Genomic DNA, 57,671 nt, shown 5'->3' with positions numbered 1-57,671 from the left:
TGGTGAAGAACACGCTGACCAAGATCGCGGCCAACGAGGCAGGCATCACGTCGTTCGACGACGAGCTCGCCGGTCCGTCCGCTCTCGCCTTCGTCCACGGTGACACCGTCGCCGTCGCGAAGTCGCTGCGTGCATTCGCCAAGGCGAACCCCGAGCTCGTGGTGAAGGGTGGTTACTTCGACGGTAACCCGCTCTCCGCGACCGAGGTGGACAAGCTCGCCGACCTCGAGTCCCGCGAAGTGCTGCTCGGCAAGCTCGCCGGCGCCTTCAAGGCCTCGCTGTTCGGTGCTGCGTACCTGTTCAACGCACCCCTCTCGCAGGCCGTCCGCACGGTGGACGCCCTCCGCGAGAAGCAGGAGTCCGCGGCCTGACCAGGCACGCGTTCCACAACCACATCACGTACTGAGTAGTAGGAGAAAATCATGGCGAAGCTTTCGCAGGACGAGCTCATCGAGGCCTTCAAGGAGCTCACGCTCATCGAGCTCTCGGACTTCGTGAAGAAGTTCGAAGAGGTCTTCGAGGTCACCGCTGCTGCCCCCGTCGCGGTCGCCGCGGCCGGTGGCGCTGCTGCCCCCGCCGAGGAGGTCGAGGAGAAGACCGAGTTCGACGTCGTGCTCAAGTCGGCCGGTGACAAGAAGATCCAGGTCATCAAGGAGGTCCGTGGCCTCACGTCGCTCGGCCTGGGCGAGGCCAAGGCGCTCGTCGAGACCGCTGACGCGAAGATCCTCGAAGGTGCGAACAAGGAAGCTGCCGACAAGGCGAAGGCTGCCCTCGAGGCCGTCGGCGCCACCGTCGAGCTCGTCTGAGTCTGACCTTCTGGTCACGAAGGCCGCTGCCCCTCGGGGCGGCGGCCTTCGTCGTGTGCGGGCGCGGTGCGGCCGGGGGCGGCGGCTTTTCGCGCTGAGCGACACGATTCGCGGCCGGACCCGCGAACCGTGTCGCTGAGCGCGAAACGTCCCACCGCTCACAGCCGGACACCGTGCGCCCGGAAGAGTGCTCGCAGGCGGTCTGGCTCGACGAGATGCCACCAGGTCACGCGGATGACCGCTCGGACCTCCGGCCGAGACCGGATCCGGTCTTCCCGGACTTTCTCGCGCCAGAGCACCTCCGCCGGGTCCGACGTGCCGATCATCGTCGGATCGCGGTACTTCTGCTTCCCGTCGAACTCGACCACGACTCCCCGGCTCGGGAGCCAGAAGTCAACGCGATCACGTCGCCCGTCAGGCAGGACGAACTCGTGCTGCGGGATCGTCTCCGGCGCTCCGATCTCGACCAGACGGATCGCCGTGAACGACTCCCCGGGTGACTCGTGTCGCTCGTCGAGCGCGGACAGGACGAGCTGAGCACGGGCTGAGCCGCGGGCCGGACCGAGGGGGAGCTCCTCGGCGAGACGGGATGGCTCGATCAGCCGTGCTCGGACCGCGGCGTCGACGGCGACTGCTGCGACGTGCACCGGCGCACTGACGATGAGCGCGACAGCCGTGGGGACCGGAGCCGTCACCGGCACGCCGTCGAGTCGCACGGGGTCCACTGCGGGGAGCGGACCCGCGTGCCGCACCAGGCCGGCTCGGTGCACGGTCGTGGTGCGGCGGTCATCGATGACGTGCACGCGTTCTGGCGCTGGCCCGATCAACGGCCAGCCAAGAGCGAGGGCAGCCGTGACGTGCGAGAAACCCGTTCCCTCCTCCAGCTCGGGAGCCACCGCACGAGCCCGGGCGAGGTGCCGTCCGGTCTCCTCGAGCGCCTCCCACTCTCCGCGAGGCATGTACACGCCCTGCCGGATCAGGACGAGGTCGCCAGACCGGTGCGCGCTCGCTGCGTTGCTCTCGCGGCACTGCGATCGGCCATGTCGGTTCGGAGGAGGTGCGGTCGCTTCCGGTGGTGCTCCATGGCCCATCGTGTGGCTCCGGATCGCTCCGTCGGTCTCGCCATGCTCGCGCTGTGGACGGCGGCCCGTGGTGACGCCACTGTGGAGGACGAGTACGTTTCGCGCCCAGCGACACCGTTCGGGCTCCTGAGCGCGAGTGGTGTCGCTGGGCGCGAAACTCGGGCCAGGGCGGCCGCGGGCCAGGGCCGGCCTACGCGAGCGTGCTGTGGCGGCGGCCGTAGGCCAGGTAGAGCACGGCGCCGGCGACCATCCAGATGCCGAACGCGATCCACGTCCCCGCGCCGAGCGTCACCGCCAGGAACAGGCAGAACAGGACGCCGAGCACCGGCACCACGGGGAAGAACGGCACGCGGTACGACCGTTCCAGATCCGGTTGGGTCCCGCGGAGCACGATCACCGAGACGTTCACGAGGGCGAACGCGACGAGGGTGCCGATGCTCGTCGCGTCGGCGAGCTCCCCGAGGGGGACGAGTGCCGACACGATCGTCACCACGATGCCGACGATGAGCGTGTTCGCGATCGGGGTCCCGGTGCGCGGGGACACCCGGCCGAACACCTTCGGCACGAGACCGTCACGCGCCATCGTGAGCAGGATGCGGGTCTGGCCGTAGAGCACGGTGAGGACGACACTGGCGATCGCGATGACGGCACCGACCGAGAACACGAGCGCGACGACAGGCAGCCCGGTGACGTCGACGACGATGCGGACGAGCGAGGCCTCGTCGGCCGAGAACGACGTCCACGACCGCGCGCCGATCGCCGCGACGGCCACCAGGATGTACAGCGTGGTGATGAGCGCGATCGACCCGATGATGGCGCGCGGCAGGTCGCGGCGGGGGTCCTTCGCCTCTTCGCCGGCGGTCGAGGCGGCGTCGAACCCGATGTACGAGAAGAACAGCCGAGAGGCCGCCGCGCTCACGCCCGCCGCGCCCATCGGGGCGAGCGGTTCGAAGTTCCCGACCCGGAACGCCGAGAACGCCACGATGACGAAGAACACCAGCAGCGCGATCTTCACGAGCACCATCAGCGTGTTCACCCAGGCGCTCTCCTTCGCCCCGGGCAGCAGGATCAGCATCGCGACGAGAACGAGCGCGGCCGCCGGCAGGTTGACCACCCCACCGTCACCCGGAGGCGCGGACAGCGCGGTCGGCAGGTGCAGGCCGAAGACGCGCAGGGTCTCGTCGACGTACTCGCTGGCACCGACGGCGACGGCGGCGACGGACACCGCGTACTCGAGGACCAGGCACCACCCGCAGACCCAGGCGATGCCCTCGCCCATCGTCGCGTACGTGTAGGAGTAGCTCGACCCGGAGGTGGGGACGGCACCGGCCATCTCCGCGTAGGACAGTGCCGAGAGCAGCGCAGCGACGCCGGCGAGGACGAAGGAGATCCAGACGGCGGGCCCGGCGAGTGGCACGGCGGTGCCGAGGACGACCAGGATGCCGGTGCCGAGGGTCGCACCGACGCTGATCATGGTCAGGTGCCACACCCCCAGGGTCCGGCGGAGTGGCTGTCCGTCGACCCCCTCTGCCGCCTCTGCGCGGAGCTGGTCCACGGGCTTCCGCCGGAGGAGCTGACGGGCGAGTGACGGCGCGGACGACATGGGACCTCACGGGAGCGCTGGCGGGGGACGGGTCATCGTCCCACGGCCCCCGGACGGGGTCCAAACCGGACGCGTCCGGTCCTCCACACGGGAGGCCCGGATCACCTCCGTCCACAGCCCTCGGCGAACGCGTCGGGCCGGGTCGGTGCGCGGGCGTACATTCATGCGAGGACGACGCCGCGAGGCGTGGAGAGGGTGTCGATGAGTCAGATGGGCTCCGTCGCCGGTGGCGGCGGGATGCGTGGTGGTGGGCCGGGCGGCGGGCACGGTCGCAGCCGGATCTCCAGTGGGGACCCGGACGCGCAGCGTGCCGCGAACGCGGAAGCGCCCCAGATCCCGCACCTGCTTCGACGCATCGCGGGGCTCTTCGTCCCGCACCGTCGCTCGATCAGCCTGACCGTCGTCCTCGTCCTCGTCGGGGCCGCGGTCTCGGTGATCCCGCCCCTCCTGACCCAGCAGGCCTTCGACCGGGGGCTGTTCCCGCCCGGCGGACGTCCGGACGTGCCGGTCCTCGCCGAACTGGTCGGCGGCATGATCGGGCTGTGGATCCTCAGCGCCGGCATCGGCGTCTGGCAGACCTACCTGACCGCGACGGTCGGCAACAAGGTCATGGGCGCCATGCGGATGCGGCTGTTCGGGCACCTGCAGCGTATGGAGCTGGCGTTCTTCACCCGGACCAAGACCGGCGTGATCCAGAGCCGGTTGCAGAACGACGTCGGCGGCGTCGCGAGCGTGCTGAACAACACGATCTCGTCGGTGCTCGGCAACACCGTCACGGTCATCGCGGCCGTCGTCGCGATGCTGCTTCTGAGCTGGCAGATGACCCTCGTGGCCGTCGTGCTCCTCCCGCTGCTCGTGATCGCGCAGCGCAAGGTGGGCAAGGTCCGTGCACGCATCGCCGCGCAGACCCAGGAGTCGCTGTCGGACATGACGGCGATCACGCAGGAGACCCTGAGCGTGTCGGGGATGCTGCTCGCGAAGAGCTTCAACCAGCAGCGCAGCGAGATCCACCGCTACGGCGACGAGAACCGCAACCAGATCGGGCTGCAGGTCCGCCAGCAGATGTCCGGTCAGTGGTTCTTCGCGATCGTGCAGATCTTCCTGTCCATCATCCCCGCGGTGATCTACCTCGTGGCCGCGTACCTCATCGAGGGCGGCATCCCGATCACCGCCGGCACGATCGTGGCGTTCACGACCGTGCAGTCCCGGCTGCTGTTCCCGACGGTCGGCCTGCTCCGGGTCGTCCTCGACCTGCAGACATCCGGCGCGCTGTTCGCCCGCATCTTCGAGTACTTCGACCTCGAGCCCGCGATCACGGACGCCCCCACGGCGAAGCCCGTCGACGAGCGTCGGGTCGGGCACGTGGCCTTCGACGACGTCTCGTTCGCCTACCCGGACGGCGAGCCGGACAAGCCGACCCTGCGCGGCGTCTCGTTCGAGTTGCAGCCGGGCCAGTTCGCGGCCTTCGTCGGACCCTCAGGCGCGGGCAAGACCACGATCTCGTACCTGGTCCCGCGGCTGTACGAGGCGACGGCGGGCTCCGTCCGGTTCGCCGGGCAGGACGTGCGGGACATCGTGCACGAGGACCTCATGGCGCACATCGGCATCGTCAGCCAGGAGACCTACCTGTTCCACTCCTCGATCGGCGACAACCTGCGGTACGCCAAGCCCGACGCGACGGACGCCGAGCTGGAGCGTGCGGCACGGGCGGCGAACATCCACGAGACGATCGCGTCGTTCCCGGACGGCTACGACACGATCGTCGGGGAGCGGGGGTACCGGCTCTCCGGCGGCGAGAAGCAGCGGATCGCGATCGCCCGTGTGCTGCTCAAGGACCCGCCGGTCCTCGTGCTCGACGAGGCGACGAGTGCGCTCGACTCGATCTCGGAGCGTGTCGTACAGGCGGCGCTGGACACCGCGGCCCGCGGGCGGACGACCATCTCGATCGCGCACCGGCTGTCGACCATCCGTGACGCCGACGTCGTCTTCGTCCTCGACCACGGCCAGATCATCGAGCAGGGGACGCACGACGAACTCCTCGCGCTCGGCGGCACGTACTCCACGCTGCACGAGCAGCAGAGCGACCCGGTCGTGACCGCCCGGAGCTGACGCGGCGGCCGACCGGCGACGGACCTGGCGTGCAGACCGCGTGCAGCCCGCGGGCAGACCTCGGGCGGACCGCCGGCAGACCACCGGTGCCCGGTCGAAGCGGCACCAGGTGTGCCCTGGCTGAGCATCCGTCGCCGGAGGACGCACAGCGGAACCGGCCGCCTAGACTCGTCGGGTGCGTTACGCGAACTCCGTCGTCGACCTCGTCGGCGACACCCCGCTGGTCAAGCTGAACCGGGTCACCGCCGGGCTCCGGGCGACCGTCCTGGTCAAGGTCGAGTACTTCAACCCGGGCGGCTCCGCGAAGGACCGCATCGCGACGCGGATCATCGACGCTGCCGAAGCGTCGGGTGACCTGCGCCCCGGCGGCACGATCGTCGAACCGACCTCGGGCAACACCGGTGTCGGCCTCGCCCTGGTCGCCCAGCAGCGCGGGTACCGCTGCGTGTTCGTGCTCCCCGACAAGGTCGGCGAGGACAAGCGGAACGTCCTGACCGCCTACGGCGCCGAGATCGTCGTCACCCCGACCGCCGTCGCTCCCGAGGACCCGGAGTCCTACTACTCCGTGTCCGATCGCCTGGTGCGTGAGATCCCCGGCGCCTACAAGCCGAACCAGTACGCCAACCCGAACGGCCCCCGCAGCCACTACGAGACCACGGGTCCGGAGATCTGGCGCGACACCGAGGGGCAGCTCACCCACTTCGTCGCGGGTGTCGGTACCGGTGGCACGATCTCCGGCACCGGTCGGTTCCTCAAGGAAGCCTCCGACGGTCGGGTCCGGATCGTCGGCGCCGACCCCGAGGGCTCCGTCTACTCCGGGGGCACCGGCCGTCCGTACCTCGTCGAGGGCGTCGGCGAGGACTTCTGGCCGCCCGCGTACGACGCCGGTGTGCCGGACGAGATCATCGCCGTCTCGGACGCAGACTCGTTCGCCATGACGCGGCGCCTCGCCCGTGAAGAGGGCCTGCTCGTCGGCGGGTCGAGCGGCATGGCCGTGGTCGCCGCGCTCCGTGCCGCCGAGTCGCTGTCCGAGGACGACGTGGTCGTGGTCCTGCTGCCCGACGGGGGACGCGGCTACCTCGGCAAGATCTTCAACGACCGGTGGATGCGCTCCTACGGCTTCGCCGAGACCGACGACGAACGCTCCGTCGGGGACCTCATCGCCGGCAAGGACGGCCGCCTGCCCGACCTGGTGCACGCGCACCCGTCAGACACCATCCGCGACGTGGTCGACATCATGACGAAGTACGGCGTCTCGCAGATGCCGGTCCTCAACGCCGAACCGCCCGTCGTGATGGGCGAGGTCGTCGGCGCGATCGAGGAGAAGGCCCTGCTCGAGCAGGTCTTCACCGGAGCCGCGGCCATGGCCGACGCCCTGTCCCCGTTCGTCGGCGACCCGCTGCCCCTGATCGGCATCGGCGAGTCCTTGTCCGCAGCCCGTCGCGCCCTCGAAGGGGCCGACGCCCTGCTCGTCGTCGGCGACGGCAAGCCGGTCACGGTCCTCACCCGCCACGACCTCCTCACCTACCTGTCCGAGTGACGGCCGCCGCCGCGAACGCCGCCCAGACGGCGACGGCATGACGGCAGCAAGGACGACGGCAGCCCGCGCGACAGCAGCAAGCACGACCGCAGCAAGCACGACCGCAGCCCGCACGACAGCCGCCCGCAGGGCCGCAGCACCGCACCACGCTGCCCACCCGCACCGCCCCACCCAGACCGCACCGAGCCTCCAGGAAGGGGCACCCACGACATGACCGAGTTCAGCACCCGCGCCATCCACGCCGGCCAGGAGCCCGACGGCCCCACCGGCGCCGTCATCCCGCCCCTGTACCTGACGTCGACCTACGTGCAGGACGGCATCGGCGGGCTGCGGGGCGGCTACGAGTACTCCCGCTCCGGCAACCCGACGCGGGACTCGCTGCAGACCCTGCTCGCCGACCTGGACGGCGGCGTCGCGGCGTACTCGTTCTCGTCCGGCCTGGCGGGGGAGGACGCCCTGCTCCGCGCCTACCTGGAGCCGGGCGCCCGGATCGTGATGGGCAACGACGTCTACGGCGGCACCCACCGTCTGGCGAACCGCCTGCACGTGCCGTGGGGCATCGACCTCGTCACGGTGGAGATGAGCGAGCCGGGCCGTGTCCGTGCCGCGCTCGCCGACAGCCCGGCGAAGACCGTGCTGTGGGTGGAGACCCCGACGAACCCGCTGATGAAGATCGCGGACATCGAGGTCCTCGCCGCCATCGGACACGAGGCCGGTGCACTCGTCGTCGTCGACAACACCTTCGCGTCGCCGGCCCTGCAGCAGCCGCTGTCGCTCGGCGCCGACGTCGTCGTGTACTCGACGACGAAGTACCTCGGCGGGCACTCCGACGTCGTCGGCGGGGCTGTCGTGCTGCGTGACCAGGAGCTCGCGGACAAGGTGCAGTTCGTGCAGTTCGGCGGCGGCGCGATCTCGTCCCCGTTCGACGCCTGGCTGACGATCCGGGGCATCAAGACCCTCAGCGTCCGCATGGAACGGCACTCCCAGAACGCCCAGACCGTGGCCGAGGCGCTGCTCGCCCACCCGGCCGTCGAGCACGTCTACTACCCGGGCCTGCCGGAGCACCCGGGACACGACGTCGCGGCCAAGCAGATGCGCGGCTTCGGCGGCATGCTGTCGGTGGCACTCGCCGGCGGTCCCGAGGCGGCGAAGCGGTTCGCCGAGTCGACCGAGCTGTTCGCGCTGGCGGAGTCGCTCGGCGGCGTGGAGTCGCTCATCGGGTACCCGAGCGAGATGACGCACGCCTCGGTCAAGGGCACCGAGCTCGCCGTCCCGGAGAACGTCGTCCGCCTGTCGGTCGGCATCGAGGACGCCGGCGACCTGGTCGCCGACGTGCAGCAGGCACTCGAGCGCTGACCCCGTCCTACGATGAACGGGTGACCTCCACGACGGCGACGCGGCCGAGCCTCTTCGAGCGCCGGCACCTCGTCGCCACCGTGGGCATGGTCGCGATCGTGGCGGTCTCGGCGTTCCAGAACCTGGCGATGACGACGATCATGCCGGTGATCGCCGCCGACCTGGACGGCGAGGCGCTGTACTCGCTGAGCTTCGCCGCACCGCTCGCGGCCGGCGTGCCGGGCATGGTCCTGGCGGGCAACTGGACCGACCGGGCCGGCGGCCGGGTCGTCGCATGGGTGTCCGCCGCGCTGTTCGCGCTCGGCACCGCGATCGTGATGCTCGCCCCGACGATGCCGGTGTTCCTCGCCGGACGTCTGGTCGAGGGCTTCGGTGCAGGCGCGATCGACGTCGTCCTCTACGTGCTGGTCGCGCGGGTCTTCCCCGCGGAACTGCACGGGGCGGTGTTCGCCGGGTTCGCGGCAGCGTGGGTCGTGCCGGCACTGATCGGTCCGGCGCTCGCGGGCATCGTCACCGACGCGTTCGGCTGGCACTGGGTCTTCGCGGGTGCCCTCGGCATCGCGGTGGTCGCGTTCGCGTGCCTGGTCCCGACGCTCCGGCGCCTGCACCCACCCGTCCTGGAGGCCCGCCCTCCTCGGCACCGCGGGCGCATCGGGTGGTCGGTCGCCGCCGCTGCCGCGGTGCTGCTGCTCAACCTGGCCCCGGACCTGCCCGTCCCGGTCCGGGTCGCGGCGGTGCTGGTCGGGCTCGTCGGCGCCTGGTCGGCGCTCCGCCCGCTGCTGCCCAGGGGCACCTTCACCGGTGGGCCCGGCCTGCCGTCGGTGGTCCTGCTCCGCGGGGTCCTGGCCGCCGGGTTCTTCGGCAGCGAGGCGTACGTCCCGTTCCTGCTCCAGGCGCAGCACGGGCTGAGCGCCTCGGCCGCCGGACTCGCCCTCACCGTGGCGGCACTGAGCTGGGCGTCGGCGAGTTGGGCGCACGGCCGTCTCGGCGAGGGCCGGCTGCCCGCCGCCCGTGCATTCGGCGCCGGTCTCGGGCTGGTCCTGGTCAGCCTGCTGTCGGCGCTCGCGGTGGCGCTGTTCGACCTGCCCACATGGGTGCTCGTCGCCGGGTGGTTCGTCGGCGGCGCGGGGATGGGCGTCGCCTATCCGCGGACCTCGATGCTCACGCTCCGGTTCTCGCGCGAGGGCGATGACGGTTTCGCGAGTTCCGCCCTGACGATCGCGGATGCCTCGGGGAGTGTCGTCGGACTCGCGGTGGCCGGGCTGCTGTTCACGGGCGCCGGCGGTCGGGACGAGCCCCTCGCGTTCACGCTGGTGTTCGTGGCGATGACCCTGATCGCCCTCGTGGGGCTCGTCGCCGTCCGACGACTCGGAGCGGTCCCGCCGCCGCCGGGGTCGGGCGGGTAGCGTGGCAGACCCGGAACGAGGAGGAACCGTGCGCCGCACCGCCGCTGCCGTCCTGACCGCCGCACTCGCGGCGACGACGGTCGTGCTCGCCGGCTGCACGGGCACGACCACTGCTGCACCGACCCCGGTCCGGAGCACCGACCTGACGAGTTCCGACGGCGGTTTCGCGAAGAACGCGGTGATCGGTGTGGTGCTGACCGCCGACGCGGCGACGCCCGGTGACTCGGAGGACGGTCGCTCGCTCGCGACCCGCTTCCGCGAGGAACTGACCGAGGCCGGGTTCCGGCCGGACGTCCGCGTCGCGGGAGCTGACCAGGCGGCGCGCCAACGTTCGGCCGTCCGTGACCTGGTGCGGACCGGGGCGAAGGCGCTGCTCGTCCGCGCCGCGGACCCGTCCTCGCTCCGGACCGAGCTCCGCACCGCGCACGACGCGGGCGTGGTCGTGGTCGCGCTGGACGGAGCGCTGCCGTCCTCCGGTGGCGGCAACGACGGACTGTCCTCGGACTACCGCGTCGACGGCGGCGACTCGGACGCGCAGCTGGTCAGCCGGACAGTGGACATGGTGACGTCACTGCAGCGCGGCGAGGAACCGACGACGAAGTAGGGGTCGTCAGCTCCACCAGGCCGGGAACGACCGGGTGATCGTCTCGACCAGCGCCTTCCGGGACCGCCGCGGGCCGCCGAGCCACGCTTCGATGGCGCCGACGAAGCCCTGCGCCACGAAGCCAGCGGCGACCTCGTCGATGATCTCCGGCTTCGCACGCGGGTCGAGCTCTCGGATGTGCATCGTGCTCGACACCGTGAAGTGGTCGACGAGCAGGCGGTGCAGCGAGGCGTCCGCGGGGTCGGGGAGCGCGAGCGCGTAGATGTCGCGATGTGCCGTCACGTGGTCGACGACGGCGTCGATGCCGCGACGGGTGATGGCGGCGAGGTCGTCCGGTCCGGCACCGTGCTCGACGGCGGCCCGACGGGCGGCGGCGTCGTCCGCGCGGATCCGGTCGAGTTCCGGGGTCAGGACGTCGGCGAGCAACGAGCCGGGGGAGACGGCGTGCGAGTAGAACGTCGCGCGGTTGATGCCGGCGGCGCGGGTGACGTCGGCGACCGTGATCTGCGAGACCGGACGGTCGGCGGCGAGGCGCAGGACGGCTTCGCGGAGCGCGGCCGTGGTGTGCAGGATCCGAGCGTCGACCATGACGCTCCTCCCATCTCGATCTGTCCCGCGACGGTGCGCGGTCGGGAGTCCGACGGTACCGCACCGTCCGGCCCGAGCACGCGTCCGCCGCACCGGCGTCGGGACGGAGGGCGGGCCTCCCGGCGGTGTCGGTGGGACCACGCGGAGCCGGTACGAGGAGCGCGGAGTGTCCGGCCGACGGTTGTCCGCCCTCCGCACCAACCCGTACCATGGTGGAACGGACCGAATCGATTCGAGCGGCCGATCCCACTCTCTCGTCCCCCTCGGAGGATCCCCTCGTGTCCGCGCCCGCGACCACCGGTTCCCACAAGACCATCCTGCATCCCGGCGATTCCCTGACCCGTGCCCAGCGCCTGGTCTACGTCTTCGTGCTCGGCGCGCTCACCGCGCTCGGGCCGTTCACCATCGACCTGTACCTGCCGGCGTTCCCGTCGCTCGAGCGTGACCTCGGCATCTCCGAGGGGGCCGTCCAACTCACCCTGACGGCGACGACCATCGGCTTCGCGATCGGGCAGCTGCTCGTCGGGCCCTGGAGTGACAAGGTCGGCCGCCGACTGCCGCTCATCATCGCGACCAGCGTGCACGTCGCCGCCTCGATCTGCGCCGCCCTCGCGCCGAACGTCGAGGTCCTCGCCGTGTTCCGCGTCCTGCAGGGCATGGGGGCCGCGGCCGGCGGTGTCGTCGCGATGGCGACCGTCCGCGACCTGTTCGGCGGCAAGCCGCTCGTCCGGATGCTCTCGCGCCTGGCGATGGTGAACGGTCTGGCCCCGATCCTGGCGCCGCTCATCGGGTCGCAGATGCTGCGGTTCGTCTCCTGGCGTGGCATCTTCGTGTTCCTCGCCTGCTACGGCACCGCCGTCGTGATCGCGTCGATCCTGCTCATCGTCGAGACCCTGCCGAAGGAGCGTCGCCAGGAGGCCGGGCACTCCACCATCGGGCAGCGGTACCGAGCGCTCTTCTCGGACCGGATCTTCGTCGGCGTCGCCCTGATCGGCGCCATGGTGTTCAGCGGGTTGTTCTCGTACCTCAGTGCGTCCCCGTTCCTGTTCCAGGGGGTGTTCGGGCTCGATCCGCAGCAGTACGGGCTGCTGTTCGCGGTGAACTCGGTCGGCGTCGTCTTGGGCGTGCAGATCTCGTCGCGGTTGGCGCAGCGGGTCGGCCCGCAGTGGATCCTGGCCTGCTCGACGGCGACGCTGTTCCTGGCTGCCGTGGCCATCGTCGTCCTGGACCAGCTCGGGGCCGGGCTCATCGGCGTCCTCATCCCGCTGTGGTTCTACATCGCCGCCTGCGGGTTCTCGTTCCCGCTCGTGCAGGTGATCGGTCTCGCGTCCCACGGGAAGGAGGCGGGGACCGCCGCCTCGCTGCTCGGCGCCCTGAACTTCGGCGTGGCCGGCATCATCTCCCCGGTCGTGGGGCTGCTCGGCATCGCGACCGCCACGCCGATGGCGCTGGTGATGGGGTGCACCGCGGCCGTCGCGATCCTGGTGCTGTGGTTCGTGGTGCGGCCGAGGACCGTGCCGGCGCTGACGCACTGACCCGGTCGTCCGCCGGGTCCGCGGTGGGTGGCGCGGAGACGCGGGCGCTCACGGCAGTGCTTCGCCCGGACGGGAGGCTCCGCCCGCCTCCGACGCGCCGCGTGCGGTCTCCGACAACCGTTCGTCCGACACCGGTTCGTCCGACACCGGTTCGTCCGACACCGGTTCTTCTGACGCCGTGCTGTTCAGCGGCGCGCGAGGCCCACGGCTTCGGCCACCAGCAGACCGCCGACCGCGAGCGCGGTCACACCCCCGACGAACACGTACGCGCGGGGCTGCTCGTACCAGGCGCGGATGCCGGGCCAGCGCCGGGTGAACTCCCGCGTCGACATCGGTCGGGCGAGCTGGGTCGTGCGGACGTCGAGGGTGTCGACCAGGCGGTCGATGCCGTCGTCGCCCCAGACCTCACCGCGCATCCGGAAGAGGGTGTCGCCGTTCGCGTCGAAGGCGACGAGTTCCCGGCTGGTGCGGTCGACCGCGGGTCCGTGGGTGGCGGCCAGCACCACCTCGTGCACCTGCGAGCGGAACCAGGAGCGCCGCGGGCTGAGGACGCCCCGGATCGCGACCCGCTCCGGGTCGACGGCCACGAACGACGACCGGAGGCGCAGGAACACGGTGAGGACGGCGACGGTGAAGATGCCGACCACCGCGCTGACGACGAGCCAGGGACCGTTCGGCACGGCCACCCAGACGACGGCGACGGCGATCGGGACGGCCGAGAACCCCATGCTCAGCGCCGTCGAGCGCACCAGCGCGGCGCGCGGTCGTATGACCACGTCTGCGGTGCTGGTGCCGAGCGGTGTCGCTCGCGCCGTCGTTGCCCCCACGGCAGGCCTCCTCGTCCCCGAACTGCGCCGGATCGCCCGGCGGCCGACCCCGGATGCCGGGGCTCGACTGCGCGAGCGACGATCGCGCCGGGCACGACTGGTCGCCGGTCCCGTGACGGCGCCTGTGCCGTCCGATGCTGGTGAGCCGACCGGGTCCCTCCGGCGTGCTCGGTCCGGTCAGCATAGGGGAGAGGCGGCCCTCGGAACAGGCCGGATGCCGCTTTGCGGACGGTGCCCAGCGGACGGGGTGCGTGGCGGTCCGTCGCCTGGGGGACCGGCGGTGGGCGCGCCTCCCGGCCGGACGGACGCGAGCGGATCAACGACGCGAGCGGATCGGTGCCGCGGCCCGGACGACGGCACTGCCCGGACGACAACACGGCCCGGACGACGGCACTGCCGGACGACGGCACGGCCCGGACGACGGAACCCCCACAGCTGATGCTGCGGGGGTTCCGGTATCGCTCTGCGGAGGATGGGGGATTCGAACCCCCGAGGGCTTGCACCCAACACGCTTTCCAAGCGTGCGCCATAGGCCACTAGGCGAATCCTCCGTGCCACCACCTCGCGGTGACGACACCCCATGGTACAGGTCCGAGGGGGTGCTCACGACCACCCGTCCGACCGCCCGTCGAGACCACGCGCCCGACCACTCGTCCGACCGCCCGTCCGACCACCCGCCGCGAGCGCCGCCGCTCACGGGCGCCCCGGAGGTCCGAGTCGACGCGAGGTCTACCCTGGGGAGGGTGTCGACCCGCATCTACATCACGTCAGCAGAAGGACACACCGGGAAGAGCACCGTCGCCCTCGGGGTGCTCGAGACGCTCGCCCGCACCGTCGGACGCGTCGGCGTCTTCCGACCGGTCGCGCGGTCCGTCGCCGAACCCGACTACGTCCTCGAGCTCCTGCTCCAGCACACCGCCGTCGAGATCCCGTACGACGACGCCGTCGGGGTGACCTACGACGACGTGCACGCCGACCCGGACGCGGCCCTGGCGACCATCATCACGCGCTTCGGCCAGGTCGAGCGACGCTGCGACGCTGTCGTCGTCCTCGGCTCGGACTACACCGACGTCGGCAGCCCGACCGAGCTGTCCTTCAACGCGAAGGTCGCCGCGAACCTCGGGGCCCCGGTGCTCCTGGTGCTCGGCGGCCGTGACTCGGCCGAGCGCGCGCCCCGCACCGCGGACGACATGGCCCAGGTCGCCGACGTCACCACGAGCGAACTCCGCGCCGAGCACGCCCAGCTCCTCGGTGTCGTGGTGAACCGAGCCGACCCGGATGCGCTCGGCCCGATCGTCGCGAGCGTCACCGCAGCGGTGCACGACCACCACCCCGACGCCCCGGTCTGGGCGATCCCGGAGGACGCGGTCCTCGTCGCCCCGACCGTCCGAGCACTCCTCGCGGCGACCGGGGCCACCCTGGTCCGCGGTGACGACGCGCTGTTGGACCGGGAGGCCCTGGGCACCGTGGTCGCCGGCATGAGCATGGAGAACGTCCTGCCGCGCCTCATCGAGGGCGGCATCGTCGTCGTCCCCGGCGACCGCAACGACGTCCTCATCGCCACGCTGCTCGCCAACGAGTCGGAGACGTTCCCGAGCATCGCCGGTGTCATCCTCAACGGCGGTTTCGAGACGGCGCCGCAGATCTCCCGCCTGCTCGAGGGGCTGTCGAGTTCCCTGCCGATCGCGCAGAGCGACCTCGGCACGTACGACACGGCGCTCCGCATCACCCAGACGCGCGGCCGCCTCGCCGCGGACTCGCCACGGAAGGCCGAGCTGGCGCTGGCACTGTTCGAACGGAACGTGGACGCCGAGGCGCTGCTCGCCCGACTCCAGCTGACGCCGTCCGGAGTGGTGACGCCGCTGATGTTCGAGCACGGCCTGATCGACCGGGCGCGTGAGCACCGGAAGCACATCGTCCTGCCCGAAGGTGACGACGACCGCATCCTCCGGGCAGCCGCCACGCTGCTGCAGCGGCAGGTGTGCGACCTGACGATCCTCGGGGACCCGGCCGCCATCCGGGCACGGGCGACCGAGCTCGGGCTCGACCTCGACGCGGCGCAGCTGCTCTCCCCGTTCGACCCCGACCTCCGGGAGCGCTTCGCGCAGGAGTACACGGCCCTCCGTGCCCACAAGGGCATGAGCGTCGAGCTCGCCCGCGACACCGTGACCGACGTGTCGTACTTCGGCACGCTCATGGTGCAGCTCGGCCTGGCCGACGGCATGGTGTCCGGGGCGAAGCACACCACCGCGCACACCATCCGGCCGTCGTTCGAGATCATCAAGACGCGGCCGGACACCTCCATCGTGTCGAGCGTGTTCTTGATGGCACTGGCCGACCGGGTCCTGGTCTACGGCGACTGCGCCGTGATCCCGGACCCCACCAGTGAGCAGCTCGCCGACATCGCGATCTCGTCCGCCGAGACCGCGACGCAGTTCGGCATCGAACCGCGGGTCGCGATGCTCAGTTACTCGACCGGCGACAGCGGCTCGGGTGCGGACGTCGAGAAGGTCCGCGCCGGCACCGCGTTCGTCCGCGAGCGCCGGCCGGACCTGCCCGTCGAGGGGCCGATCCAGTACGACGCCGCCGCCGACCCGACGGTCGCGAGCACGAAGATGCCGGGGTCCCCGGTGGCCGGGCAGGCGACCGTGTTCATTTTCCCCGACCTCAACACCGGCAACAACACGTACAAGGCCGTGCAGCGATCGGCGGGTGCGGTCGCGATCGGGCCGGTCCTGCAGGGGCTGCGCAAGCCGATCAACGACCTGTCCCGCGGTGCCCTGGTCAGCGACATCGTGAACACCGTCGCCATCACCGCGATCCAGGCGGGCACGGCAGCGCCGACCGCCGCAGCGCCGACCGCTGCCGCCCCGACCGCCCGAACAGAAAGCGACCCCTCGTGAGTGCAGCACTCGTCGTCAACTCCGGCTCGAGCTCGTTCAAGTACCAGCTCATCGAACTCGACGACGAGAGCACCCTCGCGTCCGGGCTCGTCGAACGGATCGGCGAGTCCAAGGGGTCCTGGAAGCACACGAACGCGCTGACGGGGGAGACGTCGTCGAACGACAGCGCCGAGGTCCCGGACCACGCCGCGGGTTTCCAGGCGATGATCGACGCGTTCGGCAAGGTCGGGCCGTCCTTCGACGAGCACCCCCCGGCGGTCGTCGGACACCGCGTCGTGCACGGCGGCACCCGCTTCGACGCCGCCACGGTCGTCACCGACGAGGTCGAGCAGCAGATCGACGACCTGTCCAGCCTGGCCCCGCTGCACAACCCGGCCAACCTCGAGGGCATCCGGGCCGCGAAGCAGGTGTTCTCGGACGTCCCGCACGTCGCCGTCTTCGACACTGCCTTCCACCAGACGATGCCGCCGCACGCGTACACGTACGCGATCCCCGCCGACCTGGCCGAGCGGTACCAGATCCGCCGGTACGGCATGCACGGCACGAGCCACAAGTACGTGTCCGAGCAGGCCGCGGTCTTCCTCGACCGTCCGCTGTCCGAGCTGAAGACGATCGTCCTGCACCTCGGCAACGGCGCGTCCGCCGCAGCCGTCGACGGCGGGAGGTCGATCGAGACGTCGATGGGGCTCACGCCGCTCGAGGGGCTCGTGATGGGCACCCGCTCCGGCGACCTCGACCCGGCCGTCCTCATCCACCTGCACCGCGAGGCCGGCCTGTCCTTCGAGGACCTCGACACCATGCTCAACAAGCAGTCCGGCCTGCTCGGCCTCACCGGCAGCGGCGACATGCGGGACGTGCAGGACGCCGCCACGAAGGGTGACGAGACGGCAGAGGCGGCGCTCGCCGTGTACCGCCACCGGATCCGCCGCTACGTGGGCGCGTACACCGCGCAGCTCGGCGGGCTCGACGCCGTCGTGTTCACGGCGGGCGTGGGGGAGAACAACGCGCTGCTCCGCCGTCGCGTGCTCGCCGGGCTCGAGCACCTGGGCATCGAGATCGACCCGGACCGCAACGAGCTGCACTCGAAGGAAGCCCGTCGCATCTCGACGGACGCCTCCCGCGTCGCGGTCCTCGTGATCCCGACGGACGAGGAGCTCGAGATCGCACGGCAGTCGGCAGCCGTCGCGCTCTGACCAGCGTCGCGTCCAGGGTGACGCCCTGACGGACGGGAGGCCCGCCACCGGTCCGGTGGTGGGCCTCCCGTCCGTCAGCGGCCAGGCCCGACAGGGCGGCCCGTCGGTCAGCTGAGCGCGTGCAGCGCTGCCGGGATCGGCGTGTCGCCGCTGGTGACCTCGAACTGTCGACCCACGGCCGAGTCGTCCAGCAGCGCGTGCAGGACCACGGCCGCCACGTCCGCGCGGGGGACCGACCCACGGGGGACCGTGCTGCCGACCGTCACCGTGCCCTGCGGCGGCGTGTCGAGGAGGCCGCCCGGCCGGACGATCGTCCACCGGAACCGGCGCATCCGGACGTTCGCGTCCGCCTCGGCCTTCGCCCGCAGGTAGACCTGGAACACGTCGTCCTCGTTCTGCGCGGGCAGCTTCGCGCGTTCGGGATCGTAGGCGTCGGCACCCATCGCCGAGATCATCACGTAGCGATCGATGTCCAGCCGGACCGCGGCCTCGGCGAGCAGCACGGCGGCGTCGCGGTCCACCGAGAGCTTCCGCTCGGCGCCGCTGTTCGGCCCGGCACCCGCGGCGAACACCACTGCGTCCACCCCGCGGAGCCGGAGCGCCAGCTCCTCTTCACTGAGCTGCTCCAGATCGGCGACGAGCGCTTGCGCACCCGTCTGCTCGACGTCGGAGACGTGCGCGGGGTTCCGGACGATGCCGATGGCGTCGTGACCGGCGTCGGTGATGAGGCGTTCGAGGATCAGGGCGATCTGGCCGTGTCCCCCTGCGATGGCGATCTTCATGGGTTCGATGCTGCTCCTTCCGTCCGGTAGAGTGTTCAGCGGCTCCTCACGTGACGCCATCCAGGCCAACTCCCCCAGGGCGGAAACGCAGCAAGGGTAACCGGGCTCTGGCGGGTGCGTGAGGGGTCTTCTTTCGTTTCCGGGGGAGATGAGCGCAGGGCAACCGGGGCTGTGTGGGTTGCGTGCGTGAGGGGTCTTCTTCGTTTCTGGGAGGCGCGAGCGTCGGCGCTCCCCATGTCGGCTCGTCGGGCTGTGGAGAGCGGTGTCGAGGTGTCGGCGGTCCCGACTACCCTGGTCGCGTGGTCACCGCCCTGTATCGCCGTTACCGGCCCGAGAACTTCGCCGAGCTGATCGGGCAGTCGCAGGTGACGGACCCGCTCCGCACCGCACTCCGGACCAACCGCGTCAACCACGCGTACCTGTTCAGCGGACCGCGCGGCTGCGGCAAGACGACCTCCGCCCGGATCCTCGCGCGCTGCCTGAACTGCGCCGAGGGCCCGACCGACACCCCGTGCGGTGTCTGCCCCAGCTGTGTCGAACTCGCCCGCGGTGGCAGCGGATCCCTCGACGTGATCGAGATCGACGCCGCCAGCCACAACGGCGTCGACGATGCGCGTGACCTCCGCGACCGCGCGGTCTTCGCCCCCGCGCGCGACCGCTACAAGATCTTCATCCTCGACGAGGCCCACATGGTCACGCCGCAGGGCTTCAACGCCCTGCTCAAGCTCGTCGAAGAGCCGCCGGAGCACGTCAAGTTCATCTTCGCGACCACCGAGCCCGAGAAGGTCATCGGCACCATCCGGTCACGGACCCACCACTACCCCTTCCGCCTGGTCCCGCCGGCCACGATGCTCGAGTACATCGAGCAGCTCTGCGCGCAGGAGTCCGTCTCGGTGGCGCCGGGCGTGCTGCCGCTCGTGGTCCGGGCCGGTGGCGGCTCCGTGCGCGACACCCTCTCGCTGCTCGACCAGCTGATGGCCGGCAGCGAGGACGGCGCGATCGCGTACGAGCGAGCCGTCGCCCTGCTCGGGTACACCGACGCCGCCCTGCTGGACGACGTGGTCGACGCGCTCGCCGTGGCCGACCCGGCGTCGGCGTTCTCGGCGATCGACCGTGTGGTGCAGACCGGGCAAGACCCGCGGCGCTTCGTCGAGGACCTGCTCGAACGACTGCGCGACCTGATCGTCGTCGCCGCCACGAACGAGAGCGCCGGAGCAGTGCTGCGCGGTGTCTCGCCCGAAGAGCTCGACACGATGTCACGGCAGGCCGGCGTGTTCGGTGCCACCGCGCTGTCCCGTGGTGCGGACATCGCGAACCGTGCCCTGACCGAGATGACCGGCGCGACCTCGCCACGTCTGCACCTCGAACTCATGGTCGCCCGCATGCTCGTGCCCGAGGCGGACGACACCCAGCGCGGTGCCCTCGCCCGCGTCGAGCGGCTCGAGCGGCGCGTCGGTGTCGGCGATGCCGGGGGACACCAGGCGCCGCCGGAGACGCTGCCGACGGCTGCGCCGTCCGCTGCTCGGTCGGACGCTGCACCGGCCCCTGTGCCGACCGCTGCGCCGCCTGTCCGGACGGCTCCGTCGAGTGCCGCCCCGGTCGGCACCGCACCGACTGCCGCGCCCGCTGCCTCCACGGCGTCTGCTGCTCCCGAGACCCCGGTCGCGCACACCGACGAGGGTCCCGGCGAAGCCGCGCGGGACGCCGCAGCTTCCTGGGCAGCAGCTGTCCCGTCGAACGCCTCCGCAGCCCGGACCGAGCCCGCAGCGCCGGCTGGGCCCGCTGCGGGCGCCGAGCCCGCTGCCGGCGCCGAGCCGGAGGGGCAGGCCTCGCCGTCCTCCACGGGCGTCGGCACCGTCATCGGCGCCGAGCCCGCGGTCCGCTCCGTCACCCCGGTCGGCCTGCAGCAGATGCGGGACACCTGGCCGCAGATCGTCGAGCACGTCCAGCGCGCCAAGCGGTCGGCGTGGGCGGTCGTCGCGACGGCGCAGGTCACCGCGCTCAAGGACGACGTCCTGACCCTGACGTTCCCGAGCCAACAGGACGTCGCCTCGTTCAAGGAGATGAGCGGGCCGGACACCAGCGTCAGCGAACACCTCCGGAGTGCGATCACGGACCTGCTCGGCTTCCGGGTGAAGTTCGTGGCGCGTGGGCCGGGCGCCGCCGGTGCCCGCCCGACGCAGCAAGCCCCGACGCAGCAAGCCCCGACGCAGCAAGCCCCGCAGCAGCAAAACCCGCAGCAGGCACCCGTTCAGCAGGCAGCTCCACCGGCGCCGTCGACGGGGAGCGCCTCGACCCAGCAGCAGGTCGAGCAGCCGGAGCAGGACCGGCCGCAGGCTCCGACGCCGCAGGAGGCAGCGGAGCAGACGAGGACGGTGTCCGACGCAACGGCGCGGCCGCGCTCTGTCCGCGCGCCTTCGTCGCAGCCGTCCGCATCGGACGGTCCGTCGTCCGAGCGGACCGCGCCGCCGACGGCTGCTCCGTCGCAGGCGGCGGCCGAGCGATCCGCGTCCGAGCGACAGGCCCCGGAGCGACCGGCAGCCGAGCGACCGGCGGCAGAGCGACCGGCGGCCGAGCGACCGGCAGCAGAGCGACCGGCGGCCGAGCGACCGGCAGCAGAGCAGCCTGCGGCCCAGGACTCCGGCCCGGTGACCGAGTGGGCTGTTGCGACGATCCCGGCCTCGGACCCGACCACCGGTGCCGTGCCCGAGGACGTCGTCCCCGCCTGGGGCGCCCCCTTCGGCGTCGTGCCGTCGGACGCCACGGTCGCGCCGGCCGAACCGGTCGGGCCTGCCGCGTCCACTTCGCCTGCCGCGTCCACTTCGCCTACCGCGTCCACCGCGCCTGCCGGGACCACCTCGCCGCCCGAGCCGTCCCAGCCGACGACCGGGGCGACATCCGGTGGCCGCGATCGGGCTGCAGCGACGACGGCTCCGTCCACCGCGCCTCCCGGGCCGGCCGACGGCATCCCGGTGGACGACTACCCGCTGGACGACGAGCCGTTCGACGACGGCGCTCCGTTCCCGGACCCGGGTCACGGCCGGTCCGCACCGGCGACCCGCGCCCCGTCGCAGCCGACGACCCCGCAGCAGAGCGCTCCGAAGCTGAGCGCCCCGGCGCAGCAGGCACCGGCGCAGCAGCCTCGCCAGGCGCAGCAGGCGCAGCAGGCGCAGCAGGAGCAGACGCAGCAGGCACCTGGGCAGTCCGGCGCCCGCCGTGCTCCGGTCCCCGGGCGCTACGGCGAGGCGGTGGTGCGTGAGATCCTCGGCGCCCAGTTCATCGAGGAGACGTCACTGACCGAGGGGACGATCTGATGTACGACGGCATCGTGCAGGACCTCATCGACGAGTTCGGACGCCTGCCCGGCATCGGTCCGAAGTCGGCGCAGCGGATCGCGTTCCACATCCTCCAGACGGAGTCGTTCGACCCGAGCCGGCTGTCCGAGCTCCTGGCGGACGTCAAGGAGCGGGTCCGCTTCTGCGAGATCTGCGGCAACGTCACCGAGAACGTGCAGTGCAGCATCTGCCGTGACCCCCGTCGCTCCCCGGCGACGATCTGCGTGGTCGAGGAGGCGAAGGACGTCGCCGCCATCGAGCGGACCCGCGAGTTCCGCGGGCTGTACCACGTGCTCGGCGGCGCGATCAGCCCGATCGACGGCATCGGACCGGACGACCTCCGGATCCAGCAACTCATGGTGCGGCTCGCCGACGGCACGGTGGACGAGGTCATCATCGCCACGGACCCGAACCTGGAGGGTGAAGCGACCGCGACCTACCTCAGCCGCTTGCTCGTGCCGATGGGCATCCGCACGACCCGTCTGGCGTCGGGCCTGCCGGTCGGCGGCGACCTGGAGTACGCCGACGAGGTCACGCTCGGCCGGGCCTTCGAAGGCCGACGGGTCGTCGGCGGCTGAGCGGACCGCAGCCGGGCCGTCCGGGGACGGGGCGACGCGCTCGTCCACGCGGGATCGTTGCGTCGCGACCCGCTCGGACGCAACATCCGTGGAACACCGTCTACGATTGTCGAGCCGCGTGACGTCGCGGTGAACCGTCCCCAGGAGTGCGTGCCCGTGGCCTTGATCGTGCAGAAGTTCGGTGGTTCGTCCGTCGCGGATGCCGAGAGCATCAAGCGCGTCGCGAAGCGCATCGTCGAGACGAAGAAGGCCGGCAACGACGTCGTCGTGGCGGTGTCCGCGATGGGCGACACGACCGACGAACTCGTCGACCTGGCGCACGAGGTCACGCCGATCCCGGCGGGCCGCGAACTCGACATGCTCCTCACCGCGGGCGAGCGGATCTCGATGGCCCTCCTCGCGATGGCGATCAAGAGCCTCGGCGTCGAAGCCTCGTCGTACACGGGCAGCCAGGCGGGCATGCTGACCGACGCCCAGCACGGCAAGGCCCGGATCGTCGACGTCACCCCGAAGCGCGTCCGCGAGGCGCTCGACGCCGGCCACGTCGCGATCGTCGCCGGCTTCCAGGGCTTCAACCGCACCACGGGGGAGATCACCACCCTCGGCCGCGGTGGCTCCGACACGACCGCCGTCGCCCTCGCGGCAGCGCTCGACGCCGACGTCTGCGAGATCTACACGGACGTCGACGGCATCTTCACCGCCGACCCCCGCATCGTGCCGAAGGCCCGCAAGATCGACCGGGTCACCACCGAGGAGATGCTCGAGCTCGCAGCGTCCGGTGCGAAGGTCCTCTACATCCGTGCCGTCGAGTACGCCCGTCGGCACGGTGTCACCCTGCACGTCCGTTCCTCGTTCAGCAACGCCGAGGGCACCATCGTCTACAACCCTGCCGAGGGGGAAACCGTGGAAGAACCGATCATCACCGGCATCGCCGGCGACCTCTCCGAGGGCAAGATCACCGTCGTCGGTGTGCCCGACCAGCCCGGGAAGGCGGCCGAGATCTTCACGATCGTGGCGCGTGCCGGCGCGAACATCGACATGATCGTGCAGAACGTCTCGGCGGCCTCGACCGGCCGGACCGACATCTCGTTCACGCTGCCGAAGGACCAGGGCCAGAGCGTCCTGACGGCGCTCGAGGTCTCGAAGTCCGACATCGGCTACGAGGGCATCCAGTACGACGACCAGATCGGCAAGCTCGCCCTGGTCGGTGCCGGCATGCGGACGAACGCCGGTGTCTCGGCCCAGCTGTTCCGCGCGCTGCACGACGCGTCGATCAACATCGAGATGATCTCGACGTCGGAGATCCGGATCTCGGTCGTCACCCGCGCAGACACCCTCAACGAGGCGATGCGGGTCGTGCACGAAGCATTCGGCCTGGACGCCGACAACGAAGCCGTCGTCTACGCCGGCACCGGCCGCTGAACCCGAGCAGGAGCACCATGACCGACACCCAGCTGACCGTCGCCGTCGTCGGCGCCACCGGCCAGGTCGGCGCCGTGATGCGCCGTCTGCTCGAGGAGCGCGACTTCCCGGCGGACACCGTCCGCTTCTTCGCGAGTGCCCGTTCCGCGGGGACGAGCCTGCCGTTCCGCGGTCAGCAGATCGTGGTCGAGGACTCCGAGACCGCTGACCCGTCCGGCATCGACATCGCGCTGTTCTCTGCCGGTGCGACCGCTTCCCGCTCGCTGGCGCCCCGGTTCGCCGCCGCCGGCGCGCTCGTCATCGACAACTCGAGCGCCTGGCGACTCGACCCGCAGGTCCCGCTCGTGGTCAGCGAGGTGAACCCGGATGCGATCGACGCCGCCGAGAAGGGCATCATCGCGAACCCGAACTGCACGACGATGGCGATCATGCCGGTCCTCAAGGCGCTCGACACCGAGTCCGGACTGCGCCGCCTGGTCGCGACCACCTACCAGGCGGTCTCCGGCAGCGGGCTCGCTGGGGTCGAGGAACTCCTCGGTCAGGCCCGCGCCGCGCTCGAGCAGGACACCGCGGCGCTCACCCACGACGGGTCGGCCGTGACGTTCCCGGAGCCGGTCAAGTACGTCCGTCCGATCGCCTTCGACGTCATCCCGCTCGCGGGCAGCATCGTCGAGGACGGCTCGGGCGAGACCGACGAGGAGCAGAAGCTCCGCAACGAGAGCCGCAAGATCCTCGCCCTCCCGGACCTGCTCGTCGCGGGCACCTGCGTCCGTGTGCCCGTCTTCACCGGTCACTCGATCTCGGTGCACGCGGAGTTCGACCGTCCGCTCTCGCCCGAGCGCGCCACCGAGCTGCTCGCGGCGGCCCCGGGCGTCGAGCTGTCCGACGTCCCGACCCCGCTGCAGGCGGCCGGGCAGGACCCGACGTTCGTCGGTCGCATCCGCGCCGACCAGTCCGCTCCGGCCGGCCACGGCCTCGTCCTCTTCGTCAGCAACGACAACCTGCGGAAGGGTGCGGCGCTGAACGCCGTGCAGATCGCCGAGGTCGTCGTCGCACGGCGCGCAGTCCGCGCCTGACGCATCGCGGAACCGCACTGACGGCGGCACGTCCGCCGGACGGGAGGCCCGTCACCAGCTGGTGACGGGCCTCCCGTCCGTCTTCGGGCACGGCGGGCCCGTCGTCAGCGGTCGGAGGTAGGCTCGACGGGTGGCAGTGAAGCAGGTGGACCCGATCGATGTCGTCCTCGTCGGGGGAGGGATCATGAGCGCCACGCTCGCCGCGATCATCCACCGACTCGAGCCGGACTGGAAGATCCGCGTCTACGAGCGCCTCGGCTCGGCCGCCCAGGAATCGTCGAACCCGTGGAACAACGCCGGGACGGGCCACTCCGCGCTCTGTGAACTGAACTACACGCCGGAGCTGCCCGACGGTCGCGTCGAGATCGCGAAGGCCGTGACGGTGAACGAGCAGTTCCAGGTGTCGCGCCAGTTCTGGTCGCACCTGGTCGAGGACGGCACGCTGCCCGACCCGAAGAGCTTCATCAACCCGACGCCGCACATCTCGTTCGTCTGGGGTGCGGACAACGTCGCCTACATGCGCGCTCGCTACGAGGCGATGAAGGACCACCCGCTGTTCGCCGGCCTCGAGTACAGCGAGGACGCTGAGCAGATCCGCAAGTGGGCGCCGGCGCTCATCCCCGGCCGCAAGAAGGACCAGCCGATCGCGGCGACGTACTCCGCAGCCGGTTCCGACGTCGACTTCGGTTCGCTCACCCGGCAGCTCTTCGACCAGCTCGAGATCGCCGGGCTCGAGTTCGAGCCGTCCCACCGCGTCACGAAGATCGTCCGCTCGAAGGTGTCCGACGGGTGGGTGCTCGACGTCCGCAACGAGGTCGGTCGCACCAAGCAGCGCATCGCCGCGGACTTCGTCTTCGTCGGGGCCGGCGGCGGGGCCCTGCAACTCCTGCAGAAGTCCGGCATCCCGGAGATCCGCGGGTACGGCGGGTTCCCGGTGTCCGGTGAGTTCCTGCGCACCGACGACCCGGAAGTCGTGCAGAAGCACTCGGCGAAGGTGTACGGCAAGGCGAGCGTCGGCGCTCCGCCGATGTCCGTGCCGCACCTGGACACCCGCATCGTCGACGGCAGCGCCTCGCTGATGTTCGGCCCGTACGCGGGCTTCAGCCCGAAGTTCCTCAAGCAGGGCTCGGTCCTCGACCTGTTCACCTCGATCCGCCCGCACAACCTGCTGCCGATGCTCGCGGTGGCGTTCTCGAACTTCGACCTGGTCAAGTACCTGATCGGGCAACTCCTCGCCTCGAAGCAGACGAAGTTCGACGCGCTCCGCGACTTCATGCCCGCTGCCGAGCCGGAGCACTGGCACCGGATCACGGCCGGGCAGCGCGTGCAGGTCATCAAGCCTGACGAGGACAAGGGTGGCGTCCTGCAGTTCGGGACCGAGGTGATCACGTCGGCGGACGGATCGATCGCCGGGTTGCTCGGGGCCTCGCCGGGTGCCTCGACGGCCGTGCCGATCATGCTGAGCCTGCTCCGCAAGTGCTTCCCGGACCGATGGGACGGCTGGCAGGGCGCGGTGCACGAGATGGTCCCGACCTACGGGCAGGACCTGGGTGACGACGCGGCGCTCGCTGCCGCCACGCTCGACCGCACGGCGGCGGTCCTCGGCCTGCACCGCTGACCTCCGCGGTGTTGCGCCGCGTTCGAACGTGTGTTCGAATGGAGGCATGCGGTGGGACGGACAGGCGATCACGGCCGAGCGGAGCGACATGCTCCCCGGGCTCGAATCGAACAGCGGATTCGTCCGCAGTGTGACGACGCCGGAGTTCGCCGGAGTGACCTTCCACGAGGTCCTGGCCAAGTCCGCGTTGAACAAGGTCGGCGGAGCGGACGGTGGCACCTGGGGGATGACCATCAACCCCTACCGGGGGTGCAGTCACGCGTGCGTGTACTGCTTCGCCCGTCCGACCCACACCTACCTGGAGTTCGACGGCGGCGCGGACTTCGACCAGCAGATCGTCGTCAAGACGAACGTGGCGGACGTCCTGACGCGCGAGCTGGCGAAGCCGAGCTGGGACCGGCACCCGGTCGCACTCGGGACGAACACCGACCCGTACCAGCGCGCGGAGGGCCGGTACCGACTCATGCCCGGCATCATCCGGGCGCTCGCGGACTCGGGGACGCCGTTCAGCATCCTCACGAAGGGCAGTCTGCTCCGCCGGGACATCCCGCTCCTCGTCGAGGCGGCGAAGTCGGTGCCCGTCGACATCGCCATGTCCATCGCGGTGTACGACGACGACCTGCAGCAGTCGGTCGAGCCGGGCACCCCCACGACCTCGGCACGACTGGCGACCGTCCGCGCCGTCCGTGACGCCGGGCTCGACTGCTCGGTCTTCCTCATGCCGGTCCTGCCGTACATCACGGACACCCGGGTTCACCTGCAGGACGCCGTCGGGCGCGCGGCGGCATCCGGTGCCACGAGCCTGATGTACTCGGCGCTGCACCTCAAGCCGGGCATCAAGCCGTGGTGGTACGAGTGGCTCGGCCGCACGCATCCGGACCTGGTCGGCCGGTACCGGGCGATGTACCTCGACAACACGTACGCGCCGAAGGACTACCGGCGCTGGTTGGCGGAGCGAGTTCGACCGATCCTCCGCGAGCACGGGCTGTCGCTCGGACAGGTCGACCCCGCGACGGGCTCGATGGGCTTCTCGGACGACGCCGTCCCGCGCACGTCCGACCAGTCGCCGCTGAAGCGCGCGGACCCCGGGTACGCCCACCGGGCCGAGTACCGGCCGACGAACGGGCAGCGTCCGGTCGTGGTGTCGTCACCGCCGTCGATCCCGCTCCGGCCGGAGCCCTCCGTTCCGGGCGCGACACGGTTGTTCTGAGTCGCTGCCGGTCCAGGATCCCGTGTCCGGGGGACAGCGGAGGGTCGGTGGTCGCCGCTACCATGGTCCGGTCTGCCGCCTGAGGATCTGATCGGGGTACACCACCTCGTGCATCGTGGTTGGATCGGAAGTGGCGCCCCCGCAGCTGAACGGCCTCCCCAACGGTCGTCCGATGCGGAGAGCACTCGCTGGTCGGGTGCTCCGTGACCCATCGACAGCACGGAAGGACAGCCCGGTGCTCGGCATCCCCACGCATCTCGCCCCTCGGGTGAACGCGTGGTCGACCGTGCGCGCCTTCCACGCGGCAGCCATCGGGTCCCTCGCGGCCGCGGCGCTCCTGCTGCTGCTCTACCGACTCGACGCCCCGGACGACCACGTCCTCGGTGCGGTCCTGGCCGTCGTGCCGATGCTCGTGATGATCGGCTTGCACACCCACGTCGGCACCTGGCGCTCCGGTGCGGCGTTCCTCGTCGTCGGCGGGATCTGCGCGTGGTGGTTCGCAACCGTCGTGCAACGCGAACTCACCGACGTGCCCTGGGTGAGCTCGTACCTGCTGTCCCTGGTCGTGGTCCCGCTCGTCCTCATCGGCGGCGCCGGGAGCGGGACCCTCCGGGTCGTCCTCTGGTCGGTCTCCGGGTTCGTCGTCGGACGAGTCGTCACCGCGATCGCGGCCGTGCAGTCCGGTGGGCCGGACCACCCCCTCGTCCTCGCCTGGGTCACGCTCGGTTTCGTGATCGCGCTCGTCGGCGCCGTCAGCCGGTCGACCGCGCGCTCGGAGCGCGTCCAACCCGAACTGCTGCGATCGGCGCGCGAAGAGCACGTCACCGCGTACCGAGCCGGCATCGAAGCCGAGGCCGCCGCGATCCTGCACGACACCGTCCTCAACCACCTCAACGCCATCGCCCTCGCTCCCGCCGGTCCGATGGACGAACACCTCGCCCGCACGATGGAGTCCGACGTCGCGATGCTCACCGGGCGGGCCTGGCTGGCGGGCGACACCACCGCGGCGGACGGTGCCGGTCCGGCCGACGCGACGTCGGACGGAGTGGCGGCGTTCGAGCGCATGCTCGACGAGCAGCGGGCCTCGGGCCTCCAGATCACCGTGACGGGCGACCCCACGTCGGTCGGACGGTTGGACGCGCACGCGATGACCGCGGTCGTCCGTGCCGTCGGACAGTGTCTGGCGAACGTGCTGAAGCACGCCGGCACCGACGCCGCCGAGGTCAGCGTCTTCGACGACGGTGTCGCCTGCACGGTGATGGTCGTCGACGACGGCCGCGGGTTCGACGAGCAGGCGACCGGGGCGGACCGGATGGGGCTCCGCAACTCCGTCCGTGAACGCATCGGGCGCGTCGGCGGTGACGTCCAGGTGTGGTCGTCGCCCGGGTCCGGCACGAGCGTCATGATGAGCGTGCCGTACGCTGCGCCGGTCGGTTCGGCGACGATCCTGCACCTCGCCGGGGACGACGACGTGGAGCGTGCATCGTGAGCGGCGGCCGGAAGGTCGACGGACGCACCGGCGGGAGCCGGACCGCGCAGCAGTACGACCCGCTCGGTGCGATGGGGTCGCGGCCCCTCGCGGTCGTGATCGGCGCCGGCGGGGTGCTCTGGGCGACGCTGGTGTCGCTGTTCGACCGTGACGTCGTCGGCGCCCCGACCGTCAGCGCCCTGACGGTCCTGCTGCTGGCCGCCTCCGCGGTCGTGGTGATCAGTGCCTCCAGCCCGTTCCGTGCGCCGTTCACCCGCTGGGCGTTCGTCGCACACGTCGCCCTGCTCTCCGCCGCGACCGTGACAAGTGCGGCGGCGCAGTGGGGGCCGGACCGCTCCCTGGTCAACGACTTCATGGTGCTGCTCTCCGCGATCGGTATCGTCGCGGTCGCGCCGTACCGACCGTGGACCGATCTCGTGGTCGGTGGGGCCGTGCTGGCGGCGGTCGACGCGGCGACCGCCGGCACGGTCGCGGCCGTGTACCCGGCGGGCGTGCCGGTCAGCGTGGGTGCGTTCCTCGCCGCAGCGCCGACCCTCGTCCTGACCGCCGCGTCGGCCGTGTTCGCGCGGACCTTCGCCGGGTTGGCCGAACGCGTGCAGATCCGCGCCGGTTCCTACTCCGTCGAGCGGGCGGAACGTGACGGCATCACCGCGAGCGTGCAGCAGGACCGGTCCACGATCCTGGCGCGCGACGTCGCGCCGTTCTTCGCCGAACTCCGGACGCGTGCGTCGATCTCCGACGCCGACCGGGAACGGGCCCGTGCGATCGCCGACGGCATCCGCCAGGTGATGGTCGCGGAAGCGGACCGTACCTGGCTCGAGTACGCGGTACGGGTTTCCGGGGACGCCGCGGCGACCGTCCACGACCCCGACGGGCTGGCTGCCGCGATGGACGCTGACCAGCGGACCGTCGTCCGCACGTTCGTGCGGGCCCTGCTCCATGCCGCCACGGTGGACCCGGCCGGCGTGCGCGTCACCGTCGCTCCCGTCGGCGGTCTCGCTCCCGGTCTGGGCGCGGACGGCCCCGCGCTGAGGGCGACGACGAGACCGCGGGTGGCGATGACGTTCGACGTCGCGGTCGCCGACTCGGACGTCGGCATCCACCGGACCTTCGACCCCTACTTCGCCGTCCTCCGCGTGACGTTCCCCGACACCGACGTCGCCGTCCGGCCATCGTCACTGACATTAAGGTTCTCGTATGACCAGCACTGACCCGAACCGGCTCGTGGAGGGCGGTCCGTCGTTGCCGACCCCGGGTGCGCGCCGGGTGCGTCTGGCCATCCTCGACGACCACGAGGTCCTGCTCGACAGCCTCTCCAGCTGGATCGCGGTGAACGCCTTCGACTTCGACCTGGCCCTCACCGCGCACACCTGGCTCGAGATGGTGCACAGCGACAGCTTCCCGACCGACCTGGTGTTCCTCGACTTCCAGCTGAAGGAGCCCGTCTCGATCGAGGCCCGCGTCCGCACCTGCCGTGCCGCCGGCGCGAAGGTCATCGTGCTCTCGAGCGTCGACGCCCGCGAGTCCCGCGACCGGTCCCTGGCCGCCGGTGCAGCTGCCTTCCTGTCGAAGTCGCTGCCGATGCGCGAGGTCATGGACATCGCGCGCGAGGTCATGGGTGTCGCCCGTGAGACTCCCGCACAGCGCGAATGGCGGCCGCTGCCGACCGGGGCGAGCGCTCACCAGCGGCCGAAGCTCAGCCACGGCGAAGAGGAAGCACTCCGCCTCTACGTCTCCGGGTACTCCACGAACGAGGTCGCCGCGCAGATGAACGTGCAGTACGAGACCGCGAAGACCTACCTGCGCCGCGTCCGGGAGAAGTACGCGAAGGTCGGTCGTCCGGCGTCCAAGAAGTCCGACCTGATCCGTCGTGCGGCGGAGGACGGCTTCCTCGCGTAGTGGCGAAGCTCTACTTCCGTTTCGGCGCGATGAACAGCGGCAAGAGCACCGGACTCCTGCAGGCCGCCTACAACTACGAGGAGCGCGGCCAGCGCGTCCTGCTCGCGAAGCCCGCGGTCGACACGAAGGGTGACCGCGAGATCGTCTCACGGCTCGGTGTGACGCGGACCGTCGACGTCGTCCTGCCGGCGGACGCCGACGTCCGGGCTGCCGTCGCCGATGCCGGTGCGACCGACCCGGAGTCGGCGCGCCTGGACGGCATGGTCCGACCGGTCAGCTGCGTGCTCGTCGACGAGGCGCAGTTCCTCACCCCGCGTCAGGTCGACGACCTGCTGCGCATCGCCGTCCTCGACCAGATCCCGGTCCTGGCGTACGGCATCCGCACCGACTTCCGCACTGAGGCGTTCCCGGGCAGCCGACGTCTGCTCGAGGTCGCGCACTCCCTCGAGGAGCTGAAGACGATCTGCCGCTGCGGACGGAAGGCCGTCTTCAACGCGCGGAAGATCGACGGGCAGTTCGTGTTCGACGGGTCGCAGGTCGCCATCGACGGCGCCGACGTCGAGTACGAGTCCCTCTGCGCCAACTGCTACCTCACGGAGTCCGGCGGGCGACTGGACGGCGAGACCGGGCACTGACAGCGGGGCCGGACGGGAGGCGCGGAATGGTCGCGGGTCGTCCCACGTTGGCTTCGTCATGAGCGACGCACCCCTGCACCTTTCCGTCCTCGACCTCGCCACGCGCGAGTACGGCCAGTCGAACACCGAGGCCCTGCAGGGCTCGATCGACATGGCCGTCCGGGCCGAGCAGCTCGGCTACGAACGCTTCTGGGTCGCCGAACACCACGGCATGCCCGGGATCACCTCGTCGGCACCCGCCGTCCTGCTCAGCGCCGTGGGAGCTGCCACCTCCACCATCCGCATCGGCTCCGGTGGCGTGATGCTGCCGAACCACGCACCCCTCGTCATCGCCGAGCAGTTCGGCACCCTGCGCGCGCTGTACGGCGACCGCGTCGACCTCGGCATCGGCCGCGCACCCGGGACGGACGGTGCGACGGCGATGGCCCTGCGTCGCACGGACCGACTGGACGTCGACGACTTCCCGCAGCAGCTCGCCGACCTGGTCGGGTTCTTCACCGGCATGGAGGAGTCGAACCCGCTCTCCAGGATCCGCGCCGTCCCCGGCTACGGCGACGTTCCCGAGTTCTGGCTGCTCGGTTCCTCCGGCTACAGCGCACAGGTCGCCGGTGCGCTCGGGATCGCCTTCGCGTTCGCGCACCACTTCGCCTCGGACAACACCGAAGCAGCCCTCGCGCTCTACCACCAGTCGTTCCGACCCTCCCGCTTCCGGTCCGAGCCGCTCGCCCTGATCGGCGTGCAGGTCGTCACTGACGAGGACCCGGGCGTGGTCGATGAGCAGAGTGCCCCGGGCATGATCTCGTTCATCCGGATGCGTCAGGGGACGAAGCCCGAGCCGGTGTCGATGGACGAGGCCCGCGCCTACCAGTTCTCGGACCTCGAGCGTCGGTTCATCGCCGCGCGCACCGAGCGTCAGGCGTACGGCACGCGGGACGAGGTCGCGGCGAAGATCAACGACCTGGTCGAGTCCACCGGTGCGGACGGCGTGATCGTCGCTCCGGGAGCGGCGCAGTCGCGTTACCGGCACCAGGCGCTCGAGGTCGTCGCCGGACTGCACGCCGAGGGGCGGCTGGTCCGCGCGGGCGTCGCGGTCGGCTAGGGAGCGGGTTCGCCGGGTGCGGGCAGCCTCCGCGCGGATCCGTCGTGTTGCAACCGGTTCGCGCCGCGGGAGACCGTGGTGCGGACCGGTTCTCGTTGTGCGGCGGCGGAGGCCGAGGCGGTGCCGGGGCGATGGCTCCGGCGGGAGGTCCGGACCGACCCCTGGGATGCAGAACGGCCCTGGAACGCAGAACGGCCCTGAAACGCAGAACAGCCCGGGGATACAGAACGGCCCTGGTTCCGAGTGGAACCAGGGCCGTGGCTGTCGGGGTGACAGGATTTGAACCTGCGACCTCGTCGTCCCGAACGACGCGCGCTACCAAGCTGCGCCACACCCCGCGGTGTGGTCACTCCGTTCCCGGAGCAACCCCAGAAGTCTACCCGATGTTCGGGGGTGCTCACGACCACGCTGTACCGGCCGGGCGCGTCGCGGTCCAGCTGCGACGAGGCGGGTCGAGCCGCGCCTCCAGTCCGTGCCGCGCGGCCGGTCGCGGTCCCCGCGGACCGGTGCGGGGATCCCGGACGCGAAAGCGACAGAACGGCGCCGCCGTACCGCGCACATCTGTCGCTTTCGGCCAGTGGACTACAACGCGCACGACTCCGCGGAGGCGCCGACGGGTGCCGGAACGTGTGCGCGGGAACGCCGAGGCACAGCGCGACGTGTCGGCGCGGCGTCAGCCTCGGGCGGTGAGGGTGACGACGACGGCCTCGGGCCGCACCGCGAACCGGATCGGGGCGTAAATCGAGGTCCCGAGACCGGCCGAGACGTTGAGCCATGACCAGTGCGTGCGGTTCTGCCACTGGTGCAGACCGCTGGCGTACCGACGGGGGAGGTCCGAGTTCGTGACCAGTGCCCCGATCCCGGGGACCGCGACCTGGCCGCCGTGGGTGTGTCCGGCGAACACGACGTCCGCACCCTGTGTGACGAAGGCGTCCAGCACGCGGCGGTACGGCGCGTGCGTGACCCCGATGGAGACGGGGGAGGGGCCGGATTCGTCCTCGGACCAGGGGACCTCGGAGCGCATCTCGTCGACGTTCGCCGGCAGCAGGTCCAGGCGGTCCCAGTCCCGGTGCGCGTCGGAGGTGCCGAAGAGCTCGAAGCGTGAACCGCGGACCTCGATCGCGCGGGCTTGGTCATTGAGGTCGAGCCACCCGAGCGACTCGAAGAACGCCGTCTGCCGGTCGACGTCGAGCCGGACCGGCTGGGTCTCCGGCCGCATCGAACTCGGGCCGGAGAGGTACTTCACGGGGTTGCGCGGCGACGGCGCGAAGAAGTCGTTCGAGCCGTACACGAAGGCACCGGGGACACCCCGGAACGGCTCGAGGGCGTACTCGACGGCAGCGTTGGCGGTCTCGTGCCCGAGGTTGTCGCCGGTGTTCACGATGAAGTCCGGCTCGACCAGGCTGAGATCGCGGATCCACTGCTGCTTGTCGGCCTGCCACGGCGCCATGTGGATGTCGGAGAGGTGCAGCACCGTCACGTCCCGAGAACCCGCGGGTAGGACGGGGACGGTCTCCCACCGGATACCGAACCGTCGACGCTCGACCAGTGACCCCCACGCAGCAGAGGCGACGCCAACCGCGGCACCCGCGGCCAGGACGCCGAGGGCGCCGCGGCCGCGCGTCATCGGCAGGCCTTCGGAGCCTTGCCGTCCTTGTTGCCGAACAGCTTCAGGGTCACGCCGCTGCCCTTGGCGACAGCGGTCCCGGCGCCCGGGGCGATCGCCGCCACGGTGCACTCGTTCTTGCCGTCGCCACGCTCGTAGTCGCCGGCTATCGCAACGTTCGTGAACCCGGCCCCCGACAGTTCGGAACGAGCGTCGTCGACCTTCTCGCCCCCGACGTCGGGCACCGAGGCCTGCGAGCCGTCCGTGGTGAAGACGGTCACGCTCGAGCCCTTGGAGAGCTGCAGACCCGCCGCGGGGCTCGTGGTGGAGACCGTCCCCGCGGTCCCGCCGCCTGCCTGGACGCCACCGTCGACGTAGGTCAGTCCTGCGTTGGCCAGCGCCGCTCGTGCTGCGTCGGGTGTCTGACCGGCGACGTTCGGGACGGTGATGCTGTTGCCGCGGATCGCCGCTGCGGACGGGGTCTCGAACTGACCGCCCGGGTACTGGGTGTTCGCGACGGTCTGGGCCTGTCGCCAAAGTGCCGTACGGGAGCCGGCGTAGGCGCCGTTCGGGCCGTAGACGAACCGGAGGTTCTGCTTGCCGACCGTGTTGCCCAGCCAAGCAGCGGTCGCGACCTTCGTCGACGCACCGACGATCCAGATCTGGTCGGCGTCGTCGGTCGTGCCGGTCTTCGCGAACTCGTCGTAGCCGTCGGGGGTGCGACCGCCGGGGGCCGTACCGATCGTGAGGACCTTCTTGAGCGCGAAGATCGCGGTCGCGGTGACCTGTGGGTCGACGGCCTGCGTGCATTCCTTCGGCTGGCCGCCGAGCGACTTGCCGTCCGCGTTCGTCACGTTGTCGATCGCGATGGGCCGGCAGAAGTTGCCCTTGTTGGCCAAGCCGGCGTAGGCAGCCGCCATGGTCAGCGGAGCGATGTAGTTCGTGCCGAGGACGAACGAGGCGTTCGTCTTGACTGCGGAGGTCGTGGGCTTGGACATGTCGTCGGCGTACTCGGTGGAGGTCGCACGCGGCTTCGCGAGGTGGACACCGAGGCTCTCCGCGGTCTTGCGGATGTCACAGAAGTCGAGTTTCTGGGCCATCTGGACGTAGGAGTTGTTGATCGACCGGTAGGTGGCGTTCTCGACGGTCATGTTGCCGCCTTCGCCGGGGGCGTCGTTCCGCACCGGGTAGTTGACGTTCAGCGGAGCATCGCACTGGGTGAAACTCGAGAAGGTGCGCGGCGTGCCGTTCACGATCTCCTGCAGGCCGTGCCCGTTCTGCAGCCAGTTCAACAGGGTGAACGGCTTGAACGTCGACCCCGTCTGGAAGCCCTCGCCACCGCCGTACTTCTGGTCGACGCTGAAGTTGATGCCGGTGTCGGTGGCCGGCGCGCAGGCGTTGGGGTCAGCACCCTCCGTGCCGCAGGCGGCGAGCTGGTTGTAGTTCTTGTTCTGCACCATCGTCAGCACGCGACCGGTGTCGGCCTCGACCGAGTTGAGGACGCCGCCCAGGGCGAACCGGGACTCGGTGTTCGGGGCGTACGCGTTGATCAGGTCCTTCTGCGCGTTGTTCAGGTCCAGGTTCAGCGTGGTCTGGATCGTGTAGCCACCGTTGCGCCAGGCGGCGTCGCGCTGCTTCTGCGTCGCGCCGAGCTGCGACATCTCCTTGACTACCTGCACCGCGTAATCGCAGAAGAACTGCGCGCCGTTGCCCGCCGCGGCCTTGCAGCCCTGCGTCGGGTCGGTCAGGTGCACGTAGTCAGCCGGCTTGGACTTGATGGCCTCGTCGAACTGCTTCTCGTCGATGTGCTTCTGCGCGTACATCGACTTGAGGATGACGTCACGTCGGGCGACGTTGGCGTCGTAGAACTTGGGGTCGGACAGGTTGCGGGTGTTCGGGGACTGCACGATCGCCAGGATCGACGCGCCCTCGGCCGGCGTGAGGTCGGTGGCGTTCTTGCCGAAGTAGTGCTGGGCTGCCGCCTGGACGCCGTACGTCTGGTCGCCGAAGAAGGCGATGTTGAGGTACCCGGTGAGGATGTCCTTCTTCGAGTACTTCTTCGCGAGCCCGATCGCGAGCTTCATCTCCTCGAGCTTGCGGGAGACCGAGACCTTCGTCGCCTCGTTGTAGGCCTTGAGGCGCTCCTCCGGGGTCGGGAGCTCGAGGGCCTGCTGCATCTTGATGTTGCGGACCAGCTGCATGGTCAGCGTCGAGCCACCGCCCGAATCGCCGAGGCCACCGCCGGCGACCGTGCCCACACCGGCGCGGACCAGCGAGGTCATGTCGACACCGCCGTGGTCCCAGAAGCGCTTGTCCTCGCCGTCGATGGCTGCGTTCTTCAGGTTGTCGCTGATCTGGTCGAACTTGAGCTCCTGGCGGTTCTGGTCGTAGACCGTCGCCAGGTGCACGGGCTTGCCGCCCTGGTAGGCCAGGACCTCGTTGCGCTGGGGGAGGTCACCGAGCTCGATGTACTCGGGCAGGGACTCGAACACACCGATCGTCGAGGTCGTCGTGACACCGGCGACGGCGATGGCCGGCGTGACACCGATGGTGACGAGCAGACCGGCGAGCGCGCTGAAGCCGACGAAACCGATGAAGGCGCCGACTGCGGAGACGGGCTTGGTCCGACGGGCAGACGTCTTCTGGGCAGACATAGGATGCAGCCTAAACGACACCTCGGACTGAAAGGCTGGCAAGGAACCGCATGCGCCGCTGGGAATACCTCACGACTCCGTTGATCATCCACAACACCACTGCCATCCTCAACAACTTCGGTGACGAGGGCTGGGAGCTGGTCCAGGTCGTCACCGGCCCCGAGGGCGGCCTGGTCGCCTACCTGAAGCGTCCGAAGGCCGACGCGTGAGCATCGCGGACCGCCTGCGCGAGCTCGGCCTCACGATCCCGGCCGTCGCGGCCCCGGTCGCCGCCTACGTCCCGGCGGTCGTCTCTGGCCGTCACGTCTTCACGGCGGGGCAGCTGCCCTTCGTCGACGGCGCCCTCCCGGTCACCGGCAAGGTCGGCTCGGAGGTCGACGCCGCGACCGCGACCGCGCAGGCACGTCAGGCCGCGCTGAACGGCCTCGCCGCCGTGCAGAGCGTCGCCGGGTCGCTCGACCGGGTGGCGAAGGTCGTCAAGGTGACGGTCTTCGTCGCCTCGGACCCGTCGTTCACCGGTCAGCCCGGGGTCGCGAACGGTGCCTCGCAGCTCGTCGGCGACGTCTTCGGTGCAGCGGGCGTCCACGCCCGGAGTGCTGTCGGCGTCGCGGTGCTGCCGCTCGACGCACCCGTCGAGGTGGAACTGATCGTCGAGTTGACGGACTGAACCACCGGCGGACGGAAGCCGTCCGCGGACAGCAGGAGAGCCTCCAGACCGACCGGCCTGGAGGCTCTTCCTGCGTCAGCTACATCAGTTCCGCGATGGTCGCCATGATCGTCGGGTCGGCCAGCGTCGTCGTGTCACCGATGCGGCGGCCCTCGGCCGCGTCGCGGAGGAGGCGCCGCATGATCTTGCCGGAGCGCGTCTTCGGCAGCTCGGGGACGATGACGACCTGGCGTGGCTTCGCGATCGGGCCGATCCGCTTGCCGACCCAGTTGCGGAGTTCCGTCGCTGCGGAGTCGCGGTCGACGTCGGAGGCTGCTTCGGCGGTGAGGATCACGAACGCGACCACGGCCTGCCCGGTCGTCTCGTCGGCGGCACCGACGACGGCCGCCTCGGCGACACCCTCGTGTCCGACCAGCGCCGACTCGATCTCGGCGGTGGACAGACGGTGCCCGGAGACGTTCATGACGTCGTCGACGCGCCCCTGCACCCAGATGTCGCCCTGTCCGTCGAGTCGGGCCCCGTCGCCGGCGAAGTACTTGCCGGGGAACCGGGACCAGTAGGTCTCGACGAACCGGTCCGGGTCGCCCCAGATGCCGCGCGCCATCGACGGCCACGGTTCGGTGATGGTGAGGTAACCGCTGCCGCCGGGGTCGACGCGGTGTCCGTCGTCGTCGACGATCTCGGCGACGATGCCCGGCAGCGGCGTCTGGGCCGCACCGGGCTTGAGCTTCGTGACGCCGGGCAGGGCGGAGATCATGATCCCGCCGGTCTCGGTCTGCCACCACGTGTCCACGATCGGCGTCCGGTCGTGGCCGATGACCTGCCGGTACCACTGCCATGCCTCGGGGTTGATCGGTTCGCCGACGCTGCCGAGCAGGCGCAGGGTCTCGAGGCTGCGTGCCTCCGGGATCTGGCGGCCGGCCTTCATCGCCGCGCGCACGGCCGTCGGAGCCGTGTAGAGGACGGTGACGCCGTACGCGTCGACCAGGTCCCACCAGCGGCCGGGCTTCGGCTCGTCCGGCGTGCCCTCGTAGAGGACCTGCGTCACGCCGTTCGCCAGCGGGCCGTAGACGACGTAGGTGTGCCCGGTGATCCAGCCGATGTCGGCGGTGCACCAGTACACGTCCTTCTCCGGGTGCATGTCGAACACGTTCTTGTGCGTGTACGCCGCCTGCGTCAGGTACCCGCCCGAGGTGTGCACGATGCCCTTGGGCTTCCCGGTCGTGCCCGAGGTGTACAGGATGAAGAGGGGGTTCTCGGCGGGGAAGGCCTGGGCCTCGTGCTCCGGAGCGGCGGCGGCGAACTCGTCGTGCCACCAGCGGTCCCGGTCGGTCCAGTCGACGTCGTTGCCGCCGCGCTGCACCACCAGGACGTGCTCCACGCTGGCGGTGCCCTCGCCCTGCAGGGCCTCGTCGACCGCGGGCTTGAGGGGTGAGACGGCGCCACGTCGCCAGCCGCCGTCCGCCGTCACGACGACCTTGGCGCCCGCGTCCTCGATGCGGGCGCGCAGGCTCTCGGCGCTGAACCCACCGAAGACGACGGAGTGGATCGCGCCGAGGCGTGCGATGGCCAGCATGGTGACCACGGCCTCCGGGATGAGCGGCAGGTAGACGACGACGCGGTCGCCCTGACCCACGCCGAGCCCTTCGAGCATGTTCGCGGCCCGCTGGACGTCCGCGGTCAGCTGCGCGTACGTGATGCTGCGGGTGTCGCCGTTCGCCCCCTCGAAGTTGATGGCGACGCGGTCACCGTTGCCGGCGCGGACGTGACGGTCGAGGCAGTTCTCAGCGACGTTCAACTCGCCGTCGGCGAACCAGCGGGCGAACGGTGCTGCCGACCAGTCGAGCGCGCTCGTGAACGGCGTGCGCCAGTCCAGCAGTGCTCGGGACTGCTCGGCCCAGAAGGCCACACGGTCGGCGCTGGCCGCGTCGTGCAGGCCGCTGTCGGCGACCGCGTCGGCCACGAACTCCGGGGACGGCGGGAAGGTCGTCTGGTCGTCGTGGATCTGGTCCTGCTGCGGCATCGTCATCGATGTCCTCTCGTCTCGTCCGCCCGGGGCGCGGTCGGACCCACCGAGGCAGTCGACGACCGGGCGCCTACGGAGACTACTCCGGGCGTCACCACCGCCGAGGCGCCGGTGGACAACTCGGTCACCGGGAATGCTCGGGTGCAGCCTCGCGCAACCGGGAGGCCGATCCACGCGCAGGATCGCGTTCTCCGGTCAGCGGTGTCATCGCATCCCGTTCCTGGGGTACAGTTGTTCCCGCCGGGCTCGTTCCCGGTGGCGCCGGTCAAGATTCCCCCCAATCCGCCGGTGTCCTGGCGGCACCCGTTCCCCCCAACAGGTGCCGCCTCTTCTTTTTCCCGTGGTTCCCTCATGTGTGACGGTGCCCACGCGGCGGGTCCGACCCCGCTCGATCCGCGGCGGGACGCGGAACGGTGAACAGAACGGTCCATCGACGCGGTTGCTCCCCGCGTCCTGGTGAACCTGCGGACAGCGCGGTCCGTGCCCGTCTTGTCCCCCTCTTGGCCGACCGTCGGAGGCTCCGCAGCGCGCTGCATGCGACGGGGTACGGCCGACGAGATCGGGGTACAAGTCCGGCACGATCGGGCCCGCGGGATGCGTTCTCCACCGACCCGGTCAGGAGGCCCGCCCGCCGTCGACCAGGCCCGTACCGTCTCCGACATGCACCGGCATCGCGCACCGTTCCTGCCCGGCACACCACGACCGGACCACCAGCGGCAGGCTGCGTCGCTCGTCGACTTCGAGGAGCTCGCGCCCCTCGTCGCCGACGACCGTGTCACCGACGTCCTGGTGCTCGGGGGACGCGGGGTGTGGACCGACCGCGGGACGGGCCTCACCGCGGTCGGCGGACTCGTCCTGTCGGAGACCCGGGCCCGCGACCTCGCCCGTTCCCTGGTGGCTCGCGGCGGTCGGCACATCGACGAGACCACTCCATGTGCGGACGTCCGACACGGCGACGGCATCCGCGTCCACGCGGTCCTCGCTCCGGTGAGCGTCCGCGGCACGGCGATCTCGATCCGGCTGCCACAGGACGCGCTGCCGAGCATCGACCGGCTCGTCGGCGGCGGGTTCTTCGAGCGGGTCCCGCAGACCGTGGTCGACCGCGCCGTGCAGGAACGACGGAACGTCCTGGTCACCGGAGCGACCGGCAGTGGCAAGACGACCCTGCTCGCGGCGATGCTCGGCCTGGTCCCGACCGACGAGCGGATCGTCACGGTGGAGGACGTCGCCGAACTCCGGATCGACCACCCCCACGTCGTCGCGCTCGAAGCACGACAGGCCAACGCCGAGGGTGCCGGCGCGCTCGGCACCGAACGACTCCTCCGGGAAGCGCTGCGGATGCGGCCCGACCGGATCGTCGTGGGGGAGTGTCGGGGCGCCGAGATCCGGGAACTCACGTCGGCACTCAACACCGGGCACGACGGGGGAGCGGGGACGGTCCACGCGAACGGGGTCGGCGACGTCCCGGCGCGGCTCGAGGCGCTCGGGGCGCTCGCCGGTCTCACCCCGGAGTCGCTCGCGCGGCAGGCGGCGAGTGCGTTCGACCTCGTCCTGCACGTGGAGCGTCGGAACGGCGTGCGGCGGCTCGCCGAGGTGGGGCGCTTGGGGGTGGACCGGCAGGGACGGCTCGAGGTCATGCCGTTCTCGATCGGGGCATCCGGGGGACCGGGGATGCCCGGCCGGGAACGGGCGCGACGGGCTCGCGCGGTGCCGGCGGGTCCCCCGGGGGCAGCTGGTGCGGGTGGCGACGGCGACGGCGAGCGGGGAGACAGCGTGATCGCGGGTGGCCCCGGTCCGGTCGGCTCGGCGATCCGCGGTCCGCGCGCAGCCGGCGGAGCACATCGACGGACCCGCGGAGCGTGACACGGACGGTCGACGCGCTCGCCGCGGCGCGGGCGCTGGACCGGGTCGCCGTGCTCGTGTCCGCCGGCGTCCCGCCGTCCCGGGCCGTGGCACTCGTGGCCGGATCCGGGCAGGGAGCGCGCACGGTGTCGGCCGGAGGTCGTCCGGAGATCGACGGAGTGCTCGCCGTGGCGGCACGGACAGGAGCGCCCGTCGTGCCCGCACTGCGGGCGCTCGCGGGGTCGTTGCGGGACCGGGCTGCGGCGGAACGAGCGATCCGTACGGCGACGGCCGGGCCACGGGCGAGCGCCAGGGTGGTCCTGGCGCTCCCGGCGTTCGGCGTGCTGCTCGGTTCGGCATGGGGCGTCGACACCGTCGGGGTGCTCACCGGGACGTCGGTCGGGTGGTGCTGCATCCTCGTCGCTGTGGCCCTCGTGGTCGTGGCCGCGCGGTGGAGCCGCCACCTGCTTGCCGAGGCCTCCGACAGCGGACCGGCACCCGGCCTCCTGCTCGAGGTCTGGGCCGTCGCGCTGTCCGGAGGCGGCGCGTGGACCGACGCGGCGCACACCGTCGAAGCGGTCTACGGCGACCGGGCCTGGCCCGACGCGGACCGGGAGTGCCTGGTCGAGACCCTCGCCCTGGCCGACCACGCGGGGGTCCCGGCGGCCGGTCTCCTGCGTGCCGGCGCCGTCGACCGTCGTGCCGATGCAGCCGCCGAGGGCCTGGTGCGTGCCGAACGACTCGGGGTGCGACTGGTGCTGCCGCTCGGCGTCTGCGTGCTGCCGGCGTTCGTGTCGGTCGGGGTGGTGCCCGTCGTGCTCGGCATCCTCTCCTCCACATCCACAGGCCTCCGTTGAACTCTGCACGGACCCGTCGGCTGGCGCCTGCCGAAGGGCGCGTCCGCCGAAGGTGGATGCACGTCCCCGCGCGAACGCACGTCGCGCGGGGCCGATCACGAGCACCGGATCGACCGGTGCCAGGAGAGAGAGGAACGACGCCATGCAGGAAGGACACCCCGACGCTGCCCCGGACACACCGTCGGCTGGACGAGCACAGCGGCTCGGACGGCATCCGTCGCCGAGCCCACGGCCGCCGGGCCGGTGGTCCGATGACCGGGGATCCGCCACCGCCGAGTACGCCGTCGTCATCCTGGCGGCGGTGGCCTTCGCCGGCGTCCTCGTCGCGGTCATGCGGTCCGGTGAGGTGCAGGCGATCCTCACGGACCTCGTCCGGACGGCGCTGACACCATGAACCAGACGGCGCTCACACCATGAACCGGACGGCGCTCACACCATGAACCGGACGGCGCTCACACCATGAAAGGGGAACGACGCGTCAGCCACGACCGGGACGAGCACCAGGACCACCGCCGGAACCAGCACCAGGACGCCGGGCGTGACCGCGGATCGGTGACGGTCGAGTTCGCCCTCGCCCTGCCGGTCTTCGCCGTGGTCTTGGCCGCGGCGATCGCCGGGGTGATGGCCGTCGACGGGCAGGGGCGGCTGCAGACCGCCGCCGCCGTCGCTGCCCGGGCCCTCGCGCGCGGTGACGACCCGGCTGCACGGCGGGCCCTCGAGCGCGCCGACGCCGGCACGGTCCGTGTCGAACGAGCGGGGGGCCTGGTCTGCGTCCGTGCCGGACGACCGGCCGGCGCGGGGCCGTTCTCGGACGTCGTGCTGCAGGGGAGCGGCTGCGCCGTGGACGAGGCCGACACCGGTGACCGGTCCTGACGCGACCGGACCGATCCGGACCGCGACGGAGGGCCACCGCGGCGGCCTGCGGTCCAGGAACGCGCGGTCCAGCACGCTGCGGGCCAGCACCCTGCGGGCTGGTGAGCAGGGATCCGCCACGGTGGCGCTCGCGGCCGTCCTCGCGGTGGTCGTCCTCGTGACGGGCTCGCTCCTCGGCGCGGCTGGTCACCGGGTCGGGGCCGCTCGTGCCCGGGGAGCGGCGGACGCGGCGGCGCTCGCCGCGGCGGCATCGGCCATCGGGCTGGTGTCGGACCCGCCCTGCCGTGCTGCTGGACGCCTCGCTCGGGCCAACGGAGCCGTCCTCGTCGCCTGCGGTGTGGACGGGGTGGTCGCCCGGGTCGACGTGGCTGCCGGCGGTGGCCTGCTGTCCGCCCACGCCGTCGCCGTGGCCGGCCCACGGCCTGCTGCGGCGACGGCCGGCCGACGCGCCGTGGGCCGCCCGCGCGGTCCAGCCACGTGCAGCGGACTCGCTCCGGCTCCACCGGCCATCCCCACCGGAGTGTGTATGGTGTGCCTGTCGGCCCGCCGGTCACCGAATTCCCGGTCGACCCGGACGCTTCCACGACGTCCGTCGGCCGATCAGCACCATCGATCAAGGAGTCACGTGCCAGGCACGAAGAAGCTCGTGATCGTCGAGAGCCCCGCGAAGGCGAAGACGATCGCGCAATACCTCGGTGACGGATACGACGTCCAGGCGTCTGTCGGACACATCCGTGACCTCGTCGAGCCCAAGAACCTGCCGGCCGAGCTCAAGAAGGGCTCCCTCGGCAAGTTCTCGGTGGACGTCGACAACGGGTTCGAGCCGTACTACGTCGTCTCCGATGCGAAGAAGAAGACCGTCGCGGACCTCAAGCGTGCGCTGAAGGACGCCGACGAGCTCTACCTCGCAACAGATGAGGACCGCGAGGGCGAGGCCATCGCGTGGCACCTGCTCCAGGTGCTGAAGCCCAAGGTGCCCGTCAAGCGCATGGTGTTCCACGAGATCACCAAGGAAGCCATCCAGCGCGCCCAGGAAGCCACGCGGGAACTCGACACCGCGTTGGTCGACGCCCAGGAGACCCGTCGCATCCTCGACCGGCTCTACGGGTACGAGGTCTCGCCGGTGCTCTGGCGCAAGGTCGGGCCGGGCCTCTCCGCCGGTCGTGTCCAGTCCGCGGCGACCCGCCTCGTCGTCGACCGTGAGCGCGAGCGTCTCGCCTTCGTCTCGGCGAACTACTGGGACCTGACGGCGCGCTTCGAGAAGTCCGACGAGGGGGCCTTCACGGCTCGCCTCGCCCGGATCCAGGGCAAGCGCGTGGCCTCCGGTCGTGACTTCGACGACCGTGGTCAGACCACGGCGGACGTCGTCCGTCTCGACGAGGGGTCGGCGAGCTCGCTCTCCGCGGTCCTCGACCGCGCCGGCGACGCCGTCGTCCGCAGCGTCGAGTCGAAGCCGTACACACGCCGACCGGCAGCTCCGTTCACCACGTCGACGCTGCAGCAGGAAGCCGCGCGCAAGCTCCGCTTCTCGGCCCGTCAGACGATGAGCGTCGCGCAGTCGCTGTACGAGAACGGCCACATCACCTACATGCGTACCGACTCCGCGTCGCTGTCGCAGCAGGCGATCACCGCGGCACGCAAGCAGGCGACCGCGCTCTACGGCGCGGACTCGATCCCCGCGAAGCCCCGTTCCTACGCAGGCAAGAGCAAGAACGCGCAGGAGGCCCACGAGGCGATCCGCCCCGCCGGCGACACGTTCAAGACGCCGTCGCAGATGGAGGGTGTCCTCCGCGGCAACGACCTCCGTCTCTACGACCTCATCTGGAAGCGCACGGTCGCGTCGCAGATGGCCGATGCCAAGGGCTCCACCGCGTCCGTGGTGCTCGGGATCGCGTCGACCGAGTCGATCGAGGGCCTGGCGTCCACGGCGAGCGGCACCGACGTCGAGTTCACGGCGTCCGGCACGGTCATCACCTTCCGTGGGTTCCTCAACGCCTACGAAGAAGGCCGCGACGAAGAGCGCTCCTCGGGCGACTCCGCGGACGACGCGAAGCTGCCGCAGATGGCCGAAGGCGACCACCTCGGCGTCTCCGACGTGGCGGCCAAGGGGCACGACACCTCCGCACCTCCGCGCTACACCGAGGCCAGCCTGGTCAAGACGCTCGAAGAGCTCGGGATCGGGCGCCCGTCGACCTACGCCGCGATCCTCTCCACGATCATGGACCGCGGGTACGTGACGCAGCGCGGGACCGCCCTCGTGCCGAACTGGATCGCGTTCAGCGTCGTGCGTCTGCTCGAGGACTACTTCGGGGACCTCGTGCAGTACGACTTCACGGCCGAGATGGAGAACGACCTCGACCGCATCGCCAGCGGCGAGGAAGACCGTGTCGACTGGCTCAAGGAGTTCTACTTCGGTGGCGGTGACCAGCGCGGACTCCGCACGGTCATCGACAACCTCGGCGAGATCGACGCCCGCGAGATCAACTCGGTCGAGCTCGCGCCGGGCCTGACCCTGCGCATCGGTCGGTACGGCCCCTACATCGAGACCCCGAGCGACGACCCGGAGAAACCGCGCCGCGTCAACGTGCCGGAGGACATCGCGCCGGACGAGCTCACCCTCGACAAGGCCCGCGAACTCGTCGAGGCGCCGGTCGTCAGCGACCGCGTGGTGGGCATCAACCCGCAGACGGGCAAGGAGGTCCTGGCGAAGGACGGCCGCTTCGGTCCGTACGTGACCGAGCGCACGCCGGAGCCCGAGCCGTCGGTCGACCCGGCGACGGGCGAGGTCCTGGCGGCTGAACCAGAACCGGCTGCAGAGGCGGCAGCGAGCACGGCGACGGGCGCGAAGACCGCGACGAAGACCGGCACGAAGACCGCCGGCACGAAGACCGCCGCCGCGAAGAAGGCGCCCGCGAAGAAGGCCACGGCCAAGAAGGCAGCGGCCCCGAAGGAGCGTACGGCCTCCCTCTTCAAGTCGATGGACCCGGGGTCGGTCGACCTCGAGACCGCGCTGAAGCTCCTCGACCTCCCGCGCACGGTCGGGACGGACCCGGAGTCCGGCGACGAGATCACCGCGCAGAACGGTCGCTACGGGCCCTACCTCAAGAAGGGCACGGACACCCGGACCCTGCCGAGCGAGGACGCGATCTTCGACGTCGACCTGCCCGGTGCCCTCGAGCTCTTCGCGCAGCCGAAGTACGGGGCCAAGCGTGCCGCGAGCGCGGCGCTCAAGGAGTTCGACGCCGACCCGGTGTCCGGCAAGCCGATCAAGGTGAAGGACGGCCGCTTCGGCCCGTACGTCACCGACGGCGAGACGAACGCCACGATCCCGCGCGGCGAAGAGGTCGAGACGGTGGACTTCGAGCGTGCGGTCCAGCTCCTCGCGGACAAGCGTGCCAAGGGCCCGGTCAAGAAGAAGGCACCGGCCCGACGCGCCCCCGCGAAGAAGAAGTGAGCACGGACGGAGCAGTGCGCACGGACGACTCCCGCGGCTGGTTCATCACCCTCGAGGGCGGTGACGGCGCGGGCAAGACCACGCAGGCCGAGCGCCTCGAGCAGTGGCTCGGGGCGCACGGCCGGCGGGTCGTCCGGACCCGGGAACCCGGTGGCACGGACCTCGGCCAGCGCATCCGCGAGATCGTCCTGCACGACCGCGGCCACGTGACGCCCCGGGCCGAGGCGCTGCTCTACGCCGCCGACCGTGCACACCACGTCGAGACGGTCGTCCGGCCCGCCGTCGCCCGCGGTGACGTCGTGCTGCAGGACCGGTACATCGACTCCTCGGTCGCGTACCAGGGCGTGGCCCGCGGCCTCGGCGCCGAGCAGATCCGGTCGGTGTCGAACTGGGCAGCGGACGGCATGACGCCGGACCTCACGGTGCTGCTCGACCTCGACGTGAGCCTCGGGCGGGCGCGTGTCGCGGCCGCCCGCGGCGACGTGTTCGACCGCCTCGAGTCCGAAGCGGCAACGTTCCACGAGTCCGTCCGGCAGGCCTTCCTCGACATGGCCCGCGCCGAACCGGAGCGGTTCCTCGTCGTCGACGCCTCCGAGTCGGCGGACGTCGTGCAGGAGCGGATCCGTTCGGCCGTGGCACGCCTGGTCGGGGTCGGTTGATGCTGCGGACCGAGACGACGTGCGCGAGCGCCGACGACCGGCCGGTCCCGTCGGTGGCTCCTGGCAGGATCCTCCCGTGAGCGTGTGGGATGGCCTGACCGGACAGGAAGAGTCCGTGGCTGCGCTGCGAAGTGCCGCCGAGTCGACCGACGGCACGGGTGGCATGACGCATTCGTGGCTGATCACCGGGCCTCCCGGCTCCGGACGCTCGAACGTCGCCGCAGCCTTCGCCGCCGCCCTGGTCGGCAACGGCCCCGACGACGACCACACGCTGCGTCTGATCACCGCCGGCACCCACCCGGACGTCGCCCGGCTCACCACCCAGCGCGTCATCATCACGATCGACGAGATCCGGCAGCTGGTGACCTCGTCACACTTCTCGCCCTCGGTCGGCCGGTACCGCGTGATGATCGTCGAGGACGCCGACCGGATGACGGAGCGGACCTCGAACCTGCTGCTGAAGGCACTCGAGGAACCGCCGGAGCGCACGGTGTGGATCCTCTGCGCTCCGAGCGAGGCCGACCTGCTGCCGACGATCCGCTCGCGGGTGCGCTCGGTCCGCCTGCGCGTCCCGGGCATCGAGTCGGTCGCCGACCTCATCGTGGCCCGGACCGGCGTGGACCGTGTCCTCGCCACCGATGCGGCGCGTCAGGCGCAGAGCCACATCGGCATGGCGCAGCGCCTCGCGACGAGCGAGGACGCCCGTGACCGTCGTCGCCGGACCCTGACCACGGTCCTCGCGATCCGCAGCGTCGGCGACGCCGTGAACGCCGCGGCCGCGCTCCTGGCCGTGGCGGACGAGGACGCCAAGGCGATCACGCTCGAGCGTGACGCCGAGGAACGCGATGCAGCACTCCGGTCCCTGGGTGTCCAGCCGGGCGGCACCGTCCCGCCGGCGCTCCGGTCCCAGCTCCGGGTGCTCGAAGAGGACCAGAAGCGTCGGGCGACCCGGAGCCTCCGCGACGGCCTGGACCGCATCCTCGTCGACGTCTCCTCGCTGTACCGCGACCTGCTGCTGCTCGGACTCGGCGCCCCCACCGAGCCGGTGAACCTGGCGATCCGTCACGAGCTCGAGCGGGCGTTGCCGTCCGTCCCGCCCGCGGCCGCACTCGAGGTCCTCGACGCGATCGCGACCGCGCGGCAGCGCATCGGTGCCAACGTCGCCGCGCTCCTGGCGCTCGAAGCGCTGCTCGTCACGGTCGCCCGCGCCGTCCGCTGACCGGCTGCCCCGGGCGGCTCGGCCTGGCGATCCCGACAGGGTTCTCAGGCCGTCCGCGATGCTCGGCGTGGGAGGATCGGCGCATGACCGACGCTGCACCGGGCCTCCGCGAGCGGAAGCGGCGCGCCACTCGCCTGGCGATCCAGCAGGCCGCGCTGCGCATCGCGATCGAGCACGGTCTGTCCGCGGTCACCGTCGACGAGGTCTCCCGCCGGGCGGACGTCTCGCCACGGACGTTCTTCAACTACTTCCCGAGCAAGGAGCAGGCGATCCTGGGCGACGACCCGACCCTGCCGCAGGGCGAGGACGTCGAGGCCTTCGTCGCCGGCGGCCCGACGGGTGAACTGCTCGCGGACCTCGGCACGCTGCTGGTGCACTCGGCGCACGAACTCGTCGACGAACGCGGGTTGATCGGGGAGCGACAGCAGGTCCTCCGCGCGAACCCCGAGCTCTTCAGCCAGCGGATGGCGTCGATGAAGGAGTTCCAGGCCGGCATCCAGACGGTCGTCGAGCAGCGGTTGCGGCTCGAGGACGGTCTGCCCGAGACCCGTGACCCGACGGGGGACGGCAGTCCGCCTCGGTCGGACGAGGACGACGCGGTGCGCCGCCGCGCCCGCCTGGCGTCGCTCGTCGGCATGGCAGCGCTCCGTCACGCCTGGTGGGAGTGGTCCGAGTCGGACGCGGACGCACACCTCGTCGATGAACTCGAGCGATCCTTCGCCGACCTCGGCGCGCTCGTTTCGCGCTCGCTCGTCTGATCCTGTACAGTGATTTCTCGTGCCGCTCCGGATTCCCGGGGCGTCCGCCGCCTTAGCTCAGTCGGTAGAGCGATTCACTCGTAATGAATAGGTCGTCGGTTCGATTCCGACAGGCGGCTCCGAAACCCCCTCGTTCCTCCCGGAGCGAGGGGGTTCTGCGTTCCCCAGGCGGCCAGGCAGGCGAGCGAGCGGCCAGACAGGCGAGCGGCCAGGCAGGTGCACGGGCCTGCAGGCAATCGAACGACGCCAGGCAACCCACCCGCCCCGCCCGGGAGGCCCGTCACCGGCACTCGTGCACGCGCGCCTCCCACGGACGCAGCGTTCCGGCGACCGGCGGCTCCCCGAGGTTCCCCAGGACGAACGCCCCCACGAGCCTCCCGACCGACTCCGGTAGCTCCAGGTCCACCTCGGACAGGTTCGCGACGACGACGAGCGGCGGCTCGTCCGTGTCCGCCGAGGCCCGCGTGAACGCCCACAGTGTCGGGTGTTCCGCCTCGAGCAGTGTGAACGCCCCCAGCCGCACGGTGCGGGAGCGGTGTCGGAGGTCGATGAGTCGACGGTGGTGCTCGTACACCGAGCGCTGCCCGGCTGCCCGGTCGCCCGCGACGGTGACGCGCGGCCATCCCTGCCCCATACCGATCCACGGTTCGGTGGTGGAGAACCCCCCGGCGGGTGCGCTGTCGTCCCACGGGATCGGCGTGCGCGCGTTGTCGCGGCTGCGGAAGGCGAGGGCCTCGAGCGCCTCGGACTCCGGCATGCCGCGGCCGACGGCGCCACGGAACCAGTTGTGTGACTCGATGTCCCGGTACTGGTCGATGGTGGTGAAGGCGGCGTTCACCATGCCGATCTCGTCGCCCTGGTACACGTACGGGGTCCCGCGGTGCAGGTGCAGCACGGTGGCGAGCAGCGTGGCCGACTCGTACCGGAACGCGAAGGGGTCGCCGCCGGAGGCCGCCGCCCCGAACCGCGACACCGGCCGCGGCTGGTCGTGGTTCGACAGGTACAGCGAGTTCCACCCGCGGTCCTCGAGCCCGGTCTGCCAGCGCGCCAGTGAGCGCTTCAACTCCGGCAGGTCGGTCTCGTTCCGGGTGAACTTCGACGACGGTGCGTGGTCGAGGCCGACGTGTTCGAACTGGAACACCATGTCGAGCTCGTGGCGTTCCGGGTCGGTGAAGAGTGCCGCGTCCTCCACGGTGACACCGGGCATCTCGCCGACGGTGAGCAGGGCCTCCCGACCGGCGAAGACGCGCTCGTGCATCTCCTGCAGGTGCTCGTGGATGCGTGGCTGCATGACGTACGCGTCGCTGTCACCGGAGAGGGCGTCGTCGTCCTTGGCGATGTGGTTGATGACGTCCATCCGGAAGCCGTCGACACCGCGGTCCAGCCAGCGGTTCATCATGTCGTAGACCGCGGCGCGGAGGTCCGGGTTCTCCCAGTTCAGGTCCGGTTGCTGCGGCGTGAACATGTGCAGGTAGTACTGACCGGTGCCGGGGTCCCACGACCAGGCGGGTCCGCCGAAGGCGGCACGCCACCCGTTCGGCTCGTGGCCGTCGACGGGGTCGCGCCAGATGTACCAGTCGTGCTTCGGGCAGGTGCGGGACTGCAGGGCTGCGCGGAACCAGGGGTGTTGGTCGCTGGAGTGGTTGACGACGAGGTCCATGACGAGCTTCATGCCGCGCCGGTGCACCTCGACCAGCAGCGCGTCGAACTCGTCGATGGTGCCGAACAACGGGTCGATGTCCTCGTAGTCGGCGATGTCGTACCCGTTGTCGGCCTGGGGTGACCGGTAGACCGGCGACAGCCAGACGACGTCCACGCCGAGGTCGGCGATGTGGTCCAGGTGCTGCCGCAGCCCGGCGAGGTCGCCGACGCCGTCGCCGTTGCCGTCGGCGAAGCTCCGCGGGTACACCTGGTAGACGACGGCTCCCGTCCACCACGGTTCCGGTCCGGTCACGGCGCCTCCTCGCGTCGGTGCGCGCCCCTACGCGCATGCCCACCAGTGCGTCGGACCGGAGGCCCGTCCTGCGTTCCGGTGTCGGGCCTCCAGTCGGTCGGCTGGTCACCCGCACGGTACTCCGGCGGTCCTGACACCGCTGCACGAGCGCCTGTGGACAGCCGGCGAGTCCACAGGGGGTCGATCTCGCGACGACCTGCGCGGGAGCGGCTGGTAGACACGACGCATGGCCATCCGATGGGGAGTACTCGGGACCGGCGGCATCGCCCGGTCCTTCGTCCGCGACTGCAGTGCCGCGGGGGTGGTGTTCACCGCGGTCGGCTCACGGACCGACGAGTCCGCGCGGGCCTTCGCGGACGAACACGACATCCCGCACGCGCACGGTGACTACGCCGCACTGGTGGCGGACGACGAGGTCGACGCGGTCTACGTGGCGACGCCGCACTCCCGCCACGCCGAGGACGCCCTGCTCGCGATCGCCGCCGGCAAGCACGTCCTGGTCGAGAAGGCCTTCACGATCACCGCGGAGGAGGCCCGACGGGTCCGCGACGCCGCGCACGACCGCGGTGTGCTCGTGATGGAGGCGATGTGGACCCGCTTCCTTCCGCAGACCGCGATGATGCGGCGGGTGCTCGCCGAGGGCCGCATCGGCACTCCCCGACTGGTGCAGGCGACGCACCACCAGGCGCTGCCGACCGATCCGCGGCACCGGCTCAACGACCCGGCTCTCGGCGGTGGCGCGCTGCTCGACCTCGGCGTCTACCCCGTGTCGTTCGCGGTCGACGTGCTCGGCGTCCCGACCGCGGTCGCAGCGTCCGGCACCCTCAGCGACCAGGGAGTCGACACACAGATGGGCATCGTGATGACCCATCCGGGTGGGGCGCAGTCGACGGTGCACTTCGCCCTGGACCTGCGCAGCCCGAACAGTGCGTCGATCATCGGCACCGAGGGGCGTATCGACCTCGACCCGACGTGGTGCACGCCGACCACCTGGCGCATCCGGGACGCCGACGGTGCGATCGTGGAGGAGTTCGACGGGCGCGAGGAACTCGCCGGCTACAACCACGAGGCCCGTGGCTTCGAGGCCGCGATCACGGCCGGGGTGCCGGCAGACAGCACCACGCACATCGACCACACGGTCGCGATCATGGCCGTGATGGACGAGGCTCGCCGGCAGGTCGGCGTCGAGTACCCGGCCGATCCCGCGCTCTGAACACCCCCGCAGCCCGTCGACTGACGACGGTGGGCCTGGAGGCACGGACCCGCGTCTCGTAGGATCGCCTGGATGTCCGAGCAGTCACCCCAGCCGCCCACCGGCGGCCCCGTCCACCGTTCCGTCGCAGCCCTGCGCGCCTCCGTCCGCCGGAAGCCGGTGCCGTGGGGAGTCGGTGGGCTCGTCGTCGTCCTCGCGGTCGCCTCCGGCGGTGTGGTCGCGGTGAACGCGGCGACGGCGGACCAGCCCAGCGCGACCGGGTCGGCCAGCGCCTCCCGGACGCCGTTCGCCACCCGGACACCGACGTCGTCCTCGACCCCGACGGCAGCCCGGACGGCGACGCCGACTGCGGGACCGACTGCGACACCGACACCGACCGCGTCGGCGAAGGCCGCCGCCCGCACCTGCTCGGTCGCTGGCGCAGCCTCCGCGAGTGGGCTCGGTCGCTTCGAGGGCTACGTCATGAACGCGGCCACCGGGGAAGAGCTGTTCTCGCGCGACGGTGGGACGCCGGCGCAGACCGGCAGCGTGATGAAGACCCTGACGAGCGCGACCGCGCTGGCGGTCCTCGGTGCCGGGCACACCATCCCGACGACCGTCACCGACGAGGGTGGTGGCACGATCGCCCTCGTCGGACACGGCGACGCGACCCTGACGGCCGGCAACGGCACGGTCTACCCGGGGGCGCCGAGCCTCGCGCAACTCGCCCAGCAGGTGAAGGCGCGGCTCGGCGGCACGCCGGTGACGACGATCGTCGCCGACGGCACCTGGTGGAGCGCATCCGACGCCTGGGACCCGACCTGGCCCGTCAGCGAGCGGACCATCGGGTACCAGCCGAACGTCACCGCGCTGATGGTCGACGGCGACCGCGCGAACCCGGCGGCCGCGACCTCGCCGCGCTCCGAGGACCCGATCGGCCGGGCCGGTGTGGCCTTCCGGACGGCCCTCGCGAACGCCGGCGTCGTCGGAGCGTCGACCGCCCAGGTGACGCAGCGGTCGACGACCTCGCAGAACACGATCGCGCAGGTGCAGTCCCAGCCGGTGTCGACGCTGATCGGGCAGATGATCCCGAACTCGGACAACACCCTCGCCGAGATGCTCGCGCGGGTGTCGTCGAAGCAGGCCGGCGCCGGTGGCACCGCGGCGTCACTGACCGGTGTCTACAGCAGTGCCCTCCGCGGGTACGGCGTGGACCCGTCCGGCATCCGCATCGTCGACGGCTCCGGCGAGAGTGCGTCGAACGCCGTCTCGCCCTCGTTCGTCGCGCACCTCATGGTCCCGGTGACCCGGGGTGACAAGGGGCTCGGGACACTCGCGCAGGTCCTGCCGGTGGCCGGCGTGTCCGGCACGCTCTCGAGTCGGTTCACCGGCGCGAACGCCGTGGCGCGTGGCAAGGTGCACGCGAAGACCGGGTGGATCGACAGCGCGAACACCCTCGGCGGCTACATCGACGCTGCCGACGGCACGAAGCTGACGTTCGCGTTCTACGCCATCGGGTCGCCTCGGGCCGCCGCGCTCCCGGCACTCGACGCGGTCACGGCCGCGGTCTACCGATGCGGAGGCTCGCTCACCGGGTCCTGACCCGACGGGTGTTGGATGGGTGCATGGCCAGGGCACTGCTCATCACCGACGTCCAGAACGACTTCACCGAGGGCGGCGCGCTCGCGGTCGACGGAGGGGCGGCACTCGCCGAGCGGATCACCGCGTTCCTCCGTCGGCATGCGGACGAGTACGACCTCGTCGTCGCCTCCCGGGACTGGCACGACGCCACGGGGGACAACGGCGGACACTTCGCCGTGACCGACAGCGCGGACAGCGCGGACGGACCGGACTTCCGGACGACGTGGCCGCCGCACTGCGTCGCCGACACGCCGGGTGCCGAGTACCACCCGGCCCTCGACCTGTCCTTCGTCGACGTCCACGTCCGCAAGGGGCAGGGTGAGCCGGCCTACTCGGCGTTCGAGGGCACGACCGAAGCCGGGGCCGACCTCGTCGACGTCTTCTTCGACCGCGAGGTCCACGCCGTCGACATCGTCGGCATCGCGACCGACCACTGCGTCCGGGCGTCCGCGCTCGACGGGGTGCACGGGGGCCTCGACGTCTTCGTCTACGAGGACCTCGTCGTGGGCATCGACCCGGCCAGCAGTGACGCCGCGCTCGAGGAGGTCCGCGACGAGGGCGGGCACACCGGGCACAGCGACATGGACGAGGGGCGTCAGCGCCCGGGAGGAGCGGTCCTGTGACCGACGAGCAGACGACCAGCACCACGACCGCCACCAGCACCACGGTCGGTGACGAGCACGTCAGCGTCCCCGACGTGCCCACCGGCCTCTTCATCGGCGGCTCCTGGCGTCCCGCGAGCGGCGGTGCGACCTTCGACGTCCGCGACCCCTCCACCGGCACGGTCCTCGCGAGCGTCGCCGACGCCACCCCGGAGGACGGCATCGCCGCACTCGACTCCGCCGTCGCCGCACAGGCCGAGTGGGCGGCGACCGCACCCCGGCACCGCTCCGACCTGCTCCGGCGCACGTTCGACCTCGTGCACGAGCACGCCGACGACATCGCCGCGGTGATGACGCTCGAGATGGGCAAGCCGCTCGCCGAGTCCCGCGGCGAGGTCGTCTACGGTGCCGAGTTCCTCCGCTGGTTCTCGGAGGAAGCCGTACGCATCGGCGGCGACTACCGCACCAACCCGGAGGGCACCGGTCGCGGCATCGTCCTCAAGCGTCCGGTCGGCCCCGTCTACGCGATCACGCCGTGGAACTTCCCGCTGGCGATGGCCACCCGGAAGATCGCACCGGCGCTGGCCGCCGGGTGCACGGTCGTGCTGAAGCCCGCCGACCTCACCCCGCTGACCACGCTGTACCTGGTCGAGCTGTTCCGTCGTGCCGGGCTGCCGGACGGTGTCCTCAACGTGGTGCCGGCCTCGGACGCGAAGGCCCTGTCCGCGCCGGTCATCGCCGACCGCCGGCTGCGGAAGCTCACCTTCACCGGCTCGACCCCCGTCGGTTCGGCGCTGCTCAAGCAGGCGGCCGACAACGTCCTGAAGACGAGCATGGAGCTCGGGGGCAACGCTCCGCTCCTGGTGTTCGACGACGCCGACCTCGACCGGGCGGTGGACGCCGCGATGCAGGCAAAGTTCCGCAACGTCGGCGAGGCCTGCACCGCGGCCAACCGCTTCTTCGTGCAGGAGGGCATCGCGGACGCGTTCACCGCGGCACTCACCGAGCGGATCGACACGCTGCGCATCGGTCGGGGCACCGAGGACGGTACGGACATCGGTCCGCTCATCGACTCTCGCGCGGTCGACAAGGCCGCGGGGCTCGTGGACGACGCGGTCGATCGCGGCGCACGTCTCGTCACCGGTGGGGTGCGGGTCGAGCGCGAGGGCACGTTCTACGCTCCGACGCTCCTGGACGACGTCCAGCCCGGCTCGGACATCCTGACCACCGAGATCTTCGGACCGGTCGTGTCGATCACGCGCTTCGCGACGGAGGAGGACGGCATCCGCCTCGCCAACGACACGGAGTACGGCCTCGTCGCCTACGCGTTCACCGAGGACATGCGCCGTGGGCAGCGCCTGGCCGAACGGCTCGAGACGGGGATGCTCGGATGGAACACGGGGGTCGTGTCCAACGCGGCGTTCCCGTTCGGCGGTGTGAAGGCCTCCGGTCTCGGCCGCGAGGGCTCGCACGAGGGCCTCGAGGAGTACCTGGAGACGGTCTACGTCCTGACGCCGGACCCCTTCGCCGTCTGAGGCCCCGGCGGGAGGGCCTCAGACGAGGAGCTGGTGCTTCGCCAGGTCGCGGTAGAGCGGGGTGCTCTGCACGAGTTCGGAGTGGGTGCCGACACCGACGACGCGGCCGTGCTCGAGCACGACGATGACGTCGGAGTCCACCACGGTGGACAGTCGGTGGGCGATGACGAGCAGGGTGCGGTCCTCGGCGACGGCGTCGATCGCCAGGCGCATCTTCTGCTCGTTCACGCCGTCGAGTGAGGACGTCGACTCGTCGAGCAGGAGGATCGGGGGAGCGGCGAGCAGGGCCCGCGCGATGGCCAGGCGCTGCCGTTCCCCGCCGGAGAGCATCACGCCGTCCTCACCGACCTGTGCGTCGAGGCCGCGGGGGTCGCGGTGCAGCACGTCGCCGAGGTTCACGGCCTCGAGCACCCGGACGCACTCGGACTCGGACGCGTCCGGCGACCCGAGCAGCAGGTTCGCGCGGATCGTGCCGGCCAGCACGGGGGCGTCCTGTTCGACGTACCCGATCTGCGCCCGGAGTTCGCCGCGGTCGAGGCCGCGGACGTCCAGGCCACCAAGACGGATGACGCCGTCGGTCGGGTCGTAGAACCGCTCGATGAGCGCCAGCGTCGTCGACTTGCCGGCACCGGACGGACCGACCAGCGCGACACGGGAGCCGCGTGGGACGCTGAACGACACGTCGCGCAGCACCACCTGGTCGTCCTCGGCGCTCGGCGGCGCGGCACTGACGTCGCCCGCTCCTTCGGCCCCGTCCGTGCCGACCGCGTCCGGGGACACCGCGTACCGGAAGGTGACGTGCTCGAACGTGATCGCGTCGTCCGTGGCGATCGCGGCGGCCGGCCGGACCGCGGCGTCGTCCTGGTCCTCGGTCGGCAGGTGCAGGACCTCCTCGATGCGGCCGAGGGCGCCGAGCGCCTGCGCCACGGCGACGACCGCGCCGAGGGCCTGACCGAGCGGCATGATCATCATGAAGAGCAGCAGGATGAACGTGATGAGCGTCGCGATCGTGATCGTCCCCGCCGCGACCTGCGCGCCGCCGATGCCGAGCACGGCGATGAACGCGACCTGCATGACGATGCTCGCGACCGGCACCACGAACGCCGACATCCGGGCGATGACGAGCCCGCGCTGGTAGGCCTCCGTCGCGTGCTGGTCGACCTCGCTGACCTCGCGCGCCGTGGCACCCGCGGCACGGATGGTGCGGACGGCGCCGATGCCGCGCTCGACCGCGGCGGTGAGGTCGCCGACCTTCTCCTGCGCGGCCTTCGAGGCGACCCGGATGCGCCGGCTGAGGCCACCGACGACGACCACCGCGACGATGACGATGACGATCACCACGACGAGGAGCAGCGGGTCGATGATCGCCATCGCGATGACCGCGCCGGCGAAGGTGAGCGCGCCGCCGATGGACTCGATGAGCCCCTGCGTCAGGAC

Annotated in this window: 45 protein-coding genes, 3 tRNA genes and 1 other RNA gene (2 of these 49 cut by a window edge); 37 read left to right on the top strand and 12 right to left on the bottom strand. The window is 71.3% G+C overall.

Features of this window, described 5'->3' with window-relative positions; translation table 11 throughout:
* Both rplJ and rplL read left to right on the top strand, forming a co-directional pair.
* Positions 1-371, top strand: partial view of a 50S ribosomal protein L10 gene (gene rplJ, locus DEJ33_RS06030; RefSeq protein ID WP_110902650.1) — the 3' portion only. It extends 145 nt beyond the left edge of the window; 371 of the gene's 516 nt are visible here — the last part of the coding sequence; its start codon lies beyond the left edge, outside the window; it ends in the stop codon at positions 369-371.
* A gap of 51 nt (positions 372-422) precedes the next feature.
* On the top strand, positions 423-806 hold the full coding sequence (gene rplL / locus DEJ33_RS06025; protein WP_110902651.1) for a 50S ribosomal protein L7/L12: 384 nt from the start codon (positions 423-425) through the stop codon (positions 804-806).
* 158 nt (positions 807-964) lie between these two features.
* On the opposite strand, the gene DEJ33_RS06020 is transcribed toward rplL, so the two are convergent.
* Positions 965-1,765, bottom strand: a complete 801-nt coding sequence (locus DEJ33_RS06020; RefSeq protein ID WP_146242540.1) for a hypothetical protein — start codon at positions 1,763-1,765, stop codon at positions 965-967.
* Positions 1,766-2,078: 313 nt separating this feature from the next.
* Positions 2,079-3,491, bottom strand: a complete 1,413-nt coding sequence (locus DEJ33_RS06015) for an APC family permease (RefSeq protein WP_111078279.1) — start codon at positions 3,489-3,491, stop codon at positions 2,079-2,081.
* Between the two features lie 210 nt (positions 3,492-3,701).
* Here DEJ33_RS06015 and DEJ33_RS06010 point away from each other — a divergent pair, with 210 nt between their 5' ends.
* The 5 genes from DEJ33_RS06010 (at position 3,702) to DEJ33_RS05990 (ending at position 10,506) form a co-directional block, all read left to right on the top strand.
* A complete protein-coding gene (locus DEJ33_RS06010; protein WP_111078278.1) occupies positions 3,702-5,600 on the top strand; it encodes an ABC transporter ATP-binding protein in 1,899 nt (632 codons plus the stop codon).
* Positions 5,601-5,775: 175 nt separating this feature from the next.
* On the top strand, positions 5,776-7,140 hold the full coding sequence (locus DEJ33_RS06005) for a cystathionine beta-synthase (protein ID WP_111078277.1): 1,365 nt from the start codon (positions 5,776-5,778) through the stop codon (positions 7,138-7,140).
* Positions 7,141-7,350: 210 nt separating this feature from the next.
* The gene (locus DEJ33_RS06000; protein ID WP_111194473.1) at positions 7,351-8,496 is read left to right on the top strand and encodes a cystathionine gamma-synthase; all 1,146 of its coding nucleotides are present in this window, start codon (positions 7,351-7,353) and stop codon (positions 8,494-8,496) included.
* A gap of 20 nt (positions 8,497-8,516) precedes the next feature.
* A complete protein-coding gene (locus DEJ33_RS05995) occupies positions 8,517-9,902 on the top strand; it encodes an MFS transporter (protein ID WP_111194472.1) in 1,386 nt (461 codons plus the stop codon).
* 28 nt (positions 9,903-9,930) lie between these two features.
* On the top strand, positions 9,931-10,506 hold the full coding sequence (locus DEJ33_RS05990) for a substrate-binding domain-containing protein (protein ID WP_181436567.1): 576 nt from the start codon (positions 9,931-9,933) through the stop codon (positions 10,504-10,506).
* 6 nt (positions 10,507-10,512) lie between these two features.
* Here the strand turns inward: DEJ33_RS05990 and DEJ33_RS05985 are convergent, their stop codons facing one another.
* Positions 10,513-11,094, bottom strand: a complete 582-nt coding sequence (locus tag DEJ33_RS05985) for a TetR/AcrR family transcriptional regulator (protein ID WP_111078273.1) — start codon at positions 11,092-11,094, stop codon at positions 10,513-10,515.
* Between the two features lie 278 nt (positions 11,095-11,372).
* On the opposite strand from DEJ33_RS05985, the gene DEJ33_RS05980 reads away from it, so the two are divergent.
* Positions 11,373-12,629, top strand: coding sequence for a multidrug effflux MFS transporter (locus tag DEJ33_RS05980; protein WP_258374619.1), 1,257 nt, complete (start codon positions 11,373-11,375; stop codon positions 12,627-12,629).
* 185 nt (positions 12,630-12,814) lie between these two features.
* On the opposite strand, the gene DEJ33_RS05975 is transcribed toward DEJ33_RS05980, so the two are convergent.
* Together DEJ33_RS05975 and DEJ33_RS05970 are read right to left on the bottom strand one after the other, a co-directional pair.
* Positions 12,815-13,456 (bottom strand): hypothetical protein, encoded by a 642-nt coding sequence (locus tag DEJ33_RS05975; protein WP_146242539.1) that lies wholly within the window; start codon positions 13,454-13,456, stop codon positions 12,815-12,817.
* 466 nt (positions 13,457-13,922) lie between these two features.
* Positions 13,923-14,007, bottom strand: a tRNA-Ser gene (locus DEJ33_RS05970).
* 192 nt (positions 14,008-14,199) lie between these two features.
* Between DEJ33_RS05970 and pta the strand changes: the two genes are divergently transcribed.
* Positions 14,200-16,359 (top strand): phosphate acetyltransferase, encoded by a 2,160-nt coding sequence (gene pta, locus DEJ33_RS05965; protein ID WP_111078270.1) that lies wholly within the window; start codon positions 14,200-14,202, stop codon positions 16,357-16,359.
* Positions 16,356-17,552 (top strand): acetate/propionate family kinase, encoded by a 1,197-nt coding sequence (locus DEJ33_RS05960; protein ID WP_111078269.1) that lies wholly within the window; start codon positions 16,356-16,358, stop codon positions 17,550-17,552. The genes pta and DEJ33_RS05960 overlap by 4 nt, the downstream gene beginning before the upstream one ends.
* A 107-nt stretch (positions 17,553-17,659) precedes the next feature.
* Here DEJ33_RS05960 and DEJ33_RS05955 read toward each other — a convergent pair whose 3' ends face one another.
* The gene (locus DEJ33_RS05955) at positions 17,660-18,334 is read right to left on the bottom strand and encodes an SDR family oxidoreductase (protein WP_111078268.1); all 675 of its coding nucleotides are present in this window, start codon (positions 18,332-18,334) and stop codon (positions 17,660-17,662) included.
* A 37-nt stretch (positions 18,335-18,371) separates the two neighbouring features.
* Between DEJ33_RS05955 and ffs the strand changes: the two genes are divergently transcribed.
* The 12 genes from ffs (at position 18,372) to DEJ33_RS05895 (ending at position 32,695) form a co-directional block, all read left to right on the top strand.
* Positions 18,372-18,468: signal recognition particle sRNA small type (gene ffs / locus DEJ33_RS05950), an RNA gene on the top strand.
* A gap of 165 nt (positions 18,469-18,633) precedes the next feature.
* Positions 18,634-21,648, top strand: coding sequence for a DNA polymerase III subunit gamma and tau (locus DEJ33_RS05945; RefSeq protein WP_258374617.1), 3,015 nt, complete (start codon positions 18,634-18,636; stop codon positions 21,646-21,648).
* Positions 21,648-22,247, top strand: a complete 600-nt coding sequence (gene recR, locus DEJ33_RS05940; protein WP_110902665.1) for a recombination mediator RecR — start codon at positions 21,648-21,650, stop codon at positions 22,245-22,247. The genes DEJ33_RS05945 and recR overlap by 1 nt, the downstream gene beginning before the upstream one ends.
* Positions 22,248-22,403: 156 nt before the next feature.
* Positions 22,404-23,669, top strand: coding sequence for an aspartate kinase (locus DEJ33_RS05935; protein WP_111078267.1), 1,266 nt, complete (start codon positions 22,404-22,406; stop codon positions 23,667-23,669).
* Between the two features lie 17 nt (positions 23,670-23,686).
* Positions 23,687-24,745, top strand: coding sequence for an aspartate-semialdehyde dehydrogenase (locus DEJ33_RS05930; RefSeq protein ID WP_111078266.1), 1,059 nt, complete (start codon positions 23,687-23,689; stop codon positions 24,743-24,745).
* A gap of 130 nt (positions 24,746-24,875) precedes the next feature.
* Positions 24,876-26,363, top strand: a complete 1,488-nt coding sequence (locus DEJ33_RS05925) for a malate:quinone oxidoreductase (protein WP_111078265.1) — start codon at positions 24,876-24,878, stop codon at positions 26,361-26,363.
* A gap of 46 nt (positions 26,364-26,409) precedes the next feature.
* Positions 26,410-27,573 carry an Rv2578c family radical SAM protein gene (locus DEJ33_RS05920; RefSeq protein ID WP_111078264.1) on the top strand — a complete coding sequence of 388 codons (1,164 nt, stop codon included), beginning with the start codon at positions 26,410-26,412 and terminating at the stop codon, positions 27,571-27,573.
* A 172-nt stretch (positions 27,574-27,745) separates the two neighbouring features.
* A complete protein-coding gene (locus DEJ33_RS05915; protein ID WP_146242538.1) occupies positions 27,746-29,062 on the top strand; it encodes a sensor histidine kinase in 1,317 nt (438 codons plus the stop codon).
* A complete protein-coding gene (locus DEJ33_RS05910; RefSeq protein ID WP_111078262.1) occupies positions 29,059-30,273 on the top strand; it encodes a hypothetical protein in 1,215 nt (404 codons plus the stop codon). Before DEJ33_RS05915 ends, DEJ33_RS05910 begins: the two co-directional genes overlap by 4 nt.
* Positions 30,260-30,961, top strand: a complete 702-nt coding sequence (locus tag DEJ33_RS05905) for a response regulator (protein ID WP_258374615.1) — start codon at positions 30,260-30,262, stop codon at positions 30,959-30,961. The genes DEJ33_RS05910 and DEJ33_RS05905 overlap by 14 nt, the downstream gene beginning before the upstream one ends.
* Entirely contained in the window at positions 30,961-31,596 is a 636-nt protein-coding gene (locus tag DEJ33_RS05900) for a thymidine kinase (RefSeq protein ID WP_111078261.1), read from the top strand. Before DEJ33_RS05905 ends, DEJ33_RS05900 begins: the two co-directional genes overlap by 1 nt.
* A gap of 58 nt (positions 31,597-31,654) precedes the next feature.
* Positions 31,655-32,695 carry an LLM class flavin-dependent oxidoreductase gene (locus DEJ33_RS05895; RefSeq protein ID WP_111078260.1) on the top strand — a complete coding sequence of 347 codons (1,041 nt, stop codon included), beginning with the start codon at positions 31,655-31,657 and terminating at the stop codon, positions 32,693-32,695.
* A 264-nt stretch (positions 32,696-32,959) separates the two neighbouring features.
* On the opposite strand, the gene DEJ33_RS05890 is transcribed toward DEJ33_RS05895, so the two are convergent.
* The 3 genes from DEJ33_RS05890 to DEJ33_RS05880 form a co-directional block, all read right to left on the bottom strand.
* Positions 32,960-33,033 (bottom strand) — tRNA-Pro (locus tag DEJ33_RS05890).
* A gap of 335 nt (positions 33,034-33,368) precedes the next feature.
* Entirely contained in the window at positions 33,369-34,322 is a 954-nt protein-coding gene (locus DEJ33_RS05885; RefSeq protein WP_111078259.1) for a metallophosphoesterase, read from the bottom strand.
* On the bottom strand, positions 34,319-36,955 hold the full coding sequence (locus DEJ33_RS05880) for a transglycosylase domain-containing protein (RefSeq protein WP_111078258.1): 2,637 nt from the start codon (positions 36,953-36,955) through the stop codon (positions 34,319-34,321). The genes DEJ33_RS05885 and DEJ33_RS05880 overlap by 4 nt, the downstream gene beginning before the upstream one ends.
* A 50-nt stretch (positions 36,956-37,005) precedes the next feature.
* Here DEJ33_RS05880 and DEJ33_RS17155 point away from each other — a divergent pair, with 50 nt between their 5' ends.
* Entirely contained in the window at positions 37,006-37,164 is a 159-nt protein-coding gene (locus DEJ33_RS17155) for a hypothetical protein (RefSeq protein ID WP_166781082.1), read from the top strand.
* On the top strand, positions 37,161-37,622 hold the full coding sequence (locus tag DEJ33_RS05875) for a RidA family protein (protein ID WP_111078257.1): 462 nt from the start codon (positions 37,161-37,163) through the stop codon (positions 37,620-37,622). The genes DEJ33_RS17155 and DEJ33_RS05875 overlap by 4 nt, the downstream gene beginning before the upstream one ends.
* A 79-nt stretch (positions 37,623-37,701) precedes the next feature.
* Here the strand turns inward: DEJ33_RS05875 and acs are convergent, their stop codons facing one another.
* Entirely contained in the window at positions 37,702-39,651 is a 1,950-nt protein-coding gene (gene acs, locus DEJ33_RS05870) for an acetate--CoA ligase (protein ID WP_181437260.1), read from the bottom strand.
* Positions 39,652-40,308: 657 nt separating this feature from the next.
* Here acs and DEJ33_RS05865 point away from each other — a divergent pair.
* The 9 genes from DEJ33_RS05865 (at position 40,309) to DEJ33_RS05825 (ending at position 49,429) form a co-directional block, all read left to right on the top strand.
* Complete coding sequence (locus DEJ33_RS05865) at positions 40,309-41,511, top strand: TadA family conjugal transfer-associated ATPase (protein ID WP_111194470.1); 1,203 nt, start codon at positions 40,309-40,311, stop codon at positions 41,509-41,511.
* A complete protein-coding gene (locus DEJ33_RS17150; RefSeq protein WP_181437259.1) occupies positions 41,508-42,347 on the top strand; it encodes a type II secretion system F family protein in 840 nt (279 codons plus the stop codon). Before DEJ33_RS05865 ends, DEJ33_RS17150 begins: the two co-directional genes overlap by 4 nt.
* 142 nt (positions 42,348-42,489) lie before the next feature.
* Entirely contained in the window at positions 42,490-42,741 is a 252-nt protein-coding gene (locus tag DEJ33_RS05855; protein ID WP_111078255.1) for a DUF4244 domain-containing protein, read from the top strand.
* Between the two features lie 65 nt (positions 42,742-42,806).
* Complete coding sequence (locus tag DEJ33_RS05850) at positions 42,807-43,220, top strand: TadE/TadG family type IV pilus assembly protein (protein ID WP_111194469.1); 414 nt, start codon at positions 42,807-42,809, stop codon at positions 43,218-43,220.
* A 625-nt stretch (positions 43,221-43,845) separates the two neighbouring features.
* Positions 43,846-46,674, top strand: coding sequence for a type I DNA topoisomerase (gene topA / locus DEJ33_RS05845; protein WP_111194468.1), 2,829 nt, complete (start codon positions 43,846-43,848; stop codon positions 46,672-46,674).
* A 14-nt stretch (positions 46,675-46,688) separates the two neighbouring features.
* Complete coding sequence (gene tmk / locus DEJ33_RS05840; protein ID WP_111044356.1) at positions 46,689-47,333, top strand: dTMP kinase; 645 nt, start codon at positions 46,689-46,691, stop codon at positions 47,331-47,333.
* A 76-nt stretch (positions 47,334-47,409) separates the two neighbouring features.
* Positions 47,410-48,552 carry a DNA polymerase III subunit delta' gene (locus tag DEJ33_RS05835; RefSeq protein WP_111194467.1) on the top strand — a complete coding sequence of 381 codons (1,143 nt, stop codon included), beginning with the start codon at positions 47,410-47,412 and terminating at the stop codon, positions 48,550-48,552.
* 83 nt (positions 48,553-48,635) lie between these two features.
* Positions 48,636-49,310 (top strand): TetR/AcrR family transcriptional regulator, encoded by a 675-nt coding sequence (locus tag DEJ33_RS05830; protein ID WP_111194466.1) that lies wholly within the window; start codon positions 48,636-48,638, stop codon positions 49,308-49,310.
* A gap of 46 nt (positions 49,311-49,356) precedes the next feature.
* A tRNA-Thr gene (locus DEJ33_RS05825) sits at positions 49,357-49,429 on the top strand.
* Positions 49,430-49,590: 161 nt separating this feature from the next.
* Here the strand turns inward: DEJ33_RS05825 and DEJ33_RS05820 are convergent.
* Positions 49,591-51,264 (bottom strand): alpha-glucosidase, encoded by a 1,674-nt coding sequence (locus DEJ33_RS05820; protein WP_111194465.1) that lies wholly within the window; start codon positions 51,262-51,264, stop codon positions 49,591-49,593.
* 226 nt (positions 51,265-51,490) lie between these two features.
* Between DEJ33_RS05820 and DEJ33_RS05815 the strand changes: the two genes are divergently transcribed.
* From DEJ33_RS05815 to DEJ33_RS05800, 4 genes are all read left to right on the top strand, one after another.
* Positions 51,491-52,477 carry a Gfo/Idh/MocA family protein gene (locus DEJ33_RS05815; protein ID WP_111194464.1) on the top strand — a complete coding sequence of 329 codons (987 nt, stop codon included), beginning with the start codon at positions 51,491-51,493 and terminating at the stop codon, positions 52,475-52,477.
* A 72-nt stretch (positions 52,478-52,549) separates the two neighbouring features.
* On the top strand, positions 52,550-54,058 hold the full coding sequence (gene dacB, locus DEJ33_RS05810) for a D-alanyl-D-alanine carboxypeptidase/D-alanyl-D-alanine-endopeptidase (protein WP_111194463.1): 1,509 nt from the start codon (positions 52,550-52,552) through the stop codon (positions 54,056-54,058).
* Positions 54,059-54,081: 23 nt separating this feature from the next.
* Positions 54,082-54,720, top strand: coding sequence for an isochorismatase family protein (locus DEJ33_RS05805; protein ID WP_111194462.1), 639 nt, complete (start codon positions 54,082-54,084; stop codon positions 54,718-54,720).
* 74 nt (positions 54,721-54,794) lie between these two features.
* Entirely contained in the window at positions 54,795-56,234 is a 1,440-nt protein-coding gene (locus DEJ33_RS05800) for an NAD-dependent succinate-semialdehyde dehydrogenase (RefSeq protein ID WP_111194485.1), read from the top strand.
* Between the two features lie 18 nt (positions 56,235-56,252).
* Here DEJ33_RS05800 and DEJ33_RS05795 read toward each other — a convergent pair whose 3' ends face one another.
* On the bottom strand, positions 56,253-57,671 hold the 3' portion of the coding sequence (locus tag DEJ33_RS05795; RefSeq protein ID WP_111078247.1) for an ABC transporter ATP-binding protein. The gene runs 417 nt beyond the window's last position; the window shows 1,419 of its 1,836 coding nt (coding positions 418-1,836); its start codon lies off the right edge, out of view; the stop codon is at positions 56,253-56,255.

Origin of the sequence: Curtobacterium sp. MCPF17_047, from assembly GCF_003234045.1 — a bacterium.
In the GTDB taxonomy this organism is placed as follows: Bacteria; Actinomycetota; Actinomycetes; order Actinomycetales; family Microbacteriaceae; genus Curtobacterium.
Note: the sequence above shows the minus strand (reverse complement) of the source record. Positions and strands in the feature narration are given on the sequence as shown.

Coding starts and splice junctions, on each gene's coding strand:
- rplL (WP_110902651.1), top strand. CDS start 423: ATGGCGAAGCTTTCGCAGGACGAGCTCATCGAGGCCTTCAAGGAGCTC.
- DEJ33_RS06020 (WP_146242540.1), bottom strand. CDS start 1,765: ATGCCTCGCGGAGAGTGGGAGGCGCTCGAGGAGACCGGACGGCACCTC.
- DEJ33_RS06015 (WP_111078279.1), bottom strand. CDS start 3,491: ATGTCGTCCGCGCCGTCACTCGCCCGTCAGCTCCTCCGGCGGAAGCCC.
- DEJ33_RS06010 (WP_111078278.1), top strand. CDS start 3,702: ATGGGCTCCGTCGCCGGTGGCGGCGGGATGCGTGGTGGTGGGCCGGGC.
- DEJ33_RS06000 (WP_111194473.1), top strand. CDS start 7,351: ATGACCGAGTTCAGCACCCGCGCCATCCACGCCGGCCAGGAGCCCGAC.
- DEJ33_RS05985 (WP_111078273.1), bottom strand. CDS start 11,094: ATGGTCGACGCTCGGATCCTGCACACCACGGCCGCGCTCCGCGAAGCC.
- DEJ33_RS05955 (WP_111078268.1), bottom strand. CDS start 18,334: ATGAAGATCGCCATCGCAGGGGGACACGGCCAGATCGCCCTGATCCTC.
- recR (WP_110902665.1), top strand. CDS start 21,648: ATGTACGACGGCATCGTGCAGGACCTCATCGACGAGTTCGGACGCCTG.
- DEJ33_RS05930 (WP_111078266.1), top strand. CDS start 23,687: ATGACCGACACCCAGCTGACCGTCGCCGTCGTCGGCGCCACCGGCCAG.
- DEJ33_RS05920 (WP_111078264.1), top strand. CDS start 26,410: ATGCGGTGGGACGGACAGGCGATCACGGCCGAGCGGAGCGACATGCTC.
- DEJ33_RS05915 (WP_146242538.1), top strand. CDS start 27,746: ATGCGGAGAGCACTCGCTGGTCGGGTGCTCCGTGACCCATCGACAGCA.
- DEJ33_RS05905 (WP_258374615.1), top strand. CDS start 30,260: ATGACCAGCACTGACCCGAACCGGCTCGTGGAGGGCGGTCCGTCGTTG.
- DEJ33_RS05895 (WP_111078260.1), top strand. CDS start 31,655: ATGAGCGACGCACCCCTGCACCTTTCCGTCCTCGACCTCGCCACGCGC.
- DEJ33_RS05885 (WP_111078259.1), bottom strand. CDS start 34,322: ATGACGCGCGGCCGCGGCGCCCTCGGCGTCCTGGCCGCGGGTGCCGCG.
- DEJ33_RS05880 (WP_111078258.1), bottom strand. CDS start 36,955: ATGTCTGCCCAGAAGACGTCTGCCCGTCGGACCAAGCCCGTCTCCGCA.
- DEJ33_RS17155 (WP_166781082.1), top strand. CDS start 37,006: ATGCGCCGCTGGGAATACCTCACGACTCCGTTGATCATCCACAACACC.
- acs (WP_181437260.1), bottom strand. CDS start 39,651: ATGACGATGCCGCAGCAGGACCAGATCCACGACGACCAGACGACCTTC.
- DEJ33_RS05865 (WP_111194470.1), top strand. CDS start 40,309: ATGCACCGGCATCGCGCACCGTTCCTGCCCGGCACACCACGACCGGAC.
- DEJ33_RS05855 (WP_111078255.1), top strand. CDS start 42,490: ATGCAGGAAGGACACCCCGACGCTGCCCCGGACACACCGTCGGCTGGA.
- DEJ33_RS05850 (WP_111194469.1), top strand. CDS start 42,807: ATGAAAGGGGAACGACGCGTCAGCCACGACCGGGACGAGCACCAGGAC.
- DEJ33_RS05830 (WP_111194466.1), top strand. CDS start 48,636: ATGACCGACGCTGCACCGGGCCTCCGCGAGCGGAAGCGGCGCGCCACT.
- DEJ33_RS05815 (WP_111194464.1), top strand. CDS start 51,491: ATGGCCATCCGATGGGGAGTACTCGGGACCGGCGGCATCGCCCGGTCC.
- dacB (WP_111194463.1), top strand. CDS start 52,550: ATGTCCGAGCAGTCACCCCAGCCGCCCACCGGCGGCCCCGTCCACCGT.
- DEJ33_RS05805 (WP_111194462.1), top strand. CDS start 54,082: ATGGCCAGGGCACTGCTCATCACCGACGTCCAGAACGACTTCACCGAG.